The organism is Starkeya sp. ORNL1, from assembly GCF_012971745.1.
Taxonomy (GTDB): Bacteria; Pseudomonadota; Alphaproteobacteria; order Rhizobiales; family Xanthobacteraceae; genus Ancylobacter.
This window is the reverse complement of record NZ_CP048834.1, coordinates 4698036-4755382: the sequence shown is the minus strand read 5'-3', so window position 1 is coordinate 4755382 and position 57347 is coordinate 4698036. Positions and strand designations below refer to the sequence as shown.

Sequence of the window (57347 nt, the reverse complement as noted above, 5' to 3'; positions counted from 1 at the left end):
CATCGTAAATGTTTGCCGGGACATATGGTATGAGCCATGGCGACGTCTCGACAGAAAGCAACGAAGCGCATCATCGAAGCAGCAAACCCTTGAGACGAATCCCTTCAATGGGTAAGACGCCATGTCGCCCACACGCGAGGCTGGAAGTTGGGAAGATGTCTGGCAAGGTTGATCGGGCCGTTCAGGCTGTTCGATCCGTCGGGACGGGACATTACTCCCAAGGGGCGCAAGACCTGCGGTCTGATCTCCTATCTGCTGCTGAACGAGCATGCGCGCGAGAGCCGCGCCCGCCTCGCCACCGTATTGTGGAGCGAGAGCGACGAGGAGCATGCGCGCGCCTCGCTGCGCCAATGCATAAAGGAAATACGCAACCTGCCGGTCGGTGATGCCGGCGCCGTGTTCCAGGCCGACAAGATGGACATCGCGATCGATCTCAGCCGGATCGATCGGGACATCGACCTGCTCGCCGCCGATATACGCGCGCGCAATCCGGCAAACGCTGCGCGCTGGCTCGAGGCGCCGGAACCGGCCCTGCTCCAGGGCCTCGATGAATGCGACCCGCTCTTCTACAAATGGCTGCAGATCCGGCGCAGCAATTGGTCGGAGGCAACCGTCAACGAATTGCTCGGCCTGGTCGACGAGGAGGACATCACCTCCGCCGACGAAGCCATCATCGCCAAGTCGATCCTGAAGCTTGATCCGTTCTCCGAACGCGCGGCGGAAATCCAGATGATCGCGCTGTTCGAGACCGGCGGCCTGCAGCCGGCGATCGCCTATTTCGAGACCTATCGCGGGCATCTGGCCGATGAATACGAGATCGAACCGTCGCGCAACCTGCTCGGCCTCGTCGACATGCTGCGCGAGCGCGCCTCGCGTCCTGCCAAGGACGCGCACAAGGCCGAGCCCGCCGCGCACATGCGCGAAAAGCCCCGCGCCGGCCACTCGCGGCCGGAGACCCCGACCATCGCCGTCATCCAGGCGCCGAGCGCGCAGGGCGGCAGCTATTCGGACCACATAGCCGGCGCCTTCGCCACCGAGCTGGCCGCGACCCTCGGCCGCTTCCGCGAATGGTCGGTGTTCCGGGTCGAGGTGGAGTCGGCCGGAGAGATCGACCAGCCCGACGCATTGCTGGAGCGGCTGGCCTCGCAGGGCATCGAGTTCGCCTTCTTTGTCGAGCCGCCGACCGACGCCAAGTCCAGCGACTTCCACATCAGCTGCCATGACAGTTTCGACAAGGAACTGCTGGTAGCCGAACGCTTCCGGGCAAAGCCGAACGAATGGACGGCGGTGTTCAACAATATGAGCGCGCGCCTGGCCTCGCATCTCAATGTCGCCATCGCCACGGCCCGCCTGCACCGCAACAAGAAGGTCTCTCCGATCCAGGCAGCTGCCTATGATTTCTGGCTCGACGGCCAGAAGCTCGCGGTGCTCTGGCAGCCGGAGACCGAGGAAGCCGCGATCCGCTGCTATGAGCGAGCCATCGAACTGGCGCCGCAGCTGCCGCACGCCTATTCGAGCCTCGCCGCCGTGCTGAATTCGCGCTGGATCGTGCTGCCGGGATGGGAGAACGACGCGGCCGACCGCGAGCGCGCCTTGCAGCTCGCCCAGCACGCGCTGCGGCTCGACAATCTCGACCATCGCTCCCAGGCCAATCTCGCCTGGAGCCATTTGCTGGAGCGGCGCTGGGATTGCGCGGAGCTGCATTTCCGGCTCGCCCACGATCTCAATCCGGCGAACCCCAGCACCTTGATCGCCTATGCGCTCGCCTCCAGCTTCATGGGCAATCACCGCCAGGCCCGGCAGCTGAGCGACCGCGCCTTCGATATCTGCGCGATCCGCGAGCCGTATTTCTTCGGCTATCGCTCCACCATCGCGTTCCTCGCCGGCGACTATAAGGACTGCCTGCGCTCCATCGAGCAGGTGCCCGACATCTTCCCCGATATCGCGGGATGGGCGGCAGCCAGCCACGCTCTGCTCGGGCAGAAGGTGGAAGCCGCCCAATATGCCGGGCAGTTCGTCACCAGCATGCGCGAGCGCTGGGCCGGCCAGAAGCCGGTTTCGGACAGCACGCTGGTGAACTGGTTCAAGACCATCTTCCCGCTGCGCCGCGAGCGCGACCGCAAGCTACTCGCCGATGGCATGGACCGCGCCGTCGCCTCTTGGCTGAGCACCGAGCCGCCGGCGCCGCCGCGTGGCCGGCGGCGCGGCCTCTCCATCGAGATGTGATCGTCGGGGGCGACGCGGCGCCGGTTTACCGACGCCGGTTTGCCGGCCTCTATTTGCCAGCCTCTATTTACAACGCGTCATGATGTAGTCGCTCAGCCGGAAATAATAGGCCCGGAGGCGGCTCTTCTTGCGCGCCGCCAAGGTCTTTCCGGCCTCGGGATCGACATAGTTCGGATTGCCCGGCGTGCAGTAATCCGGATAGCCATAGGCCGGCTTCGTCAGCGTGGAGTGCTCGATCTCGTCCAGCGTCTGCTGGATGTCACCCAGCCAGGGAATGATCAGATTGATATCATTCTCCTTGTCGAAGTGCGGGATGATGGTGACGTCGTCCCATTTCTTGGTCGGATCGAGCAGCTCGACGAATTGCGCGAGCTCCGCCTTCGGGTCGGCCTTGAACTTCTTGCGCAAATCCTTGTCGCTCAGCATCTCGTAGAGATATTTGCCGAGCCCTTCGCCGTCCGTGATCTTCAGTTTCGCCATGGTCCGCTCTCCCCTAGGGTTTCGAAATCAGGTCAGTTTCCGCAAGTCAGTTTGCGCAAGTCAGTTTCCGGTGGTTCCGGTTCGTCTGTGGTGTCCGGATCCACCAGCAGCCGGTCGCGTGCTCACTATGGAGAAAAGCTGCGAATCCGTGATCCGGCTGCGATCGAGCAGGCCGAACAGATCCGCAAAGGTCGAGATGCCCGCGGCCTGCGCGACGGCGGCATCTTCCGAAGCGAAATGCTGCCCGGCGAGGCCGAGCGCATGCACCATGGTGTGCGCCAATATGTAGGAGCCGACCGGGCCGAGATGGGCGCCGTCGTCGCCGAGTATGGCGGCCTCCTGAAGGAGATAGTAGGAGAGCGGCGTCGCCGTCATGAAGCCCGGATTGGCGCGGATCGCGCTTGCGAGCGCGCGCGCCGAATAGCCATAGACCGCGGCGAATTTGGCCGGAGGCAGCATGGCGTCGCCGCTCAGCACCGGCACCTTGATGTCCTGGTGTGCCGGCGCCAGGCGGGCGCCGATCTCGGTCGCGACATCCTGCCCGCTCGGCAGGCCGAGAATGTAGCAGCGCCACATGTCCTGGAACACGATCGACATCGGCGTGCCGTCATCGTCGATCGCGAGCGGACGGCGGGCGAGCGTCTCGTTGAGGAACGGGCTGATGCGCCGCGCCGCCTGCGGGCTGGAGCCATCGAGGGTGAGGAAGTTCGACCAGTTGACGCTCCAGTGCGTCGGGATCGGCACCCGGCGCGGCGCCCGGCTGCTCGACATCTGCAGCACGAGGCCGACATCCGCCTTGCCGCCGCCGGGCAGCTGGTTGATCAGATATTCGCTCCGGATCATCGCATGGCCGAAGCGCGCGGTGCCGAAGGTGAACTCCACCGGCGCCGTCTGCAGGCTGCCGGCCGCGCCGAACAGTGCCGCGCGATCCCCATTGTCCAGCAGCAGCGCATAGATCGCGGGATCCATCATGTGGCGCAGATAGTCGTGCAGCACCGCGTGGCGGAAGCAGCGGGTGATGAAGCGCCGCACCGTGGTGAACACGCTGTCGGAGGCGAGGCCACGTGCCAGCAGCACATCCGCCATCCGGTTGTGCAATTGCAGGAACAGGCAATGCAGTTGCGACAGCACCAGATGGTCGTCATTGCGCGGATCAGCCACGATCGGCTCGGAGCGGCCGGCAACGCCGCGCATGTCGGCGAAGCCCTTGGAACTGTCGATGCGCGGCAGGTCGCGTGCCGTGCCCGCCATCGCGTCGGTGAGGTCCGGCGGCGAGGTCGAGCGGTCGGTCAGGCCGATCAGGAAACGGCAGCGCGCCGCGGGTCCGGCGGAATCGTCCGGCGTCTCGTAGAGATGCGGCTCGAAGGCCGGCGCCACGCCATAGACCGAGTTGAGGTCGAGCGCCAGCGTCGCCTCGCTGCCGATCTGTTTGCGCAGCGCCCGGCTGAAGACCATGTCATGGAAGATGAACTGGCCGAGATAGGTGTATCCCGCCGGAATCGGATTGGGCGGCAGCCCAAACGGCTGGTCGCTGCCGCCGACCATGCTGTCGGTGATCGCCTCCAGCGCCGCGCGCGTGTCGTCCGGACCGGTGCCGAGCCAGGGGATCGGCTGATCCATCAGATCGGGGAACAGGCAGGTCCGGGAGATTTCCGTCCGGACATCGCCGGCGGAGCCTTCGCGGGATTGGATGCCGGTCGGGGACCGGGACCAGGGGCAGTCGAACGAATTTCCATGACGCATGGGTCGGTTCACCTCACCTGTCCGCCGATCCCCCGAAGGGATCGGACGGGGCCGCCATTGTTTCTTGGGATCGCATGCTGCCGATGGCAGCACGATGGGACGGAATTGCCGCAATCACAACCGGTACCTTGGGACGCACGGTGGTGCCTGGCGACGGTAGCCTGCCCGGCTCGGCAGGACTATGGCGGACCATTTTCGCGGGCCGCCATAGTCCTGCCGTTCGGAACCAGCGCGGATGCTCATTGCGCATCCTGCTGCGACGTGACGGGAGGGTCGTTCGAGGCAGTCTGCTTCGTCTCCCGGACCACGACGAGATCTCCCACACGCTGCACCTCGACATCGGCAAGCGGCACGCCGGGCCGGTCCGGCACGGTGATGCGCATGCTTTGCGTCGGCGCCAGCATGGAGATCATCCGGATCGGCGCCTGCCCCGCCTCTTGTTCGAAGGTCGCGACCACGCGAAGGCCCTGCTGCTCGGTAGTGTAGTAAAGCACGCCGCGGAAATCGGCGATGGCGACACGGTAGGCCTGGCCGGGAAGCAGCGCGCCGCCCGAGCTGATGGCGGCACGGCACTCCGCGCGGCCAGGCGGGCGGCCGGCAAAGCGCGCGCAGGCCTTCTCGACATTGCCGCGGAAAGTGGCGACGCGCACCTCATCGGCGAATGCCGAAGACGGCGCTGCACCGATCGCGGCCAGCAACGAGATCATTATCAACGTTCGTCTCATGGTGATCTCCCATCATTTGAACGGCGGCCGGGTGACCGCGGAAGGGAGAAAATCGCGAGCAGCGTGAGAGCAGCGTGAATCGCGCCGGGCACCCCGCCGCCAAGCCGGTCAAAGCGGATTCACGCTGCTCTCACGGTGGAGGCGTTCTTTCCCCGCCACTCACACCAGACAGTGGTGACGGGAGGCGACGCTATGCTTGGAAATCCTGCTCGACGGCACGAGAACGCGCAAATGGCACGGTGGATCGGACGCGCCGTGCTGATCCTCACCTTGATCGGCCCGCCGATCCCGAGCCCGAAGGCGGACTCCCCTGGCCTGAAGGCAGATTCCCCCAGCCCGAAGATGGATGCGGGCGAGAAATCGACCACCGGCCTGAAGCTGCTGCAGCTTTGCCAGGGCTCGGCCAGCGACGGGGAGTGGTGCGACGCCTATATAACGGGCGTCGTGGAAGGCATGTTCGGCACCCGCACATTTCCTGCACGCTGCTTCAATGACCGGCCTTCACTCGGCGACATCAAGAAGGTCATCGTCGACTTCGCGGTGAGAACGAGCCGCAACGGCGACGAATACCCCTTGCGGCGCCCGGCGGCGCTGATGATCCGCGACATACTCTCGGCGAGATATTGCGGGTGATCGGCGATCCGCAACCTCGCGCCATCCGTCGCGCGATCCGATCCGGCGGTTCGTTCATGGACGAGAATCCGGATTGCTGCCCTGCCGATCGGGTGCTTAAGTCCTCGATCAGGTCGGCATCGACCGACGCGTAAAACCTTCTGCAATACAGGAAAGCAAGCCGTGAGCTCCTTCAGCGACGCAGGCTTCCACGCGTGTGCAAATGCGACCGGGCTTCTGGTCATTCTGCACGGCTGGCACGACGATACGCGGAGCATGGCTGACCTCCTGGGTGCAGCACGCGTGATTCATCCGGATTTCGACTGCTATGTTCCAAGCCTGCCGATACGTTATTTTCTAAGTAGAGCCAGGGCGGTCGATCTTGCCGAACGGCTTTTTGCCGATCTCGACGAGAAGATCACCGGCTACGGCAACGGCAGATACCGCGAGGTCATTCTGGTCGGCCACAGTTTCGGTGCGGCGCTGGCGCGGGCGGTGTGGGTGCAGGCCCGGGGTGCGAAATTGAACGGCGATCTCGCGCTGACCGAGGCCAGGCCATGGGCCGTCTCCATCAAGCGCCTGATACTTATCGCCGGGGTCAATCGCGGCTGGGATCCGCATCTGCCGGTCGGTCCGGATATCCGCATCCAGCAATGGTTCGGCAATGTCATCGAGAATATATGCGGCCGCAACTTCCTGGTGCTCGATGTCCGCCGCGGTGCGCCGTTCCTGACGACCTTGCGCCTGCAGATTCTCAAGATACAGCGCCAGATCGACAGACGGGACACGCCGATCGTGGTGAACCTGATCGGCACGCTCGACAATGTCGTGGCGCCTGGAGACAACATCGATATCGCCACCAATCAGCCGGTCTTCCATCTCGAAGTCGAGCGATCGGGCCACGCCTCGATCCTGCAGTTCTGGGACCGGACGGCAGGCGACGGCAGGTATCGCGCATTCAAGCTCGCTCTCACCGGCAGCGCCGACGAACTGGCCGCCCACGCCATGTCGCCGGATTTCATCGCGGAAATGGTCGGCGAAAGAGCAGCCGAACTCCACGTCACGACCGAGCCCCTGGCGGCGGCCGACAACCCGGACGCCCCCACGCCACACGCTCCGGCGGATGTCGTCTTCATCGTCCACGGCATCAGGGACTACGGCTTTTGGACCAAGCGGCTCGCCAATCGGCTGAAGACATTCGCGATTGAACAGCGGAAGACCTGCCACACCATCACCTCCTCATACGGCTATTTCCCGATGGGCGCCTTCCTGCTGCGCGCCGAGCGCAGCAAGCGCGTGGGCTGGTTCCTCGATCAATATGTGACCGCCCGCGCCACCTATCCCGAGGGGACGCGGTTCCATTTCGTCGGACACAGCCACGGCACCTATCTGCTCGCGGCCGCAATCGACCGCTGCGCCGCCGTTCGTTTCGAGCGCGTGGTGTTCGCCGGCAGCGTGGTCAGCAGCCGCTTCAAATGGGCGGACTTCACAACCGGCAGGAATGGCGAGCCGCCACAGGTCCGCAAGATCCTCAATTATGTGGCAAGCCAGGATTGGGTGGTGGCGACCGTTCCCAAAGCGCTGGAGTGGATCTCCTATTTCGGCCAGGGGCGGCATTGCGGCCTCGGCGCCGCCGGGCACAGCGGGTTCAGCGAGGCTGCCGCGGGACTCGAGCAGATCCGCTACATAAGGGGCAAGCACAGCGCCGCGATCCGGCCCGATACGTGGGACGGCATGTCGAGCTTCCTGTTGGCCGACACCGCCGAGGCGCCCGAGCGCGGCGCGGCAATCCCAACCCCGCGGCTGGTAGCGCGGCATCCCCACTGGATGCGTGCGATCGCAGCGGCGGCGCCCCTGGCCATTCCCGGGATCGCGATCCTGCTGGCCGGCATCGCCGCCTATTTGCTTGCGCTGATCGACGGCCAGCCATCGAGCTTCATGGGACTGGCCGTGCCGGATTACGTGTGGGCGATTGTCCTGGTCGTCTATTTGTGGGTGCTCGGCCGCATCCTGACGAAGATCTGAGGCTGGAACCCTTTCCCCTTAGAACTATTTGAAGGATAGGAAAATTATTTATATTCAATAGTTTGAGTATTTTCTGATTGCAAGAATCATTCTATTCTTGCGGGAACCTTTCTCGTCGGCGCGACCGCAAAGCGGCCGCGTGCCGACAACGCCTCCGCAAATTCTTCACAGTAACTGACTGCGACCCAAGTCGGCCCGTCAGCATCCGGCGGCCTGCTTCGATTAGAACAGCCGCGCGCTGTTGCCCCAAGGCGATGTGCCGCAACCCCGTCACCGCTTCCGTAAGATAGACTTTGTCCGGCAAACTGTCGGAGCGTCGTATGGACGTCGTTGAGCCTGTCTTACTAAAGGGTGGGGCGGCGCGTCGTCAGACCTTGCCGGGAAACTCGAAGCCGTGGGCATGTCGATCGACGTTGTACCTCGACGGCTCGCATGCGCGGGTTTCATCGGACATCGGGCGAAGGTCTCGCTTCGGTAGTAAAAAAGTATTGTCGAACTCTCGAAGAACTTACAACAAGGTTCAAATCAGGTCACAGTCGAGCGCGTTAAACTTGGTCCTTTAGGGAAATTCCCGCATAAAGAGGAACTCAATGCAAAACAAGCCATTTATTACACGCGTTAGAACGGGTCTGACTCCGTATGTGCGGGGATTTCGTAGGAACTGGTTGCGAAAGGTCTGGGGGATGAATATCGGCGAGGGTGCCGAGATTTCTTTCAGTGCGCGCTTGGACAAGACCAATCCGAAGGGAATACATATAGGATCATATACGGCAGTGACGTTTGAGTCCGTCATACTTACGCACGACTTTGTCAACAGAAAGCACAAAGACGTCAGGATCGGCTCGAACTGCCTGATCGGTGCGAGATCGATAATATATCCCGGCGTGACGATTGGCGACCACTGCATCGTTGCGGCGGCATCCGTCGTGATGAAAGACGTGCCTCCCAATAGCGTAGTTTCCGGAAATCCGGCGCGCATCGTGGAGACGAATATCCGCACAGGAAAATTGGGCCACCGCTTGCCGAGTGCGTAACCTTTCCACGAATAAGCATTGCGAGGGGCAGTAGTGGTGGTTTCGAATGAGCTGCGGACCAGCGAGTTGCCGACTGAGGGGTTAGAGCTCGGCGCCTTTGAGCAGGCTGGGCAAGAAGCCTTTGCTCGCCTGTCGCGCGATTTCAACCCGGTACATCTTGACGCTGTGGTCGCGCGCCGGACCTTGTTTGGGCAACCCATTGTTCACGGCATGCACCTCGTCCTTCGGGCTCTCGAGACCGTATCCGGATTGCTCCCTTCCGTGGCTTATGCGCGGATCATCGCAAGGTTTCACCGGCCGGTCTTCCTGGGGGAGAGACTATTCCTGCAAGTCCGCCCGACGGAGAACGGGCTGGATCTCACTTATGTCAGCGATGGCACCCAGCTGACCACCATAAGCCTCGTGGCGCGGCGCCCGGAATTCGGTGATCCCGACTGGTCCATGGCGGTTGACCACTGCCGGACCTCGCCGAGAGAATTTTCGATCGAGGAGATGCAGGGCTATCAGGGCGTGGTCGGCTTGCCGCAGAAGCCGGCGGAAATCCGCGCTTTCTTTCCCGCGGCGTCACAGACCTACGGCACGAACCGCATCGCCAATCTCCTCGGCATAACCTACGCGATCGGCATGGAGGTGCCGGGTCTTCACTCGATGTTCGCGACGCTGACCGTCAATCTTCTGGATGGCGTCGGCTCGGACCTGCAATTCCTGGCAAAACGGGTGACGCCCAAGCTTTCCCACGTCCAATTGCAGTTTCAAAGCGAAGCATTGTCCGGCTCTTCGGAAACCTTCGTCCGGCCGAGGGTCGGCGCGATCGATTTCGCGACGTGCCGCAAGGCGGTCACCGACGGAGAATTTCGCGGCCGCTGTGCGCTGATCGTGGGCGGCTCGCGCGGGTTGGGCCTCTTGACCGCGAACCTGCTTGGCGCTGGTGGCGCGGAGGTCGTGATCACCTATCGGAGCGGCGAGGAGGAGGCCAAAGCCGCGATTGCGGTGATGCGGGAAAACGGTGTCGCCGCCAGCGCCATCAGGCTCGATGTCGCAAGCCCCGCGGAAGCATTTGCCGGACTGGGCAGCGATGGCATTTCTGTCACAGATATGTTCTACTTTGCGACGCCCCATATCTTCGTGCGCAAGAAGAGGCTTTTCGAAGATCATCTACTCGATGGTTTTATCAGTAATTATACTACAAATTTTTTGAGCGTCGTCGAGGAAGCCAAGCAGCTCGCGAAGGGCGGGCTTGCCGTTTTCTACCCGTCCAGCGATGCCCTGAATAATCCGCTCAAGGATCTCGCCGAATACTATGTGGCCAAGATGGCCGGAGAGGCGGTGTGCGAGATGCTCAACCGCTACGACGACGAGGTGAATGTCACGGTGTCGCGCCTGCCCCGACTGCCCACCGACCAGACCGCGACCTTGATGAACGTCGCGACAGACGATCCCGTCGCGGTGCTGCTCGATATCTGCCGCACCATGAAAAGCCGCCGCCCCAACCTTCCCAACACACCATGAACGAGTAAAAAATGACCGATAAACTGACTGAAATCTTTGCCATGACGCTTAATCTCCCGGAAGACAGCATCAGCGATGCGACGTCGCCGGACAATACCGAAGCCTGGGACAGCCTGGCGAACATGCTCCTCATCGCAGCGATCGAGGAGACGTTCGAGATCGAGCTGCACACCAGCGAGATCGAGACGATGAAGAATGTCGGCAAGGTCCGGGCGGTGCTCGAGAAACGTCAGGTCGCGCTCGTCTGAGTTCGAAGACGACGTTTCATTTAAGTCGGACGGAGATGCTTTCATGTCGTTGATGCAACGCAGAACTGATTGGCTTAGATTGTGCCGCGGCGTGGAAACGTCGGACCTCGACCGGGATCGGATCATCGTCGCCGCAACCTTCACCGCCGAGCCAATCGCCCCGTATCTGGGATCGCGGCTGGTGAATGACCCGGCGCGACCTCCGGTTGTGACGATCGCCCCCTATAACCAGATCTTCCAATTGTGCCACAACTGGCAGATCTACTACGCCGACCAGACGCCGGCCGCGATGGTGCTGCTCTGGCGTATCGAGGACTTTGTCCGTCCCGATTTCCAGGCTGCGCTGCGTGGCGCAGGCACGGCGCCGCTGCTGGAAAAGATCAACGAACTGGCGGACGCCGTCGCGGCCCTGCGCGAGAGCTTCCCCGGAAACATCATCTGCTCCGTCCCGCCCTTCCCCCATTCGCCGGACCACGATATCCGCTCTCTCAGCAGCGTTTCCACGGTCGGCGTCCTGCATCAGCAGGTGGCCGAGACCTGGACCGCGCGCATCCGCGCGATCGACAATATCGGCCTGCTCGACCTCGACGGGTTGCAGCGATATTTCGGCGTCGAAGCCTCGATGGACTGGCGCAAGTGGTATCTTTACCGCCAGCCCTACAGCGAAGCCTTCTGGGATGCGATCGGTGAAAGCGCCGCCGCGCTTATCCGCTCCCAGTCGACCGCATCGAAGAAATGCGTCGTCGTCGATTGCGACAACACATTGTGGGGCGGCATCATCGGCGAAGACGGCCTCGCCGGCATCGCACTTGGCGAAGATCATCCCGGCTCGGTTTTCCGGGATTTCCAGCATCAGTTGCTGACGCTGCGCAGCCAGGGCGTGATGATCGCGCTCTGCAGCAAGAACAACGCAGCCGATGTCTGGGAAGTCTTCGACAAGCACGACGGCATGGTGCTGAAGCGCGACGATGTCGTCGCCGCCCGGATCAATTGGAACGACAAGCCCAGCAACATTGCGAGCCTCGCCGGGGAACTGAATATCGGCCTCGACAGCTTCGTTTTCGTCGACGACAACGCGATGGAAATCGAGCATGTCAGGGCTGCGCTTCCGATGGTGACCAGCATCCTGGTTCCGTCCGAGCTGCCGCATTTCCCGAGGGAGTTCGGCTCGTATCGTGGTTTCGACCGCGACAAGATCAGCAACGAAGATCGCGCCCGATCGGACATGATGTTGCAGGAACGCAAGCGGCGCGATCTCGCGACCGCCGTGAGCCCGGAGGATTTTCGCCGGGAACTTCAGCTGAGCATCGATCTGTTCGAGGTGAAGCCGGAGCACATTGCTCGCGTTACCCAACTCATCAACAAGAGCAATCAGTTCAATCTGACCACGCGGCGCAAGACCGAAAACGACATCGGGAATCTGATCGAGGATTCCTCGGCAAGCGTTCTTGCCTGGCGGGTCACCGACCGCTTCGGCGAATACGGTCTCGTCGGCGTCACCATTCTGCAGCACGAAGGCGACACAACCGACATCGACACCCTGCTGATGAGCTGCCGTGTGCTCGGCCGCGGCGTCGAGCGTTCCGTCTTCGCGGGGATGTGTGATCTCCTCCGCAGGCGCGGCAGCAAGCGCCTGGTCGGCACCTATCTTCGAACCAACAAGAACCAGTTGGTCGAGAACCTCTACACCGATTACGGCTTCAGGCCGACTTCGCCGGAGCAGTTCGTGCTGGACGATCTCGATAGCCTCACCTGGCCTGAGGAAATCGCCCGCCCAGGGCTTTAGGATCCGGCAAGCGGGTGGGGGGCGGCATCCGCCCTTGCACCCGCTTTTGCCGTCGACGTGCACGCGTCGAGAAGCCCGGATTTGTTGGCCGGACAGGCATCGTCCGGGAGCTCGCGAGGCGGGGCTACAGCCTGCGCGGCTCTTTCCCAACGCGGCTGCCGATCACAAGGCGGTCCGAAATGGCAGAGGAGAGCCTGCGGCCAAGTTCGATGAAGGGCACCTCGACGCAGAAATAGGTCACGGTCGCGGTGCCGGTGGAAAGCACCATTGCTGCCGCGAAGAAGACGACAAATTTCAAATCCGGCGTGAGTGCTGCGGTCGCCGCGAGCAACGACCGACCGATGAAATCGAGAATTGCGAAGTGCACAAGGTAGATGCTGTAAGATACCAGTCCGATATGGCGAATGACGGGATTGATGATCGCGACCGGACTGGTCAGATAGACCGCATATACAAACGGCACGAGCGCGAGCGTCGAGATCAAGGGATTACGAAAGCTCGAAAAGCCCGACGCTCCACCGAACACCAGCACCGCGCTTGATACGAGCAGCAGTATCCACGCCCCCTTCGATCCCTTGCGCATCAACGGGTGCTGTTCGCCAGCCATAACGTAGTAAAGCAGGATACCCGACAAAAACGACAGCAAGTTGAATATGAAGCTGAACCGGATGAACGAACCCACGAGGAACGGATCCGCATCATAAACGCTCGTCGTCTTGACCAGCGTGGACCAGGCCAGCGCCAGCAGAATACTCGCGGCACAGGCAATGGCAGCCGCCCGTATGGAGCGGATATAGCGCAGGAGCAACGGAAAGCAGAAATAGAACATCGCTTCGCACGCTATGCTCCACCCACCGGGAACAACGCTGTTGAAGCTGTCGATCGACCAGCCATGCATGAACGTCAGGGTCAGCAGCACCTGCTTGAGCCCGACCCCATCCGGGGCAAACAGCCTCGGCGCCGTACCGTCGATGACGACATAGGCGACGAGGGCCAGATAGAACATCGGCGCGATGCGAAAGAAGCGGCGTACATAGAATGGGCCCGTCAAGAACGGACGGTTGACGGAGATCATCGTCAACGTCACCGCGCTCAGTATGAAGAACAGCTGCACCCCTCGCGAGGCAAATGCCGAGAACGAATCCAGCGGAGGCGATAGACCGTCTATAGAAAGCCCGACATGGACGGCTACGACGCCCAGTATTGCAATACCACGCAAACAGTCGATAAAATCGAAACGTGTCTCGCGTATTATCTGACTAGACATCCAGCCTCCGCAGATTCACATCAATTGTCTTCCGTTGGCGATACAGGTGTGAGGTCAGAACGAACGGTCAAACTCTGATCCTCGGCGACGTATCGCAAGGCGAAAGCCCAGGCCGGCCCTTGCGAGCGGGACCGTTTTCCCGCCAAAGGCGCGTGCCCAACCAGCCGCCCTGCCACCGTCGAAGGGCGGAGTACAGCCTCACCTCGCGACACCACTTCCAAGATCATGCCGATAAATTCGAAACGATATTGAGGATTCCAGAGTCCCGAGCATATATCACGAAGAAATCCCGAGGAAGCCCACCGCGGTGTAGGAATGGAATTACATTATTATCACTACGCTCAGCGCAATGCCGGTGGGGCATGCAGCGCATGTACTATGCGTGTATACACGTGGAACGTGAAAGAGATATTCGGAGGCATGAACCGCTCTTCACCATTCGGCTGGCCACATTGGAAGGTTCCGCAATGCGGCATGGAGCGCCTCAACTGAGGTCTGGGAGTGCGGGCCGCAGGGAGATGGAATAGTCGTACCGAGGCTGTCTCAACGATGCCGGCGCTATACGCTCCGTCAGTATTCGCAGGCTGGCGACGCAATACGTCCGCAGACGCATGCGGGCGGCAATTTGCCTCAGTGGAACGCCGCTATGCCAGGCTCGCCGGCCCTGCCGCTACGGCCGGTCCAGCACACTGTGTCGCGTCAGCGTTCTATGACGGCGACACGCACCGCCTGCGCTCGCGCCTCGGTGCTCAACTGGGAAGTCGAAAATGCGGCACCTGTGGCAAGTGACGAGTGCCGTACGCGGTAGCCTCTACCCGTCCGCGCCGCCGGTTGGGCATCGGGCCCGAAGCACGAAAGCCGAGCGAACCGACAGCACCATGGTTGAGGTGCAATTTGCCTCGCTGAGAGCGTTCATAAGTGAGTTTGTTCGATAGTCCGGGCGCTCCCCCGGCATTTCCATATGGGTCGCCACGACCAGGAAGTCGCTGCCCTTGGGTGCGGCCGCGACGAGGGATCGCGCCGGCGCTATCATGTTTGACACGCGGCGATAGAGCGATACGCGAGCCCAGGCACCAGGCTCGCTGCGCGCCCCTTCGATCCAGTCGGCAACTGCCTGGTAGTCTTTCGCAGGGAGCGTGTGATCAAAGTACCGTGGATCTGGGACGGCCGTTGTAGCGTTGACTTTTCCAAAGTAATGATGGCGATTGAGCGCAGCATCCCGGGGCTTGTAGTAGTCTATTACGGGCTGCGCTCCATTCCATAACCCAATCGCGGTCGATGCCTGCTCGTCAATCCATGCAATAATAAGATCGTTATCTGCCACGCCTTTAGCCACGTACGGAAAGCCCCGCGTCAGGTTCCACGCGAAGAGCGTAACCAGCACAAGACAAGCGCCTCCTCGAACTAAAAACCTGGTCCCATAGGGGTCTCTTTTTATAAATACGGCATTGACCGATAGCACAATCGCAATTCCTCCAAGGAAGGCCACGTGCCTGGAAGCAGTGACGGGGAATTTGCCAAGAAATGCGATCGTCATGATCGCTCCCATGACGACGAAAGCCAAGCCCGCCAGCTTACGCGACCGTTCCGCGCGTATATCGGCCAAGCAGGATGCCGCTGCCACTAGGCAGGCGATCAGCCCAGGATAGCCCAAATAATTTCGTCCATACTCAAGCACTCCGCGGATGGCACTCCAGCCGCTGAGATCATACACATTGGAGTATGTCTGCATTTGCAGCAGCGTGACGTGTTTAATGAGGAGGTAATACAACCCCAGCGCACAGGCGAGTGCCAACGCGCATACGTATTCAACGGCGCGCGGCCGGTGTCCGTCGATAATGCGCATGCCTAAGAATACAGCGGCGGCGCATGGCGCAATTACCAAGGTAATAATTCCGCAGAACGCGGAGGCGAGTAATACAGCAACATCGCGGACTCTAAAGGGGTTAGAGAGGCCTCGCGCGGCAATCCAGCCAAACGAAATGGCCGCACCGGCTGCTTCAAGGCCGTAGTATTTCAATTCGGTCGCATAAAACAAGAATTTGAGCGGAGCGGAAATAGCGAGCGCGGCAACGGGTAGAAACCATCGACTGTTGAAATATCCCCGGAGTGCGAGAAGCGTTATAGCTATAATCGTAACCGCCAAAGCACTTCTGACCCCCTCGGGAGGCAGGAAGGCCAGCATCGATATCAGCAGACTGAAGCCTGGAGGCGCCGCTTGGGTATATAGCGGCAGCGGAGCGAATGCATCCAGGGGATTACTCAGCGGATAATTGAGCATCCCCATCGCCTCATCGATCCACAACGATCGCCGGCTGAACATCCAGATCAGGACGGCAAGACCTCCTAATGCCAAAATCGAGGCCAGGGTGGCCAGGTGGCGACGATCTACACGAGAGATTATGGGTGGGTTCATGAGCGGCCACCGTCTGGAGCATAGCGGCCTAAGGCAGCATTTATTGCCTGAGCGAGAACTGCGAATTTTGCGCCAGTTCCCGTGATTTTGGTTGGCGTTGGCTCACCGATTGGATAAGTGCGCCGAACCGGAATTTCCTCGACGCGATATCCCAGCTGGCCCGCCCGAACGGTCAGGTAGAAAAGCAGTTCGTAGTTCACGAAGATCGATCGGAATGGCTGCACACGAAGGTCTACCAAGTACCGACGCGAGTAGCCTCGGTAGCCGTTGGTTGTGTCTGTGAACCAGCGTCGCCCCGAGAGACTCATCAGCGGCGCATGGATCAGGCGATTGCCGATGGTCCGTTCGAGCGGCGTGTTCTCGGCTTTGCCGCCTTTGCGGTATCGCGAGCCCTGCACATAGTCATAGCCCTCGCGTAGCTTTTCTACGAAATGCGCAACCGCTTCCACATTGTCTTTGCCGTTGCCGTCAATAGTGACGATGCCCTCATAGCCTTCGTCCAACGCCCACGAGTAACCGCAGCGGAGCTGTGCAGAAAGGCGTCCTGAGCCGGTTTTTGTCAGTACGGCGCGCACCCCGGCGGCTGCAACAAAATCCGCCGCGAGCGAGCCGTCCGTTGAGCCTCCATCGGCCACGATCACGTCAACGGGCAATTGTGCCGCCTGCACGCGCAACAGCTGAGCGCGTATCCGCTCGCCTTCATTTATAACGGGTATGACCAGCACGCAGTCATGGTTGCGAGGGGCATAGACGCTGGCTTGGAAGGCCGGGACGTCCCAGGTTGTCGTGCCCATTGTGCTGGTCCTTTGGTGAACGGCTTGAACCCGTCTGATCCCACGTGGTCTGATGCACTGACGCCCACTCGATTGGCCTGGGGCATGATCGGGTGACGCGCCTCATGTCACTGCTGAGAGGTGGCATACGAGCCTGTGGGCCCGATCGTGCGGCGATAAACGACGAAGCGGCTAAGGCAATAGTTGACAACAAAAGACAGGCTGGCGGCTGCAATCAGGATAGCGAGACTCGAGACACGCCCGGTCCCGTACGGAGACAGCAGAAAAACGAGAAGGAGGCGGGAGCTCAACGTGACGAGCATTGGTAGAACGTAGAGAAGCGCACGCTTGAACGAGAGATGGCAATTCTCGTCCGCAAATGTCCACAACTCATTCAGAACATAATTGAAAAGAGCTGCCAGCAAAAATCCTCCCGTGGCCGCATAAACGAGTGGAATTCCCGCGAAATTGGCAAGACTCCACGCCACGGAGAGGTCCATGCAAAGCCCGAAGACGACAACGACCAGAAAGCGGAACATATTTGTAGATAGCAACGCGCGGACTTTCATATTGCCTCCGTTGCCGTAGTAATTCCTCGCACATAGTGGTCATGCGCGCCGGCCCACTCCGGTCCTTCGCGCTTCAGCAAAATGAATAGATCATATATATTGTCAATCTTACCGCCCATTACCGACGTAATACGCGACGTACTGGGTTTGCGCTGGAACAGGATTGGCCTTCCGTCGTCCCGTTCGTTCCTAAGCAACACCGATTTCACTTCATAAAGCGATCTCACATGTCGCGCCTCTTGCAGGCAGGGCAGATAGCGTTGGGCGTCCAGAATCATATGACGCGCGTGACTTTCAGGCGTCAGCGTCTTGCCTATGGCATAGGCTGACTGGCGAACACTTTCATCAAGCCAGCTATGATGTGGCGTGTAACGTACGTGGGTCAGCGAATAGAGCTTCTCCGCAGGATAAGGCATCGTCGAGAAGAACGGCCCGTCCATTACAGTGATGCCATACCCATCCAACTCCGCAGGAGGTTCTACCAATGCGATTTCGGCCAGTTCGTGCTTCATCGGGGCTTCCGGCAGTCCCGCCGAACGCAACACTTGGTTGATCTGGGAATAGGTAACGTTGAATACGTGGGATGAGCGCACCGTCTCACCATTCGACAGCGTCAAGACGACTTCGTCCGGGAGATCCTCCACATCCTCGACCTCCGTCTCCAACCGTATCGCAATTCCGTTGCGATGGATGCGCTCTGTCAAAAGTTTTCGCAGCACCGAATAATCGAAGGCGTATTCTCGGCACTCAAACACGCCCTCAATCATCTCGCGACTGAATAAAGCGGTCTCAGCATCTCTGGCATTCCGTATGGGCGCTCGCATCTCCGCAAACATTTTGTGGAAGCGCCCGACTGAGATCTTCGAACGCCGCCGGGCGATTGCGTAGAGCATCTTGAAGTCGTCAACGATTGCTTCAGGAAAATCATGGGCGAAATGGTCGCTCAGTGCGGCAGAGCGGGCTGCCGTGATGAAGCTACGCGGATAGTGGAAGCCGGTGTGAACACGTGCCTGATTTACGCGAGATGCCCGCGTAAGGAACGCATCGCCACTTTCGACCAGCAAAACGCGCGCGCTGATGGAACGTAAAAATAGCGCCAGGCAGCAACCATAAAAGCCGCCGCCAATCACAGTAAAATCATAGGCTGGCGGGGTGTGGCGGGGCGTCATTGAACAGGATACGCCTTGAGCGACGCTCGATCCGGATCGTCGAGAGTGCCACCCGGTAACCGATGCGAGCGCTCGACATCGACCGAAATGTTCAAGTCCTGGACGTCGGCGAAGAGATCTGCGTTGCTCATCTCCTCCATGATCGTCTCGTGTGTCCGGGGCGCCAAATACTCCAGGAGCTTCTGCAGCCCCATGGAAAGCCCCAGTATTGCGAGACCAAGGTAGCAGACGGTGCATGCCTGAACGATAGACGTGGTGAACCAGCCAGCCTGCAAATTGGCAACAAGAAACAACGCTCCCACAGCATAGGCCATATAGAGCAGAGCACCCATGACCACTGTCGCCGACAGCACTCCGACGCCGATGAGAACGACCGGCGCGGCGTTGACTGATAGTTGATAAAGCAACCCTATACGCCGCCCTCGCGCGGAATCGATTGTCTTGAGTGGAGGCAGACTGCCAGCCGGCATGTGATGAATCGGAAAGCCTTCCCCGAGCGGTGGAAAGCGAAGCGCCAGGTTGTGCTGCGGGTGCGCCAGGAGCCGATTGAGCCAGGCTCGCGGCAGGGCGATGGTGCGCATATCGTTGGCCGAGATGCGGAAGCGGCTTGCTGCTCCCAGCAGCGCCAGTATCGGGGTGGTCCAGCTCCGACTCTGCTGGGTAAAGACAGTCACAGCGTTACGTTCGATCGCCGTCGCAATGAGAACAGTCATGTCAAGGCTGGCAACTTCGCTGAGCGAGGTGATGACCACGACGTCGCCGATGGCTTCGCTCGCCGCCACGACACGGCGCGAATAGTGCAGCGAGGAGCCACGCACCTTGATGACACGTGAATTCGGACACTTCTGCAAGCATCGCCGGAGCAGGCCGTCGGCATCCTGATCAATTCGAGCAATAATCAACACTTCGAAATATCGAAATGTCTCTGCGATCATCCGCGTCGCAGCGGCGATGATGTCAACGTCTTCTGGCGTTGAGGGAGCCTCGGGAAAGCAAAGCGAAACGAAAACATCTTCCCGCCGTACCGGCAAAATCGCTGAGTTTGTCATTGTAGGACTATCCCAGCCTGATCGGCACCATCACGAAGTCGACCAACGCAGGCGGCAAGGGCTTCGAGACCGCCTTCTGTGTTCGCCTTCATTTCAATGGAGACAGCACGTTCGTACCCGATGCGAACGAGAGCGCTGATGAGCGTGGCAGCCTCACTGGCGACCGCTGGAGCCGGGCCGAGAAAAGCACTGCTGACATGGACGTGAGAAATATGATCGCGCGCTTCAACCAGATATTGCGATACGTGCGCGAATTCGTTGGTCATGTGCAACGCGCCGGTGTCAAAGTTTAGCGTGACCGCCGGATGTGCAACAGCCTCCACTATCTCAAGTGCCTCCAGGAAATTTGTCATGAAATTGGTGCCGTATTCCGCCGGATTGGGCTCCATGGCGATGACGGTCCCATTTGCTGCGGCGAGGTCACCAAGAGGCGCAAAAACAGCTCGAACTCGGGATAGGGCATCGGCTTGCGTCATCCCCAGCGGTACGATCCGCTGGCGGGGAGATCCAAACACCAGGTTCGCGATACCGATACGGGCTGCCAGCGCAATGGCGCGTCTGAGCGCATGTGCCATTCGCTCGACTGCATCAGGCGAGCCAAAAAGTTCGGCGCCTTCGACACCGAAGAGCAACGACTGCATGGAGACCAGCTTAAGTCCCGCACGATCGAGCTCAGCGATGCGCGCACGCACTGCACCGACTGAGGGCTCGAATGGGTCGGCTTCCCCCTCGAACAGGAGACCAGGGGCGATCTCCAGTCCCGTGATCCCGCTATCGCGCAATATATCGTAGGCCGAGAGACGATCCGCGTAGGACCAGGCAATGTTGGAGGCTGCGAATATCATTGCTGTGACGCCTCATTGAAAAAGATCTTAAGGCCCGCGAGAACGTCGGCTTTTCCTTGAGTATATGGGTGCTGATTGTCCCAGAGTCCTGCAAATTGCGTGTGCATATCTTCGCGATAAAGCGGCGCGGCTCGCGATTCCAATACTCGACCAGTCAAGGCAGCGTAGATTTCATTTGCGCAAAGGGGCGCCGGAGCCAAATGCATGACGGGTAGATCGTGCTCGATCGCTCGAACGATATCCGACCAGAGACTGGAAAGTCCATAATACTGAAACGTACTGTCGGCATTAGTGAAGTTTAGAGCTGTAAAGTCGATCTCGAACATAGCCTCCGTTAGGATCGAACGTTGATTGCGATTTAGCAGGTGACGTTCACACCGATACATTCCAAAATCGTCTGCGAAGCGATATATGCCCTGCATAATACTGGTTGCTCGAGGCGACATTTTTTGAAGAAGTTCAGCGTATTTGTCACTCGCGAGAAACGACGGAATCGGATTGAGAATATCGAACAGAAAATTCTTCTTCAGACCGCGACCAAAGAGAGCCGGAAGCCGCAGGATGTGGGATTTGGAAAAGCGGCTTGCACATGCTTCTTCCAGGAAGCGGCGATTGCGACCGTACGCTTTTGCAGTTTCGAACCGACTCGTGGTCTCGTCTAGGCCAGCATCGGCGCCATCAAGCACCGCAACGGTCGAGATCAGAACGAAGCGTTCCGCAGTCACATGCTCCAGATGACCAACGAGTTCGCGGATATTCCTCAGGTCTCCATCCGGATCCTTATTGGCAGCCCACATTGTCGCCGGCGCTGCAGCGCACACGATGACTTCGTAGGAACCGCCACGGACCTCGGAGATATTTCTGGAATTGAACTGCGCCTCAAATTCATGCAAGCGGCAGATATTCTGTCCGACAAACCCGGTAAATCCGATAAGAGCGTCGGCCATTGCGCATATCCCTAAAGAAAAAAGTATGAGTAATGCTGCGCGAGTGAAGTTGTGCTTATACCCGGGAGAGATATTTCACGAAGCGCTAAACACTATTGAGATACGGCCAGCCTGCCGCCGGGATGACCGACGGCATTTCTGCTAGGGTGTTGAACCTCGGTCTCGCCGCGACTCTTGAGTGACAGGGTACAGAACGCTGTGGTGGCGCGTCCGGAACGCACCCGCGGAGCCGCAATGATCGCAACATTATTCATCTGCCCCCTTGCAGTGCAGCATTTTTCTCGCATTGCGTGCATGGAGTCGAGAGAACGTTTCGAAAGCGCGCGCAAACTAGTTCGGGTGTGTTATTTTTGCGCCACAGCCTCAGGTGCAGATGGTGCTCATCTAGCCATTGGCGGCAGTAGTTCTGCCCTCAACGACCGTCAACCCCGTCGAAATCGATGACTAAGGCAGTCGGGCGCTCAACCTAGAGCGGGGCAGTCACTCTCTCTCCACCCCCCAACCGCAGCGACCGACTGCTGAACCACAACATCGATGCTTCGATTATATTTCGAAAGCGATTCTAGATTGACTGATCGTTATGCGTGTGTTCCGTTGCGGGATGCACACTGCGCTGTCGCTTCTGTCGCTTTTGGCCCTGCCGCTCGTGCGCGCCTATGAGGCGGCTCGCGACACCGTGGATGCTTTTTGGCACGTCTTCCTGAATGCCGAGCAAGAGATCAACCCGACCCCGCACGACCCCACCATTTGGCACAGGCGTCAGGAACGATGGAGCGTCAAGACCATCGAGGGTGGGCGCTCCCAATATGTCTGGCGGCGGATGCGACCCGACGGCAAATGGGAGTACTCGAAGCGCGAGATGACGAAAGAGGAGGCCGAAGCGGAGGCCGACATGTCGATCTGGTGATTACGCAGGCGTAGTCAGCGCATCGAGCGTCGCGACCGGGCCTGATGCTGCGCGCAGCAACGCTCGATGCCCAAGCACGAAATCAATCGGCGCGCTCATCCATTGCTTACCCGCGCGCCGTCAATCGTTCGCAAGATCGTGGGAATCATTAATAACGCTGGTGGAGCCGAGGGGATTTGAACCCCTGACCTCTGCAGTGCGATTGCAGCGCTCTCCCAACTGAGCTACGGCCCCGCGCGTCGGGTGGCGCCTTGTACGGTTGGCCCGTGCGCCGTGTCAAGAAGCTGGCGCGCGACGCCTCGCCAAAACAGCATCACAACCGGTAAGCTGCGGCGCAAATCGGGGTTGCCGCGATGCGGCGCGGCCTTTAAGCATCCTCGTTATCCGGCCACCCGCCGCTCCCCGTCGAGGCTACCGATGTACTCGCTTCTCTGGCTGTTCGACACGCTCATCACCCTCTACGTCTGGATTTTGATCGCCTCGGCGGTGCTGTCCTGGCTGGTGGCGTTCAACGTGGTCAATCCACAGAATCCGTTCGTGCGCAACGTCGGCGAGTTCCTCTGGCGGGTCACCGAGCCGGTGCTGGCGCCAATCCGCCGGCTGCTGCCCAATCTTGGCGGCATCGACATCTCGCCGGTACTCCTCATCATCGGCCTTTATTTCATCCGCAACCTCGTCTTCGAGATGTTCACCTGAGTGGCAACGCCTCGGCCTTTGATGGCTTGCCCTGGTCGGTGCTGCCCGACGGGGTGGCGGTGAGTGTTCGGGCCACGCCACGCGGCGGGCGCGACGCCATAGACGGCGTCGTGCGGTTGTCTGATGGGCGCGCGGTGCTCAAGGCACGCATCGCCGTCGCTGCCGAGGATGGCAAGGCCAATGCCGCACTTGCCCGGCTGCTGGCCGGGGCTGCCGGCGTGCCGGGCTCCAGCGTCACCCTGACCCAGGGCGCCGCGGGCCGACTGAAGACGTTTCGGCTGAAAGGCGATCCGGCGGCGATCATCGCGCGGCTGGAAGCCCTAACAGGGGCGCAGTGATCTCCTGCCGGGAGACTTCAATTCCGCTGTCATGGCCAGGCAAAGGCGACCTTCGGTCGCCGTCCATTGAGAGCCGCCGAGGCAATAGCCTTGGCTTTCCCCGCTATCCACGGTTGCCCGCCCCACGGTCGTGGGCTCCCAGATCAAGCCCGGGGAAGACGGCCATTCGATTGGCGATCGCTTCCGGGGCGGACGCTCAGCTGCCCCAGCCGAAGGCGACCTTCTCCAGGGTGCGCCCGCCAAAGGTCTCGGACGAGCGCGCCACCGCCTGGCCACCGAGCGCGCGGTAGAAGCCGACGGCCGGGTCGTTATCCGCCAGCGCCCAGATGGCGAGGCCCTCGAAGCCGGCGCTCGCCAGTTCCTTGCGCGCATCCTTGAACAGCCGGCGGCCAAAGCCGAGGCCCTGATACTCCGGCTTGAGATAGAGCTCGTAGATCTCGCCCTCGAACGGCAGGCTGCGGGCGCGGTTGCGACCGAAATTGGCGTAGCCGGCGACGTCGTCGCCAAAGGTCAGCACCAGCACGCGCGAACCGCGGCCAAGCGCCGATTGCCACCAGCGCGGCCCGCGCCGGCTGATCATCTTCTCGAGGTCGGCACCGGGAATAAGGCCGCGATAGGCGCCACGCCAGGCCGCATCATGGATGGCGGCGACGTCTGCAGCATCTTCCGGGCGAGCCCGGCGAGTCTCGATCAGGAGCGTGCTCATCTCCTGAATGGGAGCAAAACCGCACCCCGGGATCAAGACCTTAGTTAATGGAAATTTGCCCGACCCGCGCAGGCGTGATCGATCGGCCACGGCGGACGCTAGGAAACGTCCCGTTGCGGGACGTTTCCCAGTCGATTGGTCGCAGATCCGCCGGAATTCAGACGCCTTCGGCTTCCTTGCGGCGTTCCTCGCGCTTGCGATCGTTCGGATCGAGCAGGCGCTTGCGCAGGCGAATCGACTTCGGCGTCACCTCGACCAGCTCGTCGTCCTGGATCCAGGCCAGCGCGCGCTCCAGCGTCATGCGGATCGGCGGAGTGAGTCGCACCGCCTCGTCCTTCGAGGTGGTGCGGATATTGGTGAGCTTCTTGCCCTTCAGCACATTCACTTCGAGGTCGTTGTCGCGGGTGTGCACCCCCACCAGCATGCCCTGATAGACCTTCCAGCCGGGCTCGATCATCATCGGGCCGCGATCCTCGAGGTTCCACAGCGCATAGGCCACCGCCTCGCCCGCCTCATTGGCGATCAGCACGCCATTGACCCGGCCGGCGATCTCGCCCTTGTGCGGGGCATACGCGTGGAACAGCCGGTTCATGATGGCGGTGCCGCGCGTGTCGGTCAGCAGTTCCGACTGGTAGCCGATCAGGCCGCGGGTCGGGGCGTAGAACACGAGGCGCTGGCGATTGCCGCCGGAGGGGCGCATCTCCACCATCTCGGCCCGGCGCTCGCTCATCTTCTGCACCACGGTGCCGGAATATTCCTCGTCGACGTCGATCAGCACTTCCTCGATCGGCTCCAGCACCTCGCCGGTCGCCTCGTCCTTGGCGAACACCACGCGCGGGCGCGACACGGCGATCTCGAAGCCCTCGCGGCGCATGGTCTCGATCAGCACTGCAAGCTGGAGTTCGCCGCGGCCGGAAACGAAGAAGGAGTCCTTCTCGGAGGATTCCTCGATCTTCAGCGCCACATTGCCTTCCGCCTCGCGCAGCAGGCGGTCGCGGATCACGCGGCTGGTGACCTTGTCGCCCTCGGTGCCGGCAAGCGGGGAATCGTTGACGATGAAGGTCATGGTTACGGTCGGCGGGTCGATCGGCTGCGCCTTCAGCGGCGCCTCGACGACAAGGTCGCAGAAGGTGTCGGCCACCGTGCCCTTGGAGAGGCCGGCAATGGCGACGATGTCGCCCTGCACGCCTTCCTCGATCGGCTGGCGCTCGATGCCGCGGAACGCCAGGATCTTGGAGACGCGGCCCTGCTCCACCACCGAGCCGTCCTGCGCCAGCACCTTGAGCGACTGGTTCGGCTTGATCGAGCCCGAGGTGATGCGCCCGGTGATCATGCGGCCGAGGAAGGGATTGGCTTCGAGCAGGGTGCCGATCATGCGGAACGGACCATCATCGACGGTCGGCTCCGGCACATGCTTGAGGACGAGGTCGAACAGCGGCGCCATGCCCTCGTCGCTCGGGCCTTCCGGCGAACCGGCCATCCAGCCATTGCGGCCGGACCCGTAGAGGATCGGGAAGTCGAGCTGCTCGTCATTGGCGTCGAGCGCCGCGAACAGGTCGAACACCTCGTTGATGACCTCCTGCGGGCGGGCGTCGGCGCGGTCCACCTTGTTGATGGCGACGATCGGCTTGAGGCCGACCTTCAGCGCCTTGCCGACCACGAACTTGGTCTGCGGCATCGGCCCTTCGGCGGCGTCGACCAGCACGATGGCGCCGTCCACCATATTGAGGATGCGCTCCACCTCGCCGCCGAAATCGGCGTGGCCGGGGGTGTCGACGATATTGATGCGGGTGTCCTTCCAGACCACCGAGGTGGCCTTGGCGAGGATGGTGATGCCGCGCTCCTTTTCGAGCTCGTTCGAATCCATCACGCGCTCGGCGACCCGCTGGTTTTCGCGGTAGGAGCCGGACTGCTTGAGCAGTTCGTCGACCAGCGTGGTCTTGCCGTGGTCGACGTGGGCGATGATGGCGATGTTGCGCAGCTTCATGAGGAAACACCAAAAAGCGGGCCCGAGAGGGACCCGGACCCGCGTGAATTTTGCGGCGCAATATACTCAGAACCGCTCCAATATCAACGCCGCTGCGTCAGTGTGGTGTTCGCGTGCCCTTAATGGGTCTGGCGCAGCTCCCAGAGCATCTGGATCTGCGGATATTTCAGCACCTCGCCCTCCCCGGTGCGAAGCCAGGCGATCTCGCGGTTCGCCGGTGCCTGGGTCATGGCAAAGGCGACCGCGTCGTCGACGCTGTCGAACTCATAGCTGTCGGGCCAGGTGTCGGGGGCATCGACGCTGTGCGAAGCCGGCCAGTATTGCAGCCGGACCGGCTGTTGAGGCGTCGTCATCGAACTCCTCCTCGTCTGCGTTGGCTTTTATGCGGGCGTCCATCCGGCGCCCCGCCGGGTGGATAAAGCCAATGCGCTGATGACGCGAAGGTTCCCGTCACGCCGCGCGGCCGGCCGTGAGCCAGGCCGGATCGAACCAGCGGTCGGCCTCGCCGTCATAGGGCAGCCGGGTGATGTCCCAATGCTGAATATAGGGCGCATAGGCGGTCCAAACAGCCGGCCCGCCACCGATATAGACCACCCGCGAGGGGAAGGCCGCCAGCACATCCTCGGGCGGATCGGCCGAGCGGATCTCGACGATGACGCGGTCGGCATAGGCCCATTGCGGAATCGAATGCCTGGTGCGCGGGCCGACGAGGAGCACATGGCCGAACGTGGCCTCGAAGAAGCGCGCGACGTCCGCGGCGAACACCGGCTCGTGTCTTCCTTCCCACGGCATGCCGCCGTCGAGGCCAAGCTGCCCGCGCAGGCCAATCGCGCACATTGCCCGGATTTCGGCCATGTTCTCCTCCCGCCTGTCATCCAATCGACATAAGAAGCCGTCTATTGCTTTGAAATTCGAAATACATGGTCGCAGGCATGAAACCTGCTCCAAGTATGGTCGCGCCATCCTTCGTGCGCGGCCAAACGGAGATATGTGGTGAAGATCGAGCATGTGGAAGCGATGGGGGCAAGGGCTGCGCCTCAGGCCCTCGCCTGTGCACTGCGCCCGCTCTTCCTCATCACCTTCTTCGCCATCTTCGCCGCGACCGGCCTTTTGAGCCTGCACCACGCCATCTGGCAGGACGAATCCATGCTGATGGCCAATCTCGGCGTCGGCTGGGCCGGCTATTTCGCGCCGCTGCCCTTCTACGACCAGGCGGCGCCGCCCTTCGTGACCGCGACCCTCGCCGCCATGGCGGACGTGACCGGCGGCAATCTCCTCGCCATGCGGGCGCTGGTGCTGGCGGTGATGCTGGCGAGCTTCGCGGTTCTGCTCTGGCTCGCCGTGAAGCGCCGCGCGCCGGTGTTCGCCTATGCGGTGCTGATCGTGATGTCGGGCTATCTGACGGTGCGTAACGCCACCGAGATCAAGCACTATATGTTCGAGCTGCTGGCGACGCTGATCCTGCTGGCCGCCTATCTCACGGCGCGCAATGCCGGCTCGCTGCGCCACGGCGTCACCTTCCTTGCGCTTGCGCTGGTGCTGTCCTTCTTCGCCTATCCGGCGTTCCTCATCGTCTTCCCGATCCTCGCCGATATCGTGCTGACCCGCACCGGCGGCCGGCAGCGGCTTTATTGGGTGCTGGGGGCGGTCGGCTACGGCGTGGTGTGGATCGCAGCGTATTTGACCATCTTCAAGCCGCAGACCGCGCTGCAGCTCGCCAATTACAGCTCGCTCTATGGCGGCAGCCTGATCCTGCAGGCGCTGAAGGCGGGCGACGTGCATGGTCTGATGATGACGGTGCGGGCAATCGCCGGCGCGCTGCCCTATGTCACGGTGGGCGTCGCGGTGCTGGCTCTGCTCTGGATCGGCTTGACCTCCGCCCGGCCTGTGCTCAAGCGGTCCTCCAGCATGGCTTCAGCATTGCTGGAGCCCGGCCAGGTGCCGCTGCGGCTGTTCGTGCTGGTCTATGGCGAGATGCTGCTGCTCAATCTCGCCGGGCTCTATCCGCTCTCCAGCCCGCGCCAGCTCACCTTCACCATGCCGGTCACCGCCTTGCTGCTGGCCTGGGCGATCGGGTTGGCGCTGGAGCGCGTGCCGAGCCAGAAGCGCCGGGGCTGGATCGCAGCGCTGATCCTGCTGCCGGCCATGCTGTTCCACCTCGGCTATGCCGCGGTCACCGGCTTCGAGCGGCAGGACACCGCCGGGCTCTACGCCTTCCTGCAGCAGAGCGGCACGCGCACCGTGCTGCCCTGGATCCAGCTCCAGCCGAGCCTTGCCTATTACGAGCAACAGGAAGGCAAGGCGGACTACCGCATCGCCGGCGCGCTGACGCGGCAGTCCGAGCTTTTGCCGACTCGGGAACAAGCCATCGCTTTGCTCGCCAGCAATGACAAGCCGGTGCCGCAGCAGATCTGGGCGCTGATCCCGAACGAGGATATACGCCATTACACCGACTGGCTGGCCCGCCAGGCACCACGCGGCGAGGCCGCCTTCATCGCCACCGCGCAGATGCTGCCGGAGGAAGAAGCGATGCTCATGCGCTCGCTGGAACAGGCCGGCTGCACCGGCAAGACGGTGTTCGCGTCAAGGGATGTGAAGGCGATCGAGACCAGCTGCGCACCGTGAGGGCTCAGCCGATCACCCGGTAATGCGCCTCGGTCGGCTTGCGGCCGACGCCGTTGATCGGGGTGATGTCCTGCGGGCAGGCGGAGAACACCACGATGCAGTCGCGGGCCGCGCGCAGCACCACCTTGTCGCCGGCTTTCGTGGTCGGCACGCCCTGTGTCAGGCTGAAGTCGGCCCCGATCGGAATGTTCATGAACAGGTTTAGCGGCTGCGGCGCATGATGGGCGTCGATGCCGAGCTCGGCCAGCGCCTCCACCATGTTGTCCGCGCAGTTGCGGTGATATTCGGTGCAGCCGAGATGCTCATAACGCCAGCGGTCGCACGCCGCCATGATGGTGTCGTGGATGCCGGGCGAGGTGTCGGCCTCCAGCACCAGCATCGGTTCGCGCCGATTGGTGAACAGCGTCTGGCCGATGGCTGGCATCAGCCGGCCATTCTCCACCCGCGTGTGTTCCATCGACATGAAATGCCCGAGGTCGTCAGGGCAGAACGCCCAGGTGTCGACCACCTGAGCGCCATGGGTGTTGATCACCTCGACAGCCTGGCCGGCAACGAGCCGCACCGCCTTGCCGCGGGTGGCGGGAATGGTCTCGATCGACATGGCGAACCTCAGGCGGCGCGGGTGCGGCGCCGCGCGGCCCAGCGCGGCTGATCGCAAATGTGGGCGATGAATTCGATGACGGTCAGCGCGCCGATATAGGCGGTGACGCCGGTGCCGACATCGAGCGGCGGATTGACCTCGACGAAGTCGAACGCCACCACCTCGTGCCGCTCGGCGATCGCCTTCAGGCTGTCGCGCAGCTCGTTGTAGCTCATGCCGTTCGGCTCGGCGGATACGCAGCCCGGCACCAGCGACATGTCGAGCGCGTCGACATCGATGCTGACATAGACCTTGGAATTCTCCGGCAGCAGCGCCGCGATGCCGGCGGCGCCGAGCGCGCGGAACTCGCCCATCGGGATGACGCGGTTGCCGTCCTCCTCCACGCCCCGCACCATTTCCGGGGTGTGGCGCAGGCTGCGAATGCCGATCTGTGTGAGGCTCAGCGCCGTCTTCATGCCGGCGACATGGCGGAAGGCATGGCCATTGGTGAGTTCGAGATCATTCTCGAACGGCGAATAATCGGTGTGCGCATCGAAATGCAGCACATGCACCGGCTCCTCCAATGCGCGGAAGATCGGATAGGTGATGGAATGATCGCCGCCGAGCACCACCGGCATGGCGCCGGAGGCGAGGATCGCCTTCACCGCGGCGGTGATGTTCTGGAAGGTGCGCGGCGCGTTGGCAGGATGGATGTCGACATCGCCGCAGTCGACAATGCGCCCATTGGTCATCTCGTCCACCAGATATTCCCGCTTGGTCTCGGGGTCGTAATAGCCACGCTTGCCGAAGCGCAACGAATGTTCGCGCAGCGCCCGGGGCGCCATGCGCGAGCCGGGCAGGAAAGGCGAGCCCTCGTCGAACGGCACGCCCAGCACCGCGATGTCGGCGTCGATCTTGGTGAGGTCCTCGACGATGCGCGAGCGCAGGAAGGAGGCAATGCCCACATAGGGCCGGTCGACGCGTGGCATGGCAGGCTCCACTCAGTTCTGGGATGGGGTTGGTGCGTCGCGATGCGACAGCACGAGGTCGAGGAAAGTGCGCAGGCGCGGGTCGCGCGGATGGTCGAGCAACTGGCGCGCCGGCCCCTCCTCGACAATGCGGCCCTTGTCCATGAAGGCGATGCGGTCGGCGACATTGGCCGCGAAGCCGATCTCGTGGGTGACCACCAGCATGGTGGTGCCCGCCTCGGCGAGTTGGCGCAGCACCGCCAGCACCTCGCCGACCAGTTCCGGATCGAGCGCCGAGGTCGGCTCGTCGAACAGCATCAGGGCCGGGTCCATGGCGAGCGCGCGGGCGATCGCGACGCGCTGCTTCTGCCCGCCGGAGAGCGCGTGGGGGTAGCGGTCTGCGCGATCGCCGAGGCCGAGGCGGACGAGAAGGTCGCGCGCCCGGCGCGTCGCCTCCTCGCGCGGCCGGCGCAGCACCACCGTCTGCGGGCGCACGATGTTCTCCAGCGCGGTGAGATGCGGCCAGAGATTGAGCTGCTGGAAGACGAGCCCGATCTTCGGCCGGATACGGTCGATCTGGCGCGGATTCTGCCGGCGCACGACAGCGCCGTGCCGCTCGCGGCCGAAGGGCTGGCCGGCGACCTCGATGAAGCCGTCATCGGGCTGCTCCAGCCAGGTCAGGCAGCGCAGGAACGTGCTCTTGCCACAGCCGCTTGGCCCGATCAGCGCGACGATCTCGCCCTGCTGGATGTCGAGATAGACGGAATCGAGCGCCGTCGTGGTGCGGAAATTCTTGGTCAGCCCCTCGACGCGCAGTGCAGGCACGTCATTCATCGCGCCGGCCTCCGCTCGAGCGAGAGATAGCGGTCGGCGATCGGGTTGCGGGCGACGCTCTCGGTGTGGGCGAGCCCGACCCGCTTCTCCAGCCGACGCGAGACTTCCGCGATCACCGCCGAGATCAGCCAGTAGATCAGCGTCACTGCGGCGAACACCTCGAACGGGGCGAAGGTGTTCCCCTGCACCACGAGGCTCTGATAGGTCAGCTCCGGCACGGTGATGGAGCTCAGCACCGCCGACTCCTTCATCATGGTCAGCGTCATGTTGGTCGAGGGCGGGATCAGCGTGCGCAAGATCTGCGGCGCCACCACGTTCCACATCGCCTGCGCCGGCGACATGCCGATGGCCCGGGCGGATTCGAACTGGCCGCGTGGCAGCGCGAGGATCGCGGCGCGCACGATCTCCGAATAATAGGCGCTGACGAACATCGAGAGCGCCACCGTCCCGGCGAACATCGCGGGAATGCGGATGCCGGAGAACGGCAGGCCGTAATAGACCAGGAACAGGATGATGATGAACGGGATGTTGCGCAGCGTCTCGACATAGATCCCGGCGATGACACGCAGCGGCCGCGCCGGCGCGAGGCCAAGCAATGCTATGGCAATGCCAAGCGTGTAGCCGATGAGGAAGGCGAAGAAGGTGATCTTCACCGTCAGCCAGGCGCCTTGCAGCAATATGTCCCAATAATCGAGCAGCATCAGCGGGTCGAAGTGCATGGCTCAGGCCCTTGCCAGCGCGAAGCGGGCCTCGGCGACCTTGCCGGCCAGGCTGATGACGAGGTTCAGCACCAGGAAGATGAGCGCGGCGCCGACCAGCGTCTCGAATGGGCGGTAGCTCGCGCTGGCCATTTGCTGGGCGGTGCGCAGCACCTCGACCACGGTGATGACCGAGAGCAGCGCGGTGCCCTTCACCACGATGGTCGCCTCATTGACCAGCACCGGCACGATGCGGCGGAACAGCTGCGGCAGCACCACCTTCTGCCAGATAGCGCGGGGCTTCAGGCCGAGCGCGGTGGAAGCCTCGATCTGGCCGGGATCGATGGTCGAGAGCCCGCCGCGCATGGTCTCGGAGACGAACACCATGGAATTGAAGGTGATGGCGGCAACGCCGGCGACCTCGGGCGAGAGGTCGAGACCGACGGCGGGCAGCACATAATAGGCGATGAAGATCTGGATCAGCAGCGGCGTGCCGCGCACAAAGCTGATGATGACCGCGATGATCTCGTTCACCACCGGCAGCTTGAGCGCACGCAATATAGTGAAGCCGGTGCCGAACAGCAGCGACAGCACCATGATGAAGAACGCCAGGCGGATATTTACGCTGGAAGCTTCGATCAGGCGCGGCAGAATGGAGAGGAGATAATCGAAATTGAACTTCATGCCCGATTAGCTCCCTGACCCGAGTCAATTCCTTACGGACGCGCATGGCTGGCGCCTCCCTCTCCCTGTCGGGGAGAGGGAATTTCGCCTCGCCCCTACTGCGCGCCGGGCGGCAGGTACCCGCTGTCCGGGATCTTCATCTCGAAGCCGAACCACTTCTTCTGCAGGGCAGCGAGGCGGCCGTCGTCGCGCATCTTCTTGATGGTGGTGGAGATCGCGTCGCGCAGGTCCTTGTCATCCGGGCGCGTCACCCAGGCGAGATAGGTGAAGCCGCCGTCGATCGGGGTCGGCATGGCGAGCTCGAACACGTCGGACTTCTCCTTCGCGACTACCGCGAGCGCCGGCAGCGACTGGATGACGGCGTCGACTTCGCCATTGGCCAGCGCGACATAGCTTTCCGGGAAGGCGGTGAAGAGCTTCAGTTCCTTGAAGCCGGCGCCGCCGGCGGCCTTCAGCTTGGCATCGAGCGCGCGGGCCACCGGCTCGGTGGAGGAAGCGAGCTGGGTGGCGACCACCTTGCCGTTGAGATCCTCGACCTTGGCCATCGGATCGCCCTTGCGCTTCATCGCGTAAGGCACGCCGTCGGCGATGGGCAGCGTGTAGGCGTAGCGCTTGGCGCGCTCCTCATTGATGCCGACGGTGGTGGCGACGAAGTCGAACTTGCCGGCCAGCACGCCCGGCAGGATGCCCTGCCAGGGCAGATCCAGCTGGTTGGTCTTCTTCACCCCGAGGTCCTGCACCACGACGGCCAGGATGTCGGAACCATAGCCGACGATCTTGCCGTCCTTGACGAACTCGAAGGGCGGGAACGCCGCCTCCGTCCCGACGGTGAGCTCGCCGGTGCGCTTGATCTTCTCCAGCGTGGTCTCGGCGCTCGCGGGAGCAGCGAGCGTGGCGATGCAGGCGGCGCCTGCGATGAGACTGAATATTCTACGGCACATCAGCGACATGGCAGGAACCTCTGGTTTTTGGTTGTTGGTGGACGATGAAAATGTCCCGGAGGGATTTGGGGGTCGGCCCTCCGGGACGGGACGCTCCGCACTCAGGCTTTCGGCGCGTCGAAATAATTGGCGCGCACCGCCGCGCCGATCAGGTTCACGATCAGCCGGCCGGCGGTGATGCAGGTGATCATGTTGACGTCGGTGGACGGGGTGATCTCGACGATGTCCATGCCGACCACCCGGCCCTTGCCGACCAGGCCGTGGATCAGCTTGCGCACCTGGTGGAAGGTGAGCCCGCCCGGCGCCGGGCCTTCCACCGCCGGCATCACCGTGGGATCGAGCCCGTCGGCATCGATGGTGATGTAGTAATTGCCGCCGTCCGGAATGCGCGCCAGCACCGCCTCGATGCCGGCATCGTGCACCTCGAAGGCCGGGATGATGTTGGAGCCATAGGCCGCCGCGGCCTCGACCTCCTCCGGCCGGCCGCTGCCCTGGGCGCGAATGCCGATCTGGAAGATGTCGCCGATGTGCTCCATCTCGGAGGCGCGGCGGATCGGGCTGGAGAGGCCGTCGCGCACGCCGTTCACATCGTCGCGCCAGTCGATATGGGCGTCGACCTGGATCAGCGTGATCGGCCCCCTGCCCTCGAAAGCGCGCAGGATCGGGATCGGAATGCCGTGGTCGCCGCCGATGGTGATCGGCAGCGCGCCTGCCTTCAGGATCTTGCGCACCGCCTCTTCGGCACGGACGTAATGGCTGCGCAGGTCGGTCATGTCGGCAGGAACATTGCCGACATCCACCGCCTTGATCGCCCGGCCGTCATAGATCGGGCCGCCGACATCGTAGTCGTAGCGCTCGAGATGGCGCGACACGCGGTCCGTCACCGAACGCACCGCGTCGGGCGCCTTGGTCTGGTCGTTGGTGATGGCGCCTGCGTGATAGGCACTGCCATAGGGAATGCCGAGGAAGGCGATGTGCGCGTCGAGCGTGTCGAGATCCGTCGAAATCGGTGAGTACAGAAAGCTTTGATGGGCTTTCGCCGGCGGTTCGGTGAGGGGCAGAGCCATGGGGCCTCCGAAATGCATCCCGGCAAATGCCATTTGTTTTGGCAACTGCCTGTAAAATGAGCGCATCGACAGCTCCCGGACAGCTCACGGATAGCCCTCTTGCACCTCACTAGAATATTCAGGAAGAACCTGCTTAAGAATAACGCAGGGTGAAACCATGCTTGTAGGATATGCAACATGGACCAGAGGACATCGACAGCGGTACCACCGCTTACCGAAAGCGATCTCCGGCTGCTGCGTATCTTTCGCAGTGTTGCCGAGGCCGGCGGTTTAACCGCTGCGGAGACCGCGCTCGGCATGGAGCGCTCCACCATCAGCCGGCATCTCCAAAGCCTGGAGATAAGGCTCGGCGCCCGCCTGTGCTTCCGCGGCCCGGCCGGCTTCGAATTGACCGAGTTCGGCCAGCGCGCGCTCCACGCCGCAGTCAGCGCCAGCGACACGCTCGACGTCATCCGTCACGAGCTGAACCTCGCCCGCAATGTGATGACCGGCGACCTGCATGTGGCGATCGCCGATAATTGCCTGTCGAACCCGCAATCCGCCCTCGCCAAGGCGCTGGCGAAGTTCCGCGAACTGGCGCCCGACGTGCGGGTGCACCTCTCGATCAAGCTGCCGAACGAATTGCTGAACGGCATTGCCGAGCGGCATTTCCATCTCGGCATCACCGGTGCCACGCCCGGCCACGAGCGGCTTGAATTCCGCTCGATCTTCCACGAGGCGTTCCGGCTCTACGCCGCGGCGCGTGCGGGCGCGCCGCCGGTGCGCCTCGGTGAGCTCGCCCGGGACGGCTATGCGGTGGTGATGCGCACCAATGACCAGCGCACCCAGATGCTGGCACGCCGCCTGAAGCTCCAGCGCAGCGCCGTCGCCTTCGGCCTGGAGGCAGTGGCGACGCTGCTCGCCGCCGGCCATTTCGTCGGCTATTTGCCCTGCCATTATGCGAAGGCGCTCTCCCACATGTACGCGCTGGTCGAGGTCGGCGACGCCGAGGCGCTGGCCTACGACACCATCTTCTCGCTGGTGTCGCTCAAGGACCGCCCGCTGCCGCCGAGCGCGCAAGTGCTCATGCGCCTGCTGCTGGACACGCAGGCGGCGCACGAGGCGGCGGGTTAATGCAGGACGATGGGTGAGGCGAGGCCATACATTACGAGCTGGAAGCTCTCGTTCTCGGTGTTCTGGGTTCGGCGCGTCGTCATCAACCAGTGCCCGTCGGAATCCTGGAAGATTCCCACGAAGAATCCGCTGGTGGTCTGGATCGTGTAGGTGCAGTTGCCGCGATCGACCAATTTGAACTTCTCCCAGCCGCGCACCTGCGTCGCGTCGGTATGGAAGATGGTGGAAGTTCCGGAGATGCACGCACCGGGGAAGCCGCAATCCGGCGGCAGGTATTTCTGGACTTGCCCTCCGCCGCCGAGTGCGGTGAGGTAGTTCACCCCGTTCGCCGTCTGCAGGCCATAGGAGCCGTCGGCCTGGCGGATGAACTTGAACCGTGCCCATGCCCGGTCCGGCGTGTCGCCAGGCCAGTAGCCCTCGACGATGGTGTCGCCGCTATCCTTGCCGCCGCCGTCCACTGCGGTGAGAACCTGGTTCTTCGGGGTGATGATGGTGTACTGGTAGCCATCACCGAGATCGCCGCATTTCACCAGCCTGAGATATTCCCAGGAGCCGATCTGCCGGGCGTCGGTATGGATGGCGTCCTCATATTTGCCGCCCTGCCCGACGGCGGTGACATAGCCGCCATTCAGGGCCTGAAGCGCGAAATAGGTCGGCGCAGTGCCGCCATTCGCGCCAAGGTCGAGCACCCGGAACTGCTCCCAGCCCCTCGCCAGCGTGGCATCGGTGTGCAGCACATCCGAGGTACGCCCGCCGCCGCTCACCGCGGTGAGGAAGTTGCCGCTCATGGTCTGGAACACCTTGTCGTGCGTCGGCTGATTGCTCATCACCGCCAGCCTGAACTTCTCCCAGGCATCCGCCTTGGTGGCGCTGGTGATCACACTTGGCTCGCTCGGCCGGCCACCGCCGCTGAGCGCGGTGACATAGAAGCCCTTGGGCGTGCGCATCGCGAACGCACCGGGAAAGAAAGTGAGATTGGGCTGCTGGGCGTTGGCCGGGATGGCATCCGGCAGCAACAGGGCAGCAGCGACGAGTGCAGCGTTCAAGAACGGAATCGGCCTCATGGCAACGTCCTCCAGAACGTGTCGTGCCGAACCCGCTCAATATTTGCCACGGAATGCAGTGTTCGTAAATGTTCAGAGTGCCGACCTGGGATAATGCGAAGAATTTTGTGGCATTATTGACCATAAAATCACTTTGAATTTGGCTGCACTGCCTTGCGTCCTGCACGTATCGACGCTACCTCCATGCCGCCGGGGCGACCACGGTCGCCGATGGAGGCGCGGTTCTCCCGTCGGGAAACAAATCAGCCAACCGCCTTCAACCAGAACGGACGTCGGCGCGTCGATAGAAGATGTCGCCAATAGCCGGATCCGATATTTGGTAAGAACAGCTTACGCGCTCAAGCCGCCAGCTTCCGCGAAGGAAGACTTGTTTGTGACTACGTGCGATTATATGGTGCCTGCGCTGGAAAGACCTTGAGTACGGGCGAAAGCCATCAGCGACGCTTGATTTTCCTTAACAAGACGAGCCCGCAAAGAGAGACACCATCTTGCGAGAGTATCCACCGCTCTTGCGCTGTCGAGCTAGCTCTTCCCAATAAGGAGCTTCACCATGCAAATTTATCTAAAGTATTTAGCAGCGCTGGCAACGGGCTTCAGCTTGATGCTTGGCTCGGCAATAGCGCAAGAAAACGCGGTTACGGCCATAGACATAGCGCTGGAGCCGGACGCTACGATGATCCGGCACGCCGAGGCCGCCAATGCCCGCCTGCGTGAAGCTTACCCGAAGGGCTACGCTTTGGATGCAACGCACCGCCCGCACATCACGATGTTGCAGCGCTTCGTCAAGAATGCAGACCTCGACAAGGTCTATGCCGCGGTTGGCGACGTCCTTGCCAAGGAGAACCCGGCCGGATGGACACTGACGGCGTTCAAGTATGATTTTGTCGTCTGGGACAAAGCCGGCTTGACGGTGATCCTGATCAAGCCGACCGACGAGCTCATCAAGTTTCAGAAGAAACTCATTGATGCCGTTGCCCCTTTTACTTCCAAGACGGGGACCGCGGCTGCATTCTTCACCACCGCGGAAGATCCAGGCATCAACAAGCCGACGATCAACTACGTGACCCATTATGTGCCGGACTCGAGCGGCAAGAAACTCATACCTCACGTTACCGTCGGTGTGGCAGAGCCGAGCTATCTCAAGAAGATGATCGCCGAACCATTCGATGCGTTCAGCTTCTCGCCGGCAGCCTTGTCGATTTACCAGGTCGGCAATTTCGGAACGGCTCGGAAGAAACTCCAAGCGTGGGAATTCAAACCATAAGCCCCATCCAACGCCGACTTCCAATATGTGATCGATCCCGCGGTGGGAGAACAGCGGTCGTCGGCACACTGTCGGCGCCGGCACGAGCACGCCGTACCGCTGACGCTTCCCACCCACGGAACCTTCGGATTTCCTGCTCCGTTGTTCGGGCATGAGCACCGTCACCGCCACGCCCAAGCCGTCCTCGAAGACATCCCAATCCCCGGAGAATTCCGAGCCTGCCAATACGTCGGAACTTGCCGACGTGGTAGCCGAGGACGGCGGCCCCGTAGAGCCTCCTCCGCCGGAAGCTATCGAGCCCGACGAAGAACTGCCGCCCGAGGAAGTCGAGCGCCTGCGCAAGGCCTATCTGCTGACGCGCTTCTGGATCAGTGCCCGCGGCTATTGGGGACGCAAGGGTGATCGGCTCGCCTGGGTGTTCACGATCGGGCTGCTGCTCCTAATCGTCGCTTATGTCGGCCTGCAATACGGCATCAATGTCTGGAACCGGGCGATCTTCGACGGCATCGAGAAGCGCGATTCCTCCACCGTCCTGTTCCTGACCGCAGTGTTCTTCCCGCTCGCCATCGCCAGCGTGCTGCTCGGCGTCGCTCAGGTGTATGCGCGCATGGGGATGCAGCGCCGCTGGCGGGCCTGGCTGACCAACGCCGTGGTGTCGCGCTGGCTCGCAAGCGGGCGCTACTACCAGCTCAACCTCGTCAGCGGCGATCACGACAATCCGGAATACCGCATCGCGGAAGACCTGCGGGTCGCCACGGATTCCCCGGTGGATTTCATCGCCGGGGTGACCTCCGCCCTGCTCTCCGCCGCCACCTTCATCGTCGTGCTGTGGACCATCGGCGGCGCGCTCACGCTGACGCTTGGCGGATCCACCTTCACCATACCGGGCTTCCTGGTGATCGCGGCGGTGCTCTACGCCGCCGTCGCCTCCGGCTCCATCCTGATCATCGGCCGCAGCTTCGTCGAGGTGTCCGAGGGCAAGAACCAGGCGGAAGCGGATTACCGCTACGTGCTGACCCGGGTGCGCGAGAACGGCGAGAGCATTGCCCTGCTCGGCGGCGAGCAGGAAGAGCGCGAGGGGATCGACCGGACCTTCTCCAACGTGCTCAGGCAATGGGCGCGCCTTGCCGGGCAGCATATGCGCACGACCTTCGTCTCGCAGGGCTCCAGCCTGATCGCCCCCGTGGTGCCGATCCTGCTCTGCGCCCCGAAATACCTCGATGGCTCAATGACGCTCGGCCAGGTGATGCAGGCGGCCTCGGCCTTCACCATCGTACAGACCGCGTTCGGCTGGCTGGTGGACAATTATCCGCGCCTCGCCGACTGGAACGCCTGCGCGCGCCGCATCGCCTCGCTGATGATGTCGCTGGACGGGCTGGAGCGGGCGGAACTCGGCGAGGGGATCGGCCGGATCAGGCGCGAGGAGACCAAAGGCAAGGCGATTCTGAGCCTCAGCGACCTGTCCGTCACCCTCGACGACGGCACGGCAGTGGTGGGCGAGACCGAGGTGGTGATTGGGCCGGGCGAGCGGGTTCTGGTGGCCGGGGCCTCCGGCAGCGGCAAGAGTACGCTGGTGCGCGCCATTGCAGGGCTGTGGCCCTGGGGCGGCGGGAGCGTGAACCTCCATCCCGACCGGCGGCTCTTCATGCTGCCGCAGAAGCCTTATGTGCCCACTGGCACATTGCGGCGGGCGGCCACCTATCCGGGCGCCGCCGAGGACTGGAGCGTGGAGCAGATCGGCGCGGCGCTCGACAAGGTCGGCCTCGGCCATCTGAAGGAAAAGATCGAGGAGGACGCGCCCTGGGACCAGACCCTGTCCGGCGGCGAAAAGCAGCGGCTCGCCTTCGCCCGGCTGCTCTTGCACAATCCCGATATCATCGTGCTGGACGAAGCCACGTCCGCGCTGGACGAGAAGAGCCAGGACAAGATGATGGGCATGCTCACCACGGAACTGCCCAAGGCCACGATCGTCAGCGTCGCCCATCGTGTCGAGTTGGAGGCCTTCCACAGCCGCAAGATCGTGCTGGAACGGCGCAAGGGCGGCGCGAAGCTCGTCACCGACATTAACCTGATTCCGCGCAAGGGCTCGTCCCGGCTGATTGGCCGGCTCCTCCGTCGCCGAAGGTCGCCGGCGAAGAAGGCGGCGCAGACCTGATGCGCAGGCCCAGGCGACCTCGAGCAGCCATCGGCTTTGGCGACGCGGAACTATCCGCTACATCAAACGTTTCGCAGAGTTCGATGGGTTCTTCCGGGGCAAGAAGAATGATGGCTGCGCAGCAAGCCGACGTACTCGGGCAAGAGGCATTCCAGCACGAGGAGAGCCGGTACCGCCTCCTGGTCGATGCCATCACCGATTATGCGGTCTACATGCTCAGCCCGGCCGGCATCGTGACGAGCTGGAACAAGGGGGCGGAACGCTTCAAGGGCTATGAGGCGGCAGAGATTCTCGGGGAGCATTTCTCGCGCTTCTATACCGATGAGGACCGCGCCGCCGGCGTGCCGCAGCGGGCGCTCGCCACCGCCGCCAATGAGGGCCGGTTCGAAGCCGAGGGCTGGCGGGTGCGGAAGGACGGCGCCCGCTTCTGGGCCAACGTCATCATCGATCCGATCATCGGCCCCCATGGCGAGCTCATCGGCTTCGCGAAAGTCACGCGCGACCTGACCGAGCGCCGGCGCGCCGAGGAGGAATTGCGGCGCAGCGAGGAGCAGTTCCGCCTGCTGGTCCAGGGCGTAACCGACTACGCCATCTTCATGCTCAACCCCGACGGCATCGTCGCCAACTGGAATGCCGGCGCCCAGCGCATCAAGGGATATGCGGCCCGGGAGATCGTCGGGCAGCATTTCTCCAGATTCTACACCGAGGAGGATCGCGCCAAAGGCGAACCGCAGCGCAGCCTGGCGATAGCCGCTACCGAAGGACGCTTCGAGCGGGAAGGGGTTCGCGTCCGCAAGGATGGAACCACCTTCATCGCGCATGTCATCATCGACGCCATTCGCGACGAAGCCGGCGAGTTGCTGGGCTTTGCCAAGGTCACCCGGGACGTCACCGAGAAGGTCGAGACCCAGCGCTCGCTGGAGGTCGCGCGCGAGGCACTGGTGCAGTCGCAGAAGCTGGAGGCGATCGGCCAGCTGACGGGCGGCATCGCCCACGATTTCAACAACCTGCTCATGGCGATCCTCGGCAGCTTGGAGCTCACGCGCCGGCGGCTGCCGCAGGACTCCAGTGTCCTGCCGCTGATCGAGAATGCCGAGCATGCTGCCCAGCGCGGCGCCGCGCTCACCCAGCGCATGCTGATGTTCGCCCGCGGCCAGGAGATGGAGCGTCAGCCGACCGACCTGCTGGAACTGGTCCATGGCATGACCGACCTGCTCAGGCGCTCGATCGGGCCACGCATCACGGTGCGGACGGAGTTTCCTCTCGCGCTGCCGAAGGCGGACACCGATCCCAATCATCTGGAATCCGCTCTGCTCAACCTCGCCTTGAATGCCCGCGACGCCATGCCGGATGGCGGCACCATCAGGATTTCGGGCCACTCCCAACGGGTGCGGGAGGATGACAGGCGGAACCTCGCCGCCGGAGACTATGTCTGCGTCACTGTCACCGACACCGGAACCGGCATGGACGAGAAAACCCTGGCCCGCGCCGTCGAACCCTTCTTCTCGACCAAGGGTCCCGGCAAGGGAACCGGCCTCGGCCTGTCGATGGTCCATGGGCTGGCCGAACAGTCCGGCGGTCGGCTCATGCTGAAGAGCAAGTTCGGCGAAGGGACCAGCGCGGAGATCTGGCTGCGGACCGCCAGGCACGAGGTCGAGCTTGACGGCGCGCAGGTGGACGGTCAGCCATGGGTGCCGAATTCGCAGCCAAAGATGAATGTCATCGCCGTCGACGACGACATGCTGGTACTGATGAACACGGTGGCGATGCTGGAGGAGCTTGGCCACAACGTGTTCTCGGCAATGTCCGGCCCGCAGGCGCTGGACATATTGCGGCGCGAGCGCTCCATCGACGTGATCGTGACCGATCAGGCCATGCCGCGCATGACCGGCACCGAACTCGCCCGCGCCGCCCGCGCCGAGAAGGACGATATCCGCATCCTGATGACGACGGGCTATGCGGATATCGCCGGCATGGAAAAGGGCGTCGCCCTGATCAACAAGCCCTTCAGCCTCCGCGAGCTGCAAAAGGCGGTCAACGACCTCCACGTCGGATGACTCCGAGTTCGCCTATCCGTTGAAGGAGCCGCCGTTCCACCATCATCCCCGGGATTGACCCGTGGATCCGGACTTCAACCGGGTACATGCGGATCGGCTGGATCCCCGGATCAGGTCCGGGGACGAGGGCCTGTTGGAATTTTCGGTCGATCCCTCAGGAGCGCCGGATACCGCGACTCACATCGCCCGGCGTCTTGCCGGTGTAGCGGATGAAATAGCGGTGCAGGTGGCTCTGGTCGGCGAAGCCGGTGGCGACCGCGGCTTCCGAGATCGAGCAGCCGTCCTCGAGCAGGCCGCGGGCACGCTCGACCCGGGCACGCATGAAGAACTGGTAGGGCGACAGGCCGGTGGTCTTGCGGAACTGCCGGGCGAAATGCCACTGGCTCAGGCCCAGCGTCGAGGCGATCTCGTACAGCGACAGCTGCCGGCCCACCGCGTCATTGATGAGCTCGACCGCGCGCCGTGTCTGCTCGAAGGTCATATACTCGGCAGACGGCTTGCCGCCGCCGTGCGACACGCCCTTGTAGATATAGCCGGCGAGGATGGTGCCGAGCGTCGTCAGCAGCACGGTCTCGACGTCGCCGGTGGAATGGATCTCGTCGCGTATGGTCACGCCAATGCGCGAGATGAAGGGATCGTCCTTCGCCACCTTGATGCCGCGGCCGGCGAATTCGACACGCTGCTCCACCGAATGGGCGAGAAATTCCGCGGCGAAATGGATGATGACGAGTTCGCGGCTGCCGCCCCAGGTGGTGGCATGCTCGCCATAGGACGGGATCACCTCGATCGGCCCGCACGCCACGCGGTCCGGCGGCCGGCGCGACAGCAGCGGGATCGTCACCTGGATCTCTTCGTGGCCGTGCGGCTCGCGCTCCTCGAGGTCGCGGCTGGCGTGGTAGTAAAGGCCCATGCCATCGGCTTGGCGGCCATAATGGATGGGCAGCGTGGCGCGCACGGGCATCCAGTCCCTCAAAACTGCTGCAAACTGGATGCTACTTTAGCAGTCGACACTTGGCCACACCACCGCCAACCGGCCCGCCGCGATTGCCGGGCAGGTCACGAAGGGGCGACGCAAGATCTCAGGGTGTCGGGTCTTCCAGCGTCAGCATGGCCGCCACGATGGTCTCGGCCGTCACCGGGTAAGGCATCTTCTGGGTGTGCGGGGCTTCCATGGTGCGCTCGGCCATGAGGCCGGCCTGCGCCTCGTCAAAGGCAGCGCCGGACAATTCGCGCAGATTGGTGGGCAGGCCGATGCGGCGGTAGAAGCCGAGCAAATCGGCAACGATGCCATCGGTGCGCTGCTCCAGTACCAGCTGGACCAGCAGGGCATAGGCCACCTGCTCGCCATGCAGAGTGCGGGCGGTCATCGGCGCCGCGCTGAGGCCGCGGGTCATGGCATGGGCGAAGGACAGGCCGCTGTTTTCAAAGGCGAGGCCCGCCATCAATATGCCGGCCTCGACCACATTCTCCAGCTCGGACGTGACCGCGCCACTGCGGGCCGCGGCCACAGCCGCCTCGCCGTCATGACGCAGGGTCTGGTAGCAGCTCTCGGCAAGCACGAGCGCGCTCAGCAGCGGGCGGGTCCGGTGCATGTTGGCGGCACCGGCATTGAACGAGGCTTCCGCCTCGAACTTCTTGGCGATGGCATCGCCGATACCGGCGAGCAGGAAGCGCAGCGGCGCCTTGGCGATGAGCGTGGTGTCGACCACGACTGCGGCCGGATTGCCCGGCATGTGCTCGACCCCGACCAGTTCATGGGCCTCATTATAGACGACATAGACCTTGCTGGTCGGCGCGTCGGTCGAGGCGATGGTCGGCACCGTGATCACAGGAATACGAAGCGCGTGCGCGACGCCCTTGGCGATGTCGAGCGCCTTGCCGCCACCGGCACCGATCACCACGGTCGGGCCATGCTGGCGGGCCGCCTCGCCGGCGGTCTTGATGGTCGCGTAAGTGATCTCCGGATCGGCCAGCACCAGAGGCGGCGTCTGCGCACCATAGGCCGCCTCCACGCGTTCGCGCAGCAGCGCCCAGACTGGCGCGTCGGTGACCAGCACCGGGCGCCCGCCAAGCTCGGCGGTAAGCGCCGGCAGCGCCTCGATGGCGCCGGGACCCTGCACATAGCGATGCGGTGAACCGAAGATCCGGACCGAGCCCGTCATGATGTCTCCTTCGAGCCTGACCTGAAACTCATGCCCATACTCAAACCACATCATCCTGAGGTGCTCGGGCGCAGCCCGAGCCTCGAAGGATGCTCATACAGATCGACGTCGCCTTGCTTCATCATCCTTCGAAGCTCGTTGGCGCTCGCACCTCAGGATGACGTGGCTATTTAGGCCAGAGACTCACGCGACGGCGTAGCCGCCATCCACCGGCAGCACGACGCCGGTGACGAAGCGGGCGCCAGGTCCGGCGAGGAACAGCGCCGGGCCGACCAGGTCGTCCGGCTGGCCCCAGCGACCGAGCGGCGTGCGATCGAGCACCGCGGCGTTGCGCTTGGGATCCTCGCGCAGCGCCGCGGTCAGCGGCGTCGCGAACCAGCCGGGAGCGAGCGCATTGACCCGGATGCCCTCTTTCGCCCAGGCGATGGCGAGCGAGCGGGTGAGCGAGACGATACCGCCTTTCGAGGAGGAATAGGCCGGCACCAGCGCGCCGCCGAAGAAGCTCAGCATCGAGGCGATATTGATGATCGAGCCTTCCGCATTCGCCAAGGCCGGCCGCAGCGCCGTGCACAGCCGCATGGTGCCGGAGAGGTTGACGTCGATCACCTGCTCGAACACCTCGATCTCGAATTCCGCGGCGCGGCGGATGATGCCGGCGGCATTCACCAGCACGTCGAGACGTTCGATGCCGGCCCCGAAGGCGGCGACCGCCTCGGTGTCGCTGACATCGAGCGCGACGTGCCGGTAGCGCTCCGCGGTCCAGGCCCCCGGCGTGAGGTCGAGCCCGATCACCTCATAGCCGGCGGCGAGGAAGCCGATGGCCAGCGCGCGGCCGATGCCGCTTGCGGCACCGGAGACAATGGCAAGCTCCCCGCTCACGCCTTCTCCTCCGTGCGCAGCTTCGGAATATGGGCAAAGCGCGGATGGCCGGCGAAGGCCGCCTCGCGCGTGCTGCCGCCCTTGATCTCCTGGGTGATGGTGCGCTCGATGACGACGGAGCGCTCGGTCGCCTCGATGATCGGCAGAATGATCGCCTGCGGCACCACCACGGTGCCGTCGCCGTCGGCGAGGATGTAGTCACCCGGTGTCACCGTGACGAAATCCACGTCGAGGCCGGGCAGTTTCACCGGCTCGCCGATGGAGACGATGGAGAAGCGGCCGGCCGAATTGGTCGGGGTGATGGTGCCGCACACCACCGGGAAGCCGTAGCCGATGGTCTCGTTGGCATCGCGCACGGCGCCGTCCGTCACCATGCCGGCAGCGCCGCGATTCATGTATTGCAGCGTGATCATGCCGCCATTGACGGCGCCGACCTTGAAGCGGCCGGTGGCGATCACCGCGACCTCGCCGGGGCCGATATGGCTCTCGATCTCGTAGGGGCTGATGCCGGACGAGGTGACGCCGACCTCGCCGCGGGCCGTGACGGCGCGCCCGATGATGCGCGTGGTCCGGTCGAGCAGGCGCAGATCGGCGGCCAGCACCTGGCCGGTATAGCCGGAGACGTCGAGCACATCGCTCAGCGTCGAGCTGTCGAGCCCCGCAAAGCGGCGAAGGATGTCGTCGTTCGTGGTGCTCATGCCTGTTCTCCTGCCGTCGTACTGAGTGCCTTGCGGGCGGCGCCGATCTCGCGCCCCAGCCCACCTATGATGAGCTGCACATCGCTCGCAATGGTGATGGCTGTAAAGCCGCGGGCGATGAAGGGCGCGGCGGCTTCGGCGTCGCGCGCGCCGGCGCCGGCGATCTTGCCATGCCGGCGGCAGGCCGCGACGATGCGGTCCAGCGCCTCCTGGAAGCGCGGATGCTCGAACTTGCCGGCAATGCCCATCGAGACGGCGAGGTCATTATGCCCGAGCCAGAGCACGTCGAGATCGGGAGTCGCGGCGATGGCGTCGATGTTCTCGACGCCGAGCATCGATTCGATCTGCGCGATGGTGAGGACGCGGCCATCCTCCTCCGCCATCTTGGTGGCGGCATCGCCGGCCTTGTAGTCGTCGTGGGCGAGGCCCGAGGTGGTGCCGCGATCGCCGCGCGGCGGGAAGCGGGTGGCGCGCACCAGCGCCGCCGCCTGCTCGCCAGTCTCCACCATGGGCACCATGACGCCCAGCGCGCCGCAATCCATGATGCGCGCCACGAAGCGCGCATCGAGATTGGGCACGCGCACGAACGGCACCAGCGAGGTGCCGCGCGTGAGCGCGATCTGGTTGCGCACCGTCTCCAGCGACAGGCCGGCGGTCTCCAGATCATAGATGACGAACTCGGCACCGCCGGCTTCGATGATTTGCGGCAGGCCGGTGCTGCTCAACTCGAAGATCATGGTGCCGAAGCAAACCGTGCCGTCGAGCACGCGCTGCTTCAGCGGATTGGCGCGCAAGCTGTTCTGCATGTCGGGTTCCGTGTGCGAGCGAGGATCAGGCGACTTCGAGCAGGATGCGGCCGATGCCGGTACGCGAGCCGAGCAAGCGGTGCGCCTCCACGGCGTCCGCCAGCGGGAACACCTTGTTGAGCGCGACCTTGAGCTTGCCGTCGCGCATCGCCTGGAACAGGTCGTCGGCGCGGCGCTGGATCTCCGCCCGGTTGCGGACATGATGGCCGAGACGCGGGCGGGTGAAATAGATCGAGCCCGCCGCGGCGAGGTCCATCGGCGAGATGGTGTCGACCAGCCCGGACGAGTTGCCATAGAGCACGCAGAGGCCGCGCACCCGCGTCGCCTTGATGCTGTCGTCGATGGTGGCCTGGCCGACCGAGTCATAGACCACGTCGACGCCGCCGCCGTCGCCCCACGCCTTGACCTCGGGAAGGAAAGCGGTGTCGCGATAGAGGATCACCTTGTCGGCGCCGAGCGACGACACGAAATCCGCCTTCTCCTTGCTTCCGGCCGTGCCGATCACCGCTGCGCCCTTCGCCTTGGCGAGTTGCACCAGGATGTGGCCGACGCCGCCGGCCGCGGCATGGATGAGGCAGCTCATGCCGGGTGCCAGCTTTCCGGTGTCATAAGCGAGGTAGTGCGCGGTCACGCCCTGGCCGAACATCGCGGCCGCGTCGCGCGCATCGATGTCGGACGGCAGCTTGATCACCTTCCAGGCCGGCACCGCGACACGCTCGGCATAGGAGCCGAGATTCTCGCAATAGATGACGGCGTCGCCGACCTTGAGGTCGGTGACGTTGGCGCCGACCGCGACCACCGTGCCCACGCCCTCGCCGCCGATCGGCAGCGGCGCATCATTGGCGCCGAGTGGCTTGCCGCCGCGATAGGTGCCCTCGCGCTGATAGACGTCGCCGAACGTGATGCCGGCATATTTGAGCGCAACCACCACCTGGTCGGCGGCCGGCACCGGATCGGCGACCTCACGCAGTTCGAGCACTTCGGGACCGCCCAGGCGGGGGACGACAATCGCGCGCATATACGTTTCCTTCTTGGTCTTTGCCCCCTGGGGGGCGTTCTCGTTTCGGTTCAGGGTTAGGTCTCGGGGATCACCGACATCTGGCCGGCATCGAGCGTCAGCCAGACGCGCTCGCCCACGGCGTGCGCTTCGTATGGCTCGCTGGCAACCGTGATGACGAGTTGGTCGGAAAGGCGGACCGCATAGTCCCAATGGTCGCCGAAATAGGCGCGCTCGACGATGTCGCCCGCCGCCACGATGCTGGCCGGCAATGCCGGTTGCGGCTCGGTGGCGCCGAGGCGGATGCTGTGCGGGCGGGCCGAGACCACGACCTTGCCGCCGCTCGCGGGCACGCCGCCGAGCAAGGGCGCCGGCACGGAAATGCCGCCGAAATCGACCTTGCCGTCCTTGAGCGTGCCGGTGAGGAAATTGGTGCGGCCGATGAAGCTGGCGACGAAGCGTGTCGCCGGCGCGCTGTAGATGCGCTGCGGCGTGTCGACCTGCTCGATATGCCCGCCGCTCATCACCACGATGCGGTCGGAGGCGACCATCGCCTCACCCTGATCGTGGGTTACATAGACCGTGGTGATCTTGAACTCATTGTGCATGCGGCGGATCTCGATCCGCATCTCGTCGCGCAGATTGGCGTCGAGGTTCGACAGGGGTTCGTCGAGCAGCAGCACTTCCGGCTTCACCACGATGGCACGGGCCAATGCGACGCGCTGCTGCTGGCCGCCCGAGAGCTCGGCCGGATAGCGATCGGCATAGGGAGCGAGGTGCACCACTTCGAGCATGTGCCCGATGCGCTGCTTCATCTCGGCGGCCGGTACCTTGCGCAGTTCGAGGCCGAAGGCGACGTTCTGCCAGACCGTCATGTTCGGCCAGATGGCGTAGCTCTGGAAGATCATCGACATGCGCCTGCGCTCCGGCGGCACCACGCGCTCCGGCGAGGAGATGGTCTCGCCGTTCAGCACGATGTTGCCGCGCGAAGGCGACATGAAGCCGGCGATCATGCGCAGCATGGTGGTCTTGCCGCAGCCCGACGGGCCGAGCAGCGAGACGAACTCGCCGTCCTCGATGCCGATGGAGAAGTCATGCACCGCGGTGACGCCGCCATAGTCGCGGCCGACCGAATTGATGGAGAGCTTGGCCAAGGCGATTACCTTCCGCGTCGCAGCATGAAGTCCCGCCCGATCAGGAGCTGGCCTGCGATGACGAAGACGAGAACGGTGAGAAGAAGAATGATGCCGAGCGCGCAGAGCTGCTCGAAGCGTCCGCCTTCGGTGAGATCGAAGAACAGCACGGACATGGTCCGGGTGTCGGGGCCATAGAGGAACAGCGCGGTGCTGACCTCGCGGGCCGAGATGATGAAGACCAGCAGCCAGGCGCCCATCAGGCTCTTCTTCAACAGCGGCGTCATCACCCGGCGGATGGCGAGAAAGCGGCTGCCGCCGAGAATGCGCACCGCATCCTCCAGCTCGCGATTGACCCCACCGATCGCCGCGCTGGTGTTGGCATAGGCGACGGGCAGGAAGCGCGTGGTGAAGGCGAGGATCAGGATCGCCCCGGTGCCGGCCAGCGCGAAGGGGGGCGGCGCATAGGCGGCGTAGAAGCCGATGGCGAGCACCAGGCCGGGAATGACGAAGGGCGTGAGCGCGGCGACGCTGAGCACATTGGCGAACGGCAGCAGCTTGCGGCTGACGATATAGGCAATGGCCAGCGCCAGGCCGACGGCAATGGTGGCGGAGGCTGCCGAATAAACGAAGGTGTTGAGGATCGAGCGCGGCGCGTGCGCATTCTCGAACAGCAGATACCGGAAGTTCACCAGCGTCAGGTTGTCGGTACCGATGCCGCGCGCCCAGGCCTTCGACAGCGCCGCCTGCAGCAGCACCATGTAAGGCAGGATCACCGCGAGCGAGAGCACCAGCAGGGAATAACCGAGCGCCAGCCATTTATAGAGGCCGAGCTCGATCGGCCGGCGCTCGCCGCCCTTGCCGGTCATCGTCACATAGCCCTTGCGGCCGAGCAGCACCTTCTGCAGCGCGAACAGCCCGATGGTGACCAGCAACAGCGGCATCGCATAGGCCGCTGCCACTTCGAGGCGCAGCGGATAGCCGAAGAACTGGTAGAGCTGCAGCGGGATCAGATTGATGCGTGCCGGCAGCGCCACCATGATGGTGGAGCTGATGATCGAGACGGCTTCGAGGAAGGTGATGATCACCGCCGAGAGGATCGCCGGCAGCACCAGCGGCAGCGTCACCTTGAAGGTGGTGCGCCAGCGGTTCGCGCCCATGATGTTGGCGGCGTCTTCCATCTCGCTCGACACCACATCGAGCGCGGCGCTGGTGAAGACGAAGACATAGGGGAACGAATAGAGCGCGATGACGAAGGCGAGCCCGGTCAGCGAATAGATGTTGAAGATGCCGGTCTCCGCGCCGGTGAGCGCGATGTAGGCGCGGTTCAGCCAGCCGGCATTGGGCCCGGCGAGCAGGATCCAACTGGTGGCTCCGAGGAAGGGCGGGGTGATGAAGGCGGCAAGCACGAGAGTGCGGACGATGCCCTTGGCGGGCATGTCGGTGCGCGACACCGCCCAGGCGATCGGCACGCCGAACGCCACGCACAGCGCGGCAACGATGATGCCCAGCATCAGCGAATTGAGGAAGGCCCGCAAATAGCGGGCGCGGCTGAACGCCTCGATATAGTTTTCGAGGGTCCAGCCGCCGGACGTCGGATCGGAGAAGCTGATCGAGAACAGCTGCCAGAGCGGGTTGACGACCAGCAGCAGCAGCGCGGCGGCGATGGTGAACCAGACGATGCTGCCGCTGCTGCGGAACGCATTGTCGGCGGAATTCCATCTGAACCGGTTGGGCATGGCGAACTCAATTACCCTTCGACTTCGGATCGTCATCCCAGACGGCCGAAGGCCGATCCGGAATCGCGTGACGCTCTGCGCCTGCCTGCGATCCCGGCTCGCGCCTGCGGCGCGTCCGGGATGACAGCAAACGCCTTTGCGGGAATCAGCCGCCGAAGATGTCCAGCCACTCGTCGGTGGACTTCTTGAGCTTGGCCTCGTAGTCGGCCGACGGCAGTAGCGGCACCAGCTTGATTTCGTTCAGCTTCTTGCCGCCGGCGAGATCACGCGACACACCCTGGATCACCGAGTGGTAGTAATTGTCGATGACGATCTGCGCGTGTTCCTTGCTGAGCAGGAACTCGGTGAAGAGCTTCGCCGTATTCGGCTGCGGCGCATCCTTCAGGATCGAAGTGAAGCCCATGATGAACAGCGAACCGTCAGTCGGATAGACGATGGTGATCGGATTGCCCTTCTGCGCGCTCTCCGCCACCATGCCGTCCGGAATGAAGCCGACGGTGCGCTCGCCGGAGGTGATCGAGGTAATGGCGTCGAAGGTCGAGCGCTGGATCAGCGGGTCTTCCTTCTTGACGTCCTTGAAGAAGTCCCAGCCCTTCTCCTGCGCCAGCCAGACCACCAGCGCCGCGTCGAAGCCGCTGAAGGAGGGATGGCCCATCACCAGCTTGTTGCCCCACGTGCCGTTGGCGATATCGGCCCAGGACTTGGGCGCCTGCTCCGGCGTCACCAGCTTGGTGTTGTAGGCGATCGACATGATGCCGCCGCCCATCGGATAGACATAGCCGGGCACGATGGTCGGCTTGGCGACGTCGATGATCTGGCTCGCCCCTTGCGGGGTGTATTCCATCAGCTGCTTGTCGCGCAGCAGTATCCCGTAATAGTCGCCGACGCCGCTCATGGTGACGACGCTGGCGATCGTGTTCTTGGCGCGCAGATCCTGGTTCAGCCGCTGGAAGGTGCCGCCCGTGGTGGCGCGCACGACATTGACCTTCAGGCCCGGATACTTCTTGGCAAAGGCGGCAGCAGCCTGCTCGGCGATCGAGGCGCCGTAGAAGCTGACATACCAGGTCATCGGGCCTTCTTTCCTGGCCGCGGCCTCGATGTCGGCGAGGCTGGTCTGCGCCTTGGCGGCGCCGTCCATGCCGGACACCAGCACGGCCGCAAGCGCCACGCCCGCGGCGATCCTGCCGCACATCGCGCCAAGCTGGCGCCGCGCCGGGTTCGGCAATTCTTCGCGCTTCATGATGGCCATGAGCACTCCTCCCTGTATCGTTCCACCCAGTTTATATAATTATAGCTACGACCTTAGTGGTCGCGCTTGGGCCGGTATTGAACGATCTTGCTCAGGTGCGGAGGGACGGATTGACTGGAGAAGTGGGCCATTTCCATCGTCATGGCCGGGCTTGTCCCGGCCATCTCGGCCTCTGATCCGCTGTCGGGAATCGAGATCCTCGGCATAAGGCCGAGGATGACGGTCCAATCTGCGGCTTGGGCCGGCCTCTTTCGATTGCGGCGCGGGCCTGCTCGGCGCCTACACCAACTGGAAATCGACCTCTGCCCGGCGCGGCGGGTCGGCGCCGACGCGGCTGCAGGTGATGGCGGCGCAGGTCACGGCGAAGGTCAAGGCGCGGCGCAACTCGTCCGCGTCCAGCGCCGCCAGCGCACGCGCCTCGATGCGGCCGAGTTCACGCAAAGCGGCCAGCAGCGCGCCCTGGAAGCTGTCCCCGGCACCGATGGTGTCGACGAGGCGGACCGGCGGCGCCGCGACCTCGATCCTCCCCGCGGTGCGATGCCACGCGACGACGCCTTGCCCGCCGCGCGTCAGCACCACGAGCGCTGCGCCCCCGGCGAGCAGCGCGGACGCCTTGTCGTCATGAGCCGCGTCGCCATAGAGGAACTCGAAATCGACGTCCGACATGCGCACGATATTGGCCCGCGCGGCGAACGCCTCCATGCGGCGCACATAGTCCGCCTTGTCGCGCACCAGCCCCGGACGGCAGTTCGGATCGAACGAGATGGTGGTGGAGCGCTGTGCGTCGTCCACCAGCGCCAAAGTCTGCGCCGAGGTCGGATCATGGATCAGCGTGGTCGAGCCGACATGCACCGCGTCAATGGCGGCGAACGGGATGCTGCCGGGCGTGTAGGTCCAGTGCCGCGCCGCCGTGCTCTCGTCATAGAAGGCGTAGTGCGGCTCATTGTTCACGAAGCGCACAAAGGCCAGCGTGGTCTCGCGGGCGCTGCGCACCGCATAGGTGAGATCGACATTGGAGCCCGCCGCATGGTCGGCGATCATGGTGCCGAACAGGTCGGTCGACACACCGCCGACCAGCCCCGCCGGGGCATCGAGCCGCGCCATCGCCACCGCGACATTGAGGCAGGAACCGCCGACCGCGGTGACATAGGCGTCGCGGCCATCCGCCGCCTTCACCGGCATGAAATCGATCAGGGCATCGCCGCAGCTCAGCAGCATGTTCGGATTCCCTCGGGACTCAGGCCTGCAGGACGCTATGCATCAGCGTCCGGCTCTCGCGATCGACGGTCTGCATAAGTGCATAGACGCGGCGCTTGGCGGCATGGAAGCTCGCCATCTCCGGCGAAGTCGGCCGGGTCAGCTCGCCGATGCCGGACATCGCGGACATCGCCTCGCGAAGCGAGTTTTGGCTCTTGGCGGCCACCGCGCCGAGCATGGCGGCGCCGAGCAGCACCGGTTCCGGCGTCGCCGGCAGTGCGATGGTCAGTCCCGTGGTGTCGGCCATGATCTGGCGGACCAGCGCGCTGCGGCTGGCGCCGCCGCTCATCACCATCATTTCGCAGGAAATGCCGCGCGCGCGCATCACGTCGACCACGTCCGCCAGCCCGTAGGCGAGGCCGCACAGGCCCGCGACGAACAGCCGCTCAAGGCTCTCGATGCTGTCGTCGAGATCGAGGCCGGCGATCACGGCGCGGGCGTCGGGATCGGCATAGGGCGAGCGGTTGCCGAGGAATTCCGGCAGCACATGGGTGCCGCCCGCGAGCCGCGCAGCTTCCGCCGGGTTGGCGAAACGCGCCACCGCGCGCTTTTCCAGGAAATCGAGCAGGCCGAGCCCCGCCGCCTTCGCGGCCGCCTCCGCTTCCGCGCGGGCGGGATGCGAGCGCACGAGATGATCGATGCCGGCACCGGCGGCGGACTGGCCGCCCTCGTTCAGCCAGAGGCCCGGTACCATCGCCGAGAAGTACGGGCCCCAGATACCGGGCAGGAAGGTCGGCTCGGCAGTGGTCGCCATGATGCAGGCCGAGGTACCCATGATATAGGCGAGGCGGTCCTGCAGATCGCCCGGCGCGCTGTCGGCGATGCGCCCGCCAATGGTGCCGACGCCGCCGGCGTGGGCGTCGATCAGCGAGGCGCCGACCGGCGTTCCGGGCAGGAGGCCAAGTTCGCGCGCCGCCTCCTCGGTCAGCCCGCGCCCTAGCGCGGTGCCAGGTTCGACGATCTCGGAACCGATCCGGGCGTGGCCATCGGCGGTCAGCTCGGAAAGGCCGATGCGGGCGAAATATTCGTCACTCCAGCGCCGCTCATGGCCGAGATAGGTCCATTTGCAGGTGACGGTGCAGATGGAACGCGCGGTCGAGCCGGTGGCGCGGAATGACAGGAAGTCCGCCAGATCGAAGAAATGGCCGGCATTGTTGTAGCTAGCCGGCAAATTTTCCTTCAGCCAGAGCAGCTTCGGCGTCTCCATCTCCGGCGAAATGACGCCGCCGACATAGCGCAGCACGTCGTCGGCAGTCTCGTTGATGCGCCGTGCCTGCCCGGTGGCGCGATGGTCCATCCAGACGATGACATTGCGCTCCGGATCGCCGGAGGCGCTGACCGAGAGCGGCCGGGCGTCGCGATCAAGCGCGACCAGAGAACAGGTGGCATCGAAGCCGATGCCGCCGATCGCGGATGCCGGCACACCCGCCGCCTGCATCGCCTCGCGGACCGACTGAACGCAGGCGTTCCATATGTCGGAGGAGGACTGCTCCACCACGTCTCCGGCGTCGTGCCAGACCGCGATGGGGCGCCGAGCCGTGGCCAGCAGGGTACCGGCCGAATCGAAAATTCCGGCACGCGCGCTCGCCGTGCCGACGTCTACCCCGATGAAGGCCTGCTGCATTATCTGCCTGCCGTGTCCGTCGTGCCCCACCGACATCTTACCAGCAGGTATAGCCGCCGTCGGCAAGCACGATGCTGCCGGTCATCAGGCTGGCGGCATCCGAGGCCAGGAACAGCACCACCGAGGCGATCTCCTCGACCTCGCCGAGCCGCCCCATCGGGGTGCCGCCGATCCAGGCGTCGTACATTTTCGGGTTCGATTTGACGAACTCGTTCAACGGGGTGGCGATATAGGTCGGTGCCACCGCATTGACCCGGACGCCGCGCGCGCCCCATTCCGCAGCCAGCGACTTGGTGAGGTGGTGCACCGCCGCCTTGGAGGCGTTGTAGTAGCTCTGTTCCTGCGGCTTGTTGACGATGAAGCCGGACATCGAGCCGATATTGACGATGGCGCCCGACTTCGCCGCCAGCATGTGCTTGCCGAAGGCGCGGCAGCACCAGAAAGTGCCGTTGAGATTGACGTCGATGACGTTGAGCCAGTGCTCGTCGGTCACCGTCTCGGCAGGGGTTTCGCTGCGGGCAATGCCGGCATTATTGACCAGGATGTCGATCTTGCCGTGCTTGCGCGCCAAATCGTCGGCGACTTCGGTCACCCGCGTCGGGTTGGTGACGTCCATCAGCACTACCTCGGGATCATAGCCCTTGGCCTTCATCGCGGCGCGGCCTTCCTCGGCGACGCCGGCATCGAAATCCGCGATCACCACCTTGGCGCCAGCCTCACTGAGCGCTTCGACGCAGGCGAGGCCAATACCGCGCCCGCCGCCGGTGACCAGCGCGGTGCGGCCGGAAAGCTTGAACATTTCGAGGTACATGGCTGGTCTCTCTATTCTGGGGCGCGCGCTCGGCACGCCGTCATTTGGGAATCGTGTTGCCCGCGGCATCGAAGCGGTGGATGCGGGAGGCATCGGGAATGAGCCGCACGCTGTCGCCGGCCTTGATGTCGAGTTCGCCGAGGCCGCGCGCGGTGATGGTGCCGATCTCCGGCACCTCGACATAGAGGAAGGTGTCGCTGCCGAGATGCTCGGCGACGGTGACGGTACCGACCCAGCCGTCACCGCCGCCGGCATCCGCCCGGCTTGCCGTCACATGCTCGGGGCGCACCCCGATGGTGGTGGCGCCGTAGCCGGCAGCCGTCTTGCCGCCGACGAAGTTCATCTTCGGCGAACCGATGAAGCCGGCGACGAACAGGTTCGCCGGATGCTCGTAAAGCTCGAGCGGCGTGCCGAACTGTTCGATGCGCCCGGCATTCAGCACCACGATGCGGTCGGCCATGGTCATCGCCTCGACCTGGTCGTGGGTGACATAGACCGCCGTGGTGTCGAGCTGGCGCTGCAGGCGGGTCACTTCGAGCCGCATCTGCACGCGCAGCGCGGCGTCGAGGTTCGACAGCGGCTCGTCGAACAGGAAGGCCTTGGGCTCGCGCACGATGGCGCGGCCGATGGCGACGCGCTGGCGCTGGCCGCCGGACAGTTCGCGCGGCTTGCGGTCGAGATAGGGCGTGAGGTTGAGGATGGCGGCGGCGCCTTCCACCTTGCGCGCGATCTCGGCCTTGGGCTGGCCGGCCATCTTCAGCCCGAAGGCGATGTTGCCGCGCACGGTCATGTGCGGATAGAGCGCGTAGGACTGGAACACCATGGACAGGCCGCGCTTGGCCGGCGGCACGTCGGTCACATCCGCCCCGTCGATCAGGATGCGCCCGCCGCTGACGTCCTCCAGCCCGGCGATGAGGCGCAGCAGCGTGGTCTTGCCGCAGCCCGATGGGCCGACGAAGACCACGAACGAGCCGTCGTCGATCTCGAGGTCGGCGCCCTTGATGATGTCGTGCGCGCCGAAGGATTTCTTCACGCCTTCGAGTGTTATGCGGCCCATATCTGCCTGCCTATTTGACGGCGCCGAAGGTCAGGCCGCGGACGAGTTGCCGCTGGCTGAACCAGCCGAGGATGAGGATCGGGGCGATGGCGAGGGTGGAGGCGGCGGAGAGCTTCGCCCAGAACAGCCCCTCCGGGGAGGAATAGGAGGCGATGAAGACGGTGAGCGGCGCCGCCTCCGAGGTGGAGAGGTTCAGCGTCCAGAACGCCTCGTTCCAGGCGAGGATGAAGTTGAGGAGCAGCGTCGAGGCGATGCCCGGCACCGCCATCGGAGTGAGCACATGGATCAGTTCCTTGCCGATGGTGGCGCCGTCCATGCGGGCCGCTTCCAGGATGTCCTTCGGGATTTCCTTGAAATAGGTGAATAGCATCCAGACCACGATCGGCAGATTGCCGAGGCACAGCACCAGGATCAGCCCGAAGCGGCTGTCGAGCAGGCCGAAGTCGCGGAAGATCAGATAGATCGGCACCAGCACGCCGACCGGAGGCAGCATCTTGGTGGAGAGCATCCACAACAGCAGGTCCTTGGTCCGCTTGGTCGGCGCAAACGCCATCGACCAGGCCGCAGGGACGGCGATGAGCAGCGCGATCAGCGTCGAGCCGCCGGCGATGATCAGCGAGTTCAGCGCGTGGTGCAGATAGTCGCTGCGCTCCTGCACCGTGGCGTAGTTCTCCAGTGTCCAATGGAAGAACAGGAAGGATGGCGGCGTCGTGAAGGCTTCGAGCTCGGTTTTGAAGCTCGCCAGTATCATCCACAGGATCGGGAAGAAGATCAGGAAGCCGACCAGCCAGGCCGCCGCGGTGGTGACGACGGTGTGGGTGGTGGAGA

52 protein-coding genes and 1 tRNA gene (1 of these 53 only partly in view) are annotated in these 57347 nt (G+C 63.4%); 15 read left to right on the top strand and 38 right to left on the bottom strand.

Annotation, left to right across the window (positions count from 1 at the left end; all coding sequences use genetic code 11):
• Positions 1-168 precede the first annotated feature (168 nt).
• Positions 169-2226 carry a BTAD domain-containing putative transcriptional regulator gene (locus G3545_RS22500; RefSeq protein ID WP_170015880.1) on the top strand — a complete coding sequence of 686 codons (2058 nt, stop codon included), beginning with the start codon at positions 169-171 and terminating at the stop codon, positions 2224-2226.
• 63 nt (positions 2227-2289) lie between these two features.
• On the opposite strand, the gene G3545_RS22495 is transcribed toward G3545_RS22500, so the two are convergent.
• The 3 genes from G3545_RS22495 to G3545_RS22485 all read right to left on the bottom strand — a co-directional run bounded on the left by G3545_RS22495 (position 2290) and on the right by G3545_RS22485 (position 5174).
• Positions 2290-2706 carry a hypothetical protein gene (locus tag G3545_RS22495; RefSeq protein ID WP_170015878.1) on the bottom strand — a complete coding sequence of 139 codons (417 nt, stop codon included), beginning with the start codon at positions 2704-2706 and terminating at the stop codon, positions 2290-2292.
• Between the two features lie 60 nt (positions 2707-2766).
• On the bottom strand, positions 2767-4449 hold the full coding sequence (locus G3545_RS22490; protein ID WP_170015876.1) for a peroxidase family protein: 1683 nt from the start codon (positions 4447-4449) through the stop codon (positions 2767-2769).
• 239 nt (positions 4450-4688) lie between these two features.
• The gene (locus tag G3545_RS22485) at positions 4689-5174 is read right to left on the bottom strand and encodes a hypothetical protein (RefSeq protein WP_170015874.1); all 486 of its coding nucleotides are present in this window, start codon (positions 5172-5174) and stop codon (positions 4689-4691) included.
• Between the two features lie 231 nt (positions 5175-5405).
• Between G3545_RS22485 and G3545_RS22480 the strand changes: the two genes are divergently transcribed.
• The 6 genes from G3545_RS22480 to G3545_RS22455 all read left to right on the top strand — a co-directional run bounded on the left by G3545_RS22480 (position 5406) and on the right by G3545_RS22455 (position 12388).
• A complete protein-coding gene (locus G3545_RS22480) occupies positions 5406-5807 on the top strand; it encodes a Rap1a/Tai family immunity protein (protein WP_170015872.1) in 402 nt (133 codons plus the stop codon).
• A 162-nt stretch (positions 5808-5969) separates the two neighbouring features.
• Positions 5970-7811, top strand: coding sequence for an alpha/beta hydrolase (locus G3545_RS22475; RefSeq protein ID WP_281411686.1), 1842 nt, complete (start codon positions 5970-5972; stop codon positions 7809-7811).
• Positions 7812-8494: 683 nt separating this feature from the next.
• Positions 8495-8845, top strand: a complete 351-nt coding sequence (locus tag G3545_RS29930; RefSeq protein ID WP_206151323.1) for an acyltransferase — start codon at positions 8495-8497, stop codon at positions 8843-8845.
• 33 nt (positions 8846-8878) lie between these two features.
• Positions 8879-10354: an SDR family NAD(P)-dependent oxidoreductase gene (locus G3545_RS22465; RefSeq protein WP_170015865.1), complete on the top strand. Its 1476-nt coding sequence runs from the start codon at positions 8879-8881 to the stop codon at positions 10352-10354.
• Positions 10355-10365: 11 nt separating this feature from the next.
• Positions 10366-10602, top strand: a complete 237-nt coding sequence (locus G3545_RS22460; protein WP_170015862.1) for an acyl carrier protein — start codon at positions 10366-10368, stop codon at positions 10600-10602.
• A gap of 43 nt (positions 10603-10645) precedes the next feature.
• Positions 10646-12388 (top strand): HAD-IIIC family phosphatase, encoded by a 1743-nt coding sequence (locus G3545_RS22455; protein ID WP_170015860.1) that lies wholly within the window; start codon positions 10646-10648, stop codon positions 12386-12388.
• Between the two features lie 124 nt (positions 12389-12512).
• Here G3545_RS22455 and G3545_RS22450 read toward each other — a convergent pair whose 3' ends face one another.
• The 8 genes from G3545_RS22450 to G3545_RS22415 all read right to left on the bottom strand — a co-directional run bounded on the left by G3545_RS22450 (position 12513) and on the right by G3545_RS22415 (position 21423).
• A complete protein-coding gene (locus G3545_RS22450; RefSeq protein ID WP_170015857.1) occupies positions 12513-13655 on the bottom strand; it encodes an acyltransferase in 1143 nt (380 codons plus the stop codon).
• An 811-nt stretch (positions 13656-14466) separates the two neighbouring features.
• The gene (locus G3545_RS22445; RefSeq protein ID WP_170015854.1) at positions 14467-16071 is read right to left on the bottom strand and encodes a hypothetical protein; all 1605 of its coding nucleotides are present in this window, start codon (positions 16069-16071) and stop codon (positions 14467-14469) included.
• Positions 16068-16865: a glycosyltransferase family 2 protein gene (locus tag G3545_RS22440; RefSeq protein WP_170015851.1), complete on the bottom strand. Its 798-nt coding sequence runs from the start codon at positions 16863-16865 to the stop codon at positions 16068-16070. Before G3545_RS22440 ends, G3545_RS22445 begins: the two co-directional genes overlap by 4 nt.
• Before the next feature lie 107 nt (positions 16866-16972).
• The gene (locus G3545_RS22435; protein WP_170015849.1) at positions 16973-17413 is read right to left on the bottom strand and encodes a GtrA family protein; all 441 of its coding nucleotides are present in this window, start codon (positions 17411-17413) and stop codon (positions 16973-16975) included.
• Positions 17410-18582 (bottom strand): FAD-binding oxidoreductase, encoded by a 1173-nt coding sequence (locus G3545_RS22430; RefSeq protein ID WP_170015846.1) that lies wholly within the window; start codon positions 18580-18582, stop codon positions 17410-17412. The genes G3545_RS22435 and G3545_RS22430 overlap by 4 nt, the downstream gene beginning before the upstream one ends.
• Entirely contained in the window at positions 18579-19631 is a 1053-nt protein-coding gene (locus tag G3545_RS22425) for a hypothetical protein (protein ID WP_170015844.1), read from the bottom strand. Before G3545_RS22425 ends, G3545_RS22430 begins: the two co-directional genes overlap by 4 nt.
• Positions 19628-20476: a TIM barrel protein gene (locus G3545_RS22420; protein WP_170015842.1), complete on the bottom strand. Its 849-nt coding sequence runs from the start codon at positions 20474-20476 to the stop codon at positions 19628-19630. Before G3545_RS22420 ends, G3545_RS22425 begins: the two co-directional genes overlap by 4 nt.
• Positions 20473-21423, bottom strand: coding sequence for a sugar nucleotide-binding protein (locus G3545_RS22415; protein ID WP_170015839.1), 951 nt, complete (start codon positions 21421-21423; stop codon positions 20473-20475). Before G3545_RS22415 ends, G3545_RS22420 begins: the two co-directional genes overlap by 4 nt.
• Before the next feature lie 601 nt (positions 21424-22024).
• On the opposite strand from G3545_RS22415, the gene G3545_RS22410 reads away from it, so the two are divergent.
• Positions 22025-22330 carry a hypothetical protein gene (locus G3545_RS22410; RefSeq protein WP_170015837.1) on the top strand — a complete coding sequence of 102 codons (306 nt, stop codon included), beginning with the start codon at positions 22025-22027 and terminating at the stop codon, positions 22328-22330.
• A 158-nt stretch (positions 22331-22488) separates the two neighbouring features.
• Here the strand turns inward: G3545_RS22410 and G3545_RS22405 are convergent.
• Positions 22489-22564, bottom strand: a tRNA-Ala gene (locus G3545_RS22405).
• Between the two features lie 183 nt (positions 22565-22747).
• On the opposite strand from G3545_RS22405, the gene G3545_RS22400 reads away from it, so the two are divergent.
• The gene (locus G3545_RS22400) at positions 22748-23026 is read left to right on the top strand and encodes a YggT family protein (RefSeq protein WP_170015835.1); all 279 of its coding nucleotides are present in this window, start codon (positions 22748-22750) and stop codon (positions 23024-23026) included.
• Positions 23027-23052: 26 nt separating this feature from the next.
• Positions 23053-23364, top strand: a complete 312-nt coding sequence (locus tag G3545_RS22395) for a DUF167 family protein (protein WP_170015833.1) — start codon at positions 23053-23055, stop codon at positions 23362-23364.
• Positions 23365-23560: 196 nt separating this feature from the next.
• Here the strand turns inward: G3545_RS22395 and G3545_RS22390 are convergent, their stop codons facing one another.
• The 4 genes from G3545_RS22390 to G3545_RS22375 form a co-directional block, all read right to left on the bottom strand.
• A complete protein-coding gene (locus tag G3545_RS22390; RefSeq protein ID WP_170015831.1) occupies positions 23561-24070 on the bottom strand; it encodes a GNAT family N-acetyltransferase in 510 nt (169 codons plus the stop codon).
• A gap of 157 nt (positions 24071-24227) precedes the next feature.
• Entirely contained in the window at positions 24228-26057 is a 1830-nt protein-coding gene (gene typA, locus G3545_RS22385; RefSeq protein WP_170015829.1) for a translational GTPase TypA, read from the bottom strand.
• A 119-nt stretch (positions 26058-26176) separates the two neighbouring features.
• Complete coding sequence (locus tag G3545_RS22380; protein WP_170015827.1) at positions 26177-26410, bottom strand: hypothetical protein; 234 nt, start codon at positions 26408-26410, stop codon at positions 26177-26179.
• A 97-nt stretch (positions 26411-26507) separates the two neighbouring features.
• Positions 26508-26912 carry a dihydrofolate reductase gene (locus tag G3545_RS22375; protein ID WP_170015825.1) on the bottom strand — a complete coding sequence of 135 codons (405 nt, stop codon included), beginning with the start codon at positions 26910-26912 and terminating at the stop codon, positions 26508-26510.
• A 138-nt stretch (positions 26913-27050) separates the two neighbouring features.
• Here G3545_RS22375 and G3545_RS22370 point away from each other — a divergent pair, with 138 nt between their 5' ends.
• Positions 27051-28682 carry a hypothetical protein gene (locus tag G3545_RS22370; RefSeq protein ID WP_170015823.1) on the top strand — a complete coding sequence of 544 codons (1632 nt, stop codon included), beginning with the start codon at positions 27051-27053 and terminating at the stop codon, positions 28680-28682.
• 4 nt (positions 28683-28686) lie between these two features.
• Here the strand turns inward: G3545_RS22370 and G3545_RS22365 are convergent, their stop codons facing one another.
• The 7 genes from G3545_RS22365 to G3545_RS22335 all read right to left on the bottom strand — a co-directional run bounded on the left by G3545_RS22365 (position 28687) and on the right by G3545_RS22335 (position 34454).
• Positions 28687-29283, bottom strand: coding sequence for an urea carboxylase-associated family protein (locus tag G3545_RS22365; protein ID WP_170015821.1), 597 nt, complete (start codon positions 29281-29283; stop codon positions 28687-28689).
• An 8-nt stretch (positions 29284-29291) separates the two neighbouring features.
• Positions 29292-30251, bottom strand: a complete 960-nt coding sequence (locus G3545_RS22360) for an arginase family protein (RefSeq protein WP_170015819.1) — start codon at positions 30249-30251, stop codon at positions 29292-29294.
• 12 nt (positions 30252-30263) lie between these two features.
• Positions 30264-31064 carry an amino acid ABC transporter ATP-binding protein gene (locus G3545_RS22355; protein ID WP_170015817.1) on the bottom strand — a complete coding sequence of 267 codons (801 nt, stop codon included), beginning with the start codon at positions 31062-31064 and terminating at the stop codon, positions 30264-30266.
• Positions 31061-31783 (bottom strand): amino acid ABC transporter permease, encoded by a 723-nt coding sequence (locus G3545_RS22350; RefSeq protein ID WP_170015807.1) that lies wholly within the window; start codon positions 31781-31783, stop codon positions 31061-31063. The genes G3545_RS22355 and G3545_RS22350 overlap by 4 nt, the downstream gene beginning before the upstream one ends.
• Positions 31784-31786: 3 nt before the next feature.
• Positions 31787-32446, bottom strand: coding sequence for an amino acid ABC transporter permease (locus G3545_RS22345; protein ID WP_170015805.1), 660 nt, complete (start codon positions 32444-32446; stop codon positions 31787-31789).
• Between the two features lie 95 nt (positions 32447-32541).
• Positions 32542-33390, bottom strand: coding sequence for a transporter substrate-binding domain-containing protein (locus G3545_RS22340; RefSeq protein ID WP_170018229.1), 849 nt, complete (start codon positions 33388-33390; stop codon positions 32542-32544).
• A gap of 98 nt (positions 33391-33488) precedes the next feature.
• On the bottom strand, positions 33489-34454 hold the full coding sequence (locus G3545_RS22335; RefSeq protein ID WP_170015803.1) for an agmatinase: 966 nt from the start codon (positions 34452-34454) through the stop codon (positions 33489-33491).
• 177 nt (positions 34455-34631) lie between these two features.
• Between G3545_RS22335 and G3545_RS22330 the strand changes: the two genes are divergently transcribed.
• The gene (locus G3545_RS22330; protein WP_170015801.1) at positions 34632-35567 is read left to right on the top strand and encodes a LysR family transcriptional regulator; all 936 of its coding nucleotides are present in this window, start codon (positions 34632-34634) and stop codon (positions 35565-35567) included.
• Here the strand turns inward: G3545_RS22330 and G3545_RS22325 are convergent.
• On the bottom strand, positions 35564-36631 hold the full coding sequence (locus tag G3545_RS22325; protein WP_170015799.1) for a hypothetical protein: 1068 nt from the start codon (positions 36629-36631) through the stop codon (positions 35564-35566). The two genes, G3545_RS22330 and G3545_RS22325, sit on opposite strands and share 4 nt — an antisense overlap.
• 550 nt (positions 36632-37181) lie before the next feature.
• Here G3545_RS22325 and G3545_RS22320 point away from each other — a divergent pair.
• From G3545_RS22320 to G3545_RS22310, 3 genes are all read left to right on the top strand, one after another.
• Positions 37182-37895 (top strand): 2'-5' RNA ligase family protein, encoded by a 714-nt coding sequence (locus G3545_RS22320; RefSeq protein WP_170015797.1) that lies wholly within the window; start codon positions 37182-37184, stop codon positions 37893-37895.
• A 151-nt stretch (positions 37896-38046) separates the two neighbouring features.
• The gene (locus tag G3545_RS22315) at positions 38047-40050 is read left to right on the top strand and encodes an ABC transporter ATP-binding protein/permease (RefSeq protein WP_170015795.1); all 2004 of its coding nucleotides are present in this window, start codon (positions 38047-38049) and stop codon (positions 40048-40050) included.
• A 110-nt stretch (positions 40051-40160) separates the two neighbouring features.
• The gene (locus G3545_RS22310) at positions 40161-42107 is read left to right on the top strand and encodes a PAS domain-containing sensor histidine kinase (protein WP_170015793.1); all 1947 of its coding nucleotides are present in this window, start codon (positions 40161-40163) and stop codon (positions 42105-42107) included.
• Positions 42108-42261: 154 nt separating this feature from the next.
• On the opposite strand, the gene G3545_RS22305 is transcribed toward G3545_RS22310, so the two are convergent.
• The 14 genes from G3545_RS22305 to G3545_RS22240 form a co-directional block, all read right to left on the bottom strand.
• Entirely contained in the window at positions 42262-43068 is an 807-nt protein-coding gene (locus G3545_RS22305; RefSeq protein WP_170015791.1) for an AraC family transcriptional regulator, read from the bottom strand.
• 118 nt (positions 43069-43186) lie between these two features.
• Positions 43187-44269 (bottom strand): glycerol dehydrogenase, encoded by a 1083-nt coding sequence (locus G3545_RS22300; RefSeq protein ID WP_170015789.1) that lies wholly within the window; start codon positions 44267-44269, stop codon positions 43187-43189.
• 183 nt (positions 44270-44452) lie between these two features.
• Positions 44453-45148, bottom strand: coding sequence for an SDR family oxidoreductase (locus tag G3545_RS22295; protein WP_170015787.1), 696 nt, complete (start codon positions 45146-45148; stop codon positions 44453-44455).
• Positions 45145-45846 carry an RraA family protein gene (locus G3545_RS22290; RefSeq protein WP_170015785.1) on the bottom strand — a complete coding sequence of 234 codons (702 nt, stop codon included), beginning with the start codon at positions 45844-45846 and terminating at the stop codon, positions 45145-45147. Before G3545_RS22290 ends, G3545_RS22295 begins: the two co-directional genes overlap by 4 nt.
• Entirely contained in the window at positions 45843-46652 is an 810-nt protein-coding gene (locus tag G3545_RS22285) for an aldolase/citrate lyase family protein (RefSeq protein ID WP_170015783.1), read from the bottom strand. The genes G3545_RS22290 and G3545_RS22285 overlap by 4 nt, the downstream gene beginning before the upstream one ends.
• 25 nt (positions 46653-46677) lie before the next feature.
• On the bottom strand, positions 46678-47670 hold the full coding sequence (locus tag G3545_RS22280; protein WP_170015781.1) for a quinone oxidoreductase: 993 nt from the start codon (positions 47668-47670) through the stop codon (positions 46678-46680).
• 56 nt (positions 47671-47726) lie between these two features.
• The gene (locus G3545_RS22275; RefSeq protein WP_170015779.1) at positions 47727-48803 is read right to left on the bottom strand and encodes an ABC transporter ATP-binding protein; all 1077 of its coding nucleotides are present in this window, start codon (positions 48801-48803) and stop codon (positions 47727-47729) included.
• 5 nt (positions 48804-48808) lie between these two features.
• Positions 48809-50521, bottom strand: coding sequence for an iron ABC transporter permease (locus tag G3545_RS22270; RefSeq protein WP_170015777.1), 1713 nt, complete (start codon positions 50519-50521; stop codon positions 48809-48811).
• Positions 50522-50666: 145 nt separating this feature from the next.
• A complete protein-coding gene (locus G3545_RS22265; RefSeq protein WP_170015775.1) occupies positions 50667-51770 on the bottom strand; it encodes an extracellular solute-binding protein in 1104 nt (367 codons plus the stop codon).
• A gap of 279 nt (positions 51771-52049) precedes the next feature.
• Positions 52050-52988: a carbohydrate kinase gene (locus tag G3545_RS22260; RefSeq protein WP_170015773.1), complete on the bottom strand. Its 939-nt coding sequence runs from the start codon at positions 52986-52988 to the stop codon at positions 52050-52052.
• Positions 52989-53007: 19 nt separating this feature from the next.
• The gene (locus G3545_RS22255) at positions 53008-54651 is read right to left on the bottom strand and encodes an FGGY-family carbohydrate kinase (RefSeq protein WP_170015771.1); all 1644 of its coding nucleotides are present in this window, start codon (positions 54649-54651) and stop codon (positions 53008-53010) included.
• A 37-nt stretch (positions 54652-54688) separates the two neighbouring features.
• Positions 54689-55462 (bottom strand): SDR family oxidoreductase, encoded by a 774-nt coding sequence (locus G3545_RS22250; protein ID WP_170015769.1) that lies wholly within the window; start codon positions 55460-55462, stop codon positions 54689-54691.
• Positions 55463-55502: 40 nt separating this feature from the next.
• Positions 55503-56519 (bottom strand): ABC transporter ATP-binding protein, encoded by a 1017-nt coding sequence (locus tag G3545_RS22245; protein WP_170015767.1) that lies wholly within the window; start codon positions 56517-56519, stop codon positions 55503-55505.
• Between the two features lie 10 nt (positions 56520-56529).
• Positions 56530-57347 carry the 3' portion of a carbohydrate ABC transporter permease gene (locus tag G3545_RS22240; RefSeq protein WP_170015765.1) on the bottom strand. Its footprint extends 13 nt past the window's final position, so the window shows 818 of its 831 coding nt (coding positions 14-831); its start codon lies beyond the right edge, outside the window — the gene reads right to left on this strand; the stop codon is at positions 56530-56532.

Coding starts and splice junctions, on each gene's coding strand:
- G3545_RS22255 (WP_170015771.1), bottom strand. CDS start 54,651: ATGCAGCAGGCCTTCATCGGGGTAGACGTCGGCACGGCGAGCGCGCGT.
- G3545_RS22445 (WP_170015854.1), bottom strand. CDS start 16,071: ATGAACCCACCCATAATCTCTCGTGTAGATCGTCGCCACCTGGCCACC.
- G3545_RS22325 (WP_170015799.1), bottom strand. CDS start 36,631: ATGAGGCCGATTCCGTTCTTGAACGCTGCACTCGTCGCTGCTGCCCTG.
- G3545_RS22330 (WP_170015801.1), top strand. CDS start 34,632: ATGGACCAGAGGACATCGACAGCGGTACCACCGCTTACCGAAAGCGAT.
- G3545_RS22270 (WP_170015777.1), bottom strand. CDS start 50,521: ATGCCCAACCGGTTCAGATGGAATTCCGCCGACAATGCGTTCCGCAGC.
- G3545_RS22315 (WP_170015795.1), top strand. CDS start 38,047: ATGAGCACCGTCACCGCCACGCCCAAGCCGTCCTCGAAGACATCCCAA.
- G3545_RS22365 (WP_170015821.1), bottom strand. CDS start 29,283: ATGTCGATCGAGACCATTCCCGCCACCCGCGGCAAGGCGGTGCGGCTC.
- G3545_RS22260 (WP_170015773.1), bottom strand. CDS start 52,988: ATGCTGCTGAGCTGCGGCGATGCCCTGATCGATTTCATGCCGGTGAAG.
- G3545_RS22415 (WP_170015839.1), bottom strand. CDS start 21,423: ATGGCCGACGCTCTTATCGGATTTACCGGGTTTGTCGGACAGAATATC.
- G3545_RS22480 (WP_170015872.1), top strand. CDS start 5,406: ATGGCACGGTGGATCGGACGCGCCGTGCTGATCCTCACCTTGATCGGC.
- G3545_RS22485 (WP_170015874.1), bottom strand. CDS start 5,174: ATGAGACGAACGTTGATAATGATCTCGTTGCTGGCCGCGATCGGTGCA.
- G3545_RS22280 (WP_170015781.1), bottom strand. CDS start 47,670: ATGCGCGCGATTGTCGTCCCCCGCCTGGGCGGTCCCGAAGTGCTCGAA.
- G3545_RS22400 (WP_170015835.1), top strand. CDS start 22,748: ATGTACTCGCTTCTCTGGCTGTTCGACACGCTCATCACCCTCTACGTC.
- G3545_RS22345 (WP_170015805.1), bottom strand. CDS start 32,446: ATGAAGTTCAATTTCGATTATCTCCTCTCCATTCTGCCGCGCCTGATC.
- G3545_RS22335 (WP_170015803.1), bottom strand. CDS start 34,454: ATGGCTCTGCCCCTCACCGAACCGCCGGCGAAAGCCCATCAAAGCTTT.
- G3545_RS22450 (WP_170015857.1), bottom strand. CDS start 13,655: ATGTCTAGTCAGATAATACGCGAGACACGTTTCGATTTTATCGACTGT.
- G3545_RS22425 (WP_170015844.1), bottom strand. CDS start 19,631: ATGACAAACTCAGCGATTTTGCCGGTACGGCGGGAAGATGTTTTCGTT.
- G3545_RS29930 (WP_206151323.1), top strand. CDS start 8,495: ATGAATATCGGCGAGGGTGCCGAGATTTCTTTCAGTGCGCGCTTGGAC.
- G3545_RS22350 (WP_170015807.1), bottom strand. CDS start 31,783: ATGCACTTCGACCCGCTGATGCTGCTCGATTATTGGGACATATTGCTG.
- G3545_RS22285 (WP_170015783.1), bottom strand. CDS start 46,652: ATGCAGAACAGCTTGCGCGCCAATCCGCTGAAGCAGCGCGTGCTCGAC.
- G3545_RS22290 (WP_170015785.1), bottom strand. CDS start 45,846: ATGAGCACCACGAACGACGACATCCTTCGCCGCTTTGCGGGGCTCGAC.
- G3545_RS22320 (WP_170015797.1), top strand. CDS start 37,182: ATGCAAATTTATCTAAAGTATTTAGCAGCGCTGGCAACGGGCTTCAGC.
- G3545_RS22355 (WP_170015817.1), bottom strand. CDS start 31,064: ATGAATGACGTGCCTGCACTGCGCGTCGAGGGGCTGACCAAGAATTTC.
- G3545_RS22460 (WP_170015862.1), top strand. CDS start 10,366: ATGACCGATAAACTGACTGAAATCTTTGCCATGACGCTTAATCTCCCG.
- typA (WP_170015829.1), bottom strand. CDS start 26,057: ATGAAGCTGCGCAACATCGCCATCATCGCCCACGTCGACCACGGCAAG.
- G3545_RS22495 (WP_170015878.1), bottom strand. CDS start 2,706: ATGGCGAAACTGAAGATCACGGACGGCGAAGGGCTCGGCAAATATCTC.
- G3545_RS22440 (WP_170015851.1), bottom strand. CDS start 16,865: ATGGGCACGACAACCTGGGACGTCCCGGCCTTCCAAGCCAGCGTCTAT.
- G3545_RS22435 (WP_170015849.1), bottom strand. CDS start 17,413: ATGAAAGTCCGCGCGTTGCTATCTACAAATATGTTCCGCTTTCTGGTC.
- G3545_RS22410 (WP_170015837.1), top strand. CDS start 22,025: ATGCACACTGCGCTGTCGCTTCTGTCGCTTTTGGCCCTGCCGCTCGTG.
- G3545_RS22265 (WP_170015775.1), bottom strand. CDS start 51,770: ATGGCCATCATGAAGCGCGAAGAATTGCCGAACCCGGCGCGGCGCCAG.
- G3545_RS22390 (WP_170015831.1), bottom strand. CDS start 24,070: ATGAGCACGCTCCTGATCGAGACTCGCCGGGCTCGCCCGGAAGATGCT.
- G3545_RS22420 (WP_170015842.1), bottom strand. CDS start 20,476: ATGATATTCGCAGCCTCCAACATTGCCTGGTCCTACGCGGATCGTCTC.
- G3545_RS22245 (WP_170015767.1), bottom strand. CDS start 56,519: ATGGGCCGCATAACACTCGAAGGCGTGAAGAAATCCTTCGGCGCGCAC.
- G3545_RS22300 (WP_170015789.1), bottom strand. CDS start 44,269: ATGACGGGCTCGGTCCGGATCTTCGGTTCACCGCATCGCTATGTGCAG.
- G3545_RS22305 (WP_170015791.1), bottom strand. CDS start 43,068: ATGCCCGTGCGCGCCACGCTGCCCATCCATTATGGCCGCCAAGCCGAT.
- G3545_RS22250 (WP_170015769.1), bottom strand. CDS start 55,462: ATGTACCTCGAAATGTTCAAGCTTTCCGGCCGCACCGCGCTGGTCACC.
- G3545_RS22490 (WP_170015876.1), bottom strand. CDS start 4,449: ATGCGTCATGGAAATTCGTTCGACTGCCCCTGGTCCCGGTCCCCGACC.
- G3545_RS22360 (WP_170015819.1), bottom strand. CDS start 30,251: ATGCCACGCGTCGACCGGCCCTATGTGGGCATTGCCTCCTTCCTGCGC.
- G3545_RS22310 (WP_170015793.1), top strand. CDS start 40,161: ATGGCTGCGCAGCAAGCCGACGTACTCGGGCAAGAGGCATTCCAGCAC.
- G3545_RS22455 (WP_170015860.1), top strand. CDS start 10,646: ATGTCGTTGATGCAACGCAGAACTGATTGGCTTAGATTGTGCCGCGGC.
- G3545_RS22430 (WP_170015846.1), bottom strand. CDS start 18,582: ATGACGCCCCGCCACACCCCGCCAGCCTATGATTTTACTGTGATTGGC.
- G3545_RS22380 (WP_170015827.1), bottom strand. CDS start 26,410: ATGACGACGCCTCAACAGCCGGTCCGGCTGCAATACTGGCCGGCTTCG.
- G3545_RS22375 (WP_170015825.1), bottom strand. CDS start 26,912: ATGGCCGAAATCCGGGCAATGTGCGCGATTGGCCTGCGCGGGCAGCTT.